General features: G+C 33.8%; 50 protein-coding genes, 3 tRNA genes, 1 other RNA gene and 1 pseudogene (1 of these 55 running past the window's edge). 30 read left to right on the forward strand and 25 right to left on the reverse strand.

The annotated features are described in order from the left end of the window. Nucleotides 1-163 (forward strand): annotated as a pseudogene (locus IC220_RS00355) (IS256 family transposase); the annotation flags it as partial. 184 nt (nt 164-347) lie between these two features. On the opposite strand, the gene rnc reads toward IC220_RS00355, so the two are convergent. Beyond that, on the reverse strand, nt 348-1,040 hold the full coding sequence (rnc, locus tag IC220_RS00360) for a ribonuclease III (protein WP_188152685.1): 693 nt from the start codon (nt 1,038-1,040) through the stop codon (nt 348-350). Nucleotides 1,041-1,088: 48 nt separating this feature from the next. Then, the gene (locus tag IC220_RS00365; RefSeq protein WP_188152633.1) at nt 1,089-4,178 is read right to left on the reverse strand and encodes a UvrD-helicase domain-containing protein; all 3,090 of its coding nucleotides are present in this window, start codon (nt 4,176-4,178) and stop codon (nt 1,089-1,091) included. A 71-nt stretch (nt 4,179-4,249) separates the two neighbouring features. Between IC220_RS00365 and IC220_RS00370 the strand changes: the two genes are divergently transcribed. From IC220_RS00370 to IC220_RS00380, 3 genes are read left to right on the forward strand one after another with little or no spacing between them, the layout of a single operon-like run. Continuing rightward, entirely contained in the window at nt 4,250-5,110 is an 861-nt protein-coding gene (locus tag IC220_RS00370; protein ID WP_188152634.1) for a 4-(cytidine 5'-diphospho)-2-C-methyl-D-erythritol kinase, read from the forward strand. A gap of 4 nt (nt 5,111-5,114) precedes the next feature. Beyond that, a complete protein-coding gene (locus tag IC220_RS00375) occupies nt 5,115-5,480 on the forward strand; it encodes an Mth938-like domain-containing protein (protein ID WP_188152635.1) in 366 nt (121 codons plus the stop codon). 1 nt (nt 5,481) lies between these two features. Beyond that, a complete protein-coding gene (locus tag IC220_RS00380) occupies nt 5,482-6,291 on the forward strand; it encodes a metal ABC transporter permease (RefSeq protein ID WP_188152636.1) in 810 nt (269 codons plus the stop codon). A gap of 15 nt (nt 6,292-6,306) precedes the next feature. Here IC220_RS00380 and IC220_RS00385 read toward each other — a convergent pair whose 3' ends face one another. Both IC220_RS00385 and IC220_RS00390 read right to left on the reverse strand, forming a co-directional pair. After that, the gene (locus IC220_RS00385) at nt 6,307-7,737 is read right to left on the reverse strand and encodes a bifunctional folylpolyglutamate synthase/dihydrofolate synthase (RefSeq protein WP_188152637.1); all 1,431 of its coding nucleotides are present in this window, start codon (nt 7,735-7,737) and stop codon (nt 6,307-6,309) included. After that, nucleotides 7,734-8,195, reverse strand: coding sequence for an MlaC/ttg2D family ABC transporter substrate-binding protein (locus IC220_RS00390; RefSeq protein WP_369408740.1), 462 nt, complete (start codon nt 8,193-8,195; stop codon nt 7,734-7,736). The genes IC220_RS00385 and IC220_RS00390 overlap by 4 nt, the downstream gene beginning before the upstream one ends. Before the next feature lie 212 nt (nt 8,196-8,407). Here IC220_RS00390 and ssrS point away from each other — a divergent pair. The 5 genes from ssrS (at nt 8,408) to IC220_RS00415 (ending at nt 10,961) form a co-directional block, all read left to right on the forward strand. Beyond that, nucleotides 8,408-8,569, forward strand: a non-coding RNA gene (gene ssrS, locus IC220_RS00395) — 6S RNA. An 18-nt stretch (nt 8,570-8,587) separates the two neighbouring features. Beyond that, a complete protein-coding gene (locus tag IC220_RS00400; protein ID WP_188152639.1) occupies nt 8,588-9,046 on the forward strand; it encodes a type II toxin-antitoxin system RatA family toxin in 459 nt (152 codons plus the stop codon). 50 nt (nt 9,047-9,096) lie between these two features. Then, entirely contained in the window at nt 9,097-9,759 is a 663-nt protein-coding gene (locus tag IC220_RS00405) for a thioredoxin domain-containing protein (protein ID WP_188152640.1), read from the forward strand. Between the two features lie 203 nt (nt 9,760-9,962). Further along, nucleotides 9,963-10,178, forward strand: a complete 216-nt coding sequence (rpmE, locus tag IC220_RS00410) for a 50S ribosomal protein L31 (protein ID WP_188152641.1) — start codon at nt 9,963-9,965, stop codon at nt 10,176-10,178. Nucleotides 10,179-10,184: 6 nt separating this feature from the next. After that, nucleotides 10,185-10,961, forward strand: a complete 777-nt coding sequence (locus IC220_RS00415; RefSeq protein ID WP_188152642.1) for an NAD kinase — start codon at nt 10,185-10,187, stop codon at nt 10,959-10,961. A gap of 99 nt (nt 10,962-11,060) precedes the next feature. Here the strand turns inward: IC220_RS00415 and IC220_RS00420 are convergent, their stop codons facing one another. The 3 genes from IC220_RS00420 to IC220_RS00430 form a co-directional block, all read right to left on the reverse strand. After that, nucleotides 11,061-12,347 carry an APC family permease gene (locus tag IC220_RS00420; RefSeq protein WP_188152643.1) on the reverse strand — a complete coding sequence of 429 codons (1,287 nt, stop codon included), beginning with the start codon at nt 12,345-12,347 and terminating at the stop codon, nt 11,061-11,063. 232 nt (nt 12,348-12,579) lie between these two features. After that, the gene (locus IC220_RS00425; protein ID WP_188152644.1) at nt 12,580-13,578 is read right to left on the reverse strand and encodes an NAD(P)H-dependent flavin oxidoreductase; all 999 of its coding nucleotides are present in this window, start codon (nt 13,576-13,578) and stop codon (nt 12,580-12,582) included. Between the two features lie 5 nt (nt 13,579-13,583). After that, nucleotides 13,584-14,105 (reverse strand): cytochrome b, encoded by a 522-nt coding sequence (locus tag IC220_RS00430; RefSeq protein ID WP_188152645.1) that lies wholly within the window; start codon nt 14,103-14,105, stop codon nt 13,584-13,586. 191 nt (nt 14,106-14,296) lie between these two features. Between IC220_RS00430 and IC220_RS00435 the strand changes: the two genes are divergently transcribed. Both IC220_RS00435 and IC220_RS00440 read left to right on the forward strand, forming a co-directional pair. Beyond that, on the forward strand, nt 14,297-15,805 hold the full coding sequence (locus IC220_RS00435; protein ID WP_188152646.1) for a YifB family Mg chelatase-like AAA ATPase: 1,509 nt from the start codon (nt 14,297-14,299) through the stop codon (nt 15,803-15,805). 82 nt (nt 15,806-15,887) lie between these two features. After that, entirely contained in the window at nt 15,888-16,379 is a 492-nt protein-coding gene (locus IC220_RS00440; RefSeq protein WP_188152647.1) for a hypothetical protein, read from the forward strand. 87 nt (nt 16,380-16,466) lie between these two features. Here IC220_RS00440 and IC220_RS00445 read toward each other — a convergent pair whose 3' ends face one another. After that, a complete protein-coding gene (locus IC220_RS00445) occupies nt 16,467-17,912 on the reverse strand; it encodes a sensor histidine kinase (protein ID WP_188152648.1) in 1,446 nt (481 codons plus the stop codon). A gap of 65 nt (nt 17,913-17,977) precedes the next feature. On the opposite strand from IC220_RS00445, the gene IC220_RS00450 reads away from it, so the two are divergent. Further along, on the forward strand, nt 17,978-19,159 hold the full coding sequence (locus tag IC220_RS00450; RefSeq protein WP_188152649.1) for an aspartate aminotransferase family protein: 1,182 nt from the start codon (nt 17,978-17,980) through the stop codon (nt 19,157-19,159). Between the two features lie 3 nt (nt 19,160-19,162). On the opposite strand, the gene IC220_RS00455 is transcribed toward IC220_RS00450, so the two are convergent. The 5 genes from IC220_RS00455 to dcd all read right to left on the reverse strand — a co-directional run bounded on the left by IC220_RS00455 (nt 19,163) and on the right by dcd (nt 28,229). Further along, complete coding sequence (locus tag IC220_RS00455; RefSeq protein WP_188152650.1) at nt 19,163-20,530, reverse strand: PleD family two-component system response regulator; 1,368 nt, start codon at nt 20,528-20,530, stop codon at nt 19,163-19,165. Beyond that, nucleotides 20,505-20,783 (reverse strand): Sec-independent protein translocase subunit TatB, encoded by a 279-nt coding sequence (tatB, locus tag IC220_RS00460; protein WP_188152651.1) that lies wholly within the window; start codon nt 20,781-20,783, stop codon nt 20,505-20,507. Before tatB ends, IC220_RS00455 begins: the two co-directional genes overlap by 26 nt. Beyond that, nucleotides 20,776-25,497 (reverse strand): NAD-glutamate dehydrogenase, encoded by a 4,722-nt coding sequence (locus IC220_RS00465; RefSeq protein WP_188152652.1) that lies wholly within the window; start codon nt 25,495-25,497, stop codon nt 20,776-20,778. Before IC220_RS00465 ends, tatB begins: the two co-directional genes overlap by 8 nt. Before the next feature lie 200 nt (nt 25,498-25,697). Further along, a complete protein-coding gene (locus IC220_RS07835) occupies nt 25,698-27,425 on the reverse strand; it encodes a hypothetical protein (protein ID WP_223158714.1) in 1,728 nt (575 codons plus the stop codon). A 246-nt stretch (nt 27,426-27,671) separates the two neighbouring features. Continuing rightward, nucleotides 27,672-28,229 carry a dCTP deaminase gene (dcd, locus tag IC220_RS00475; protein ID WP_188152653.1) on the reverse strand — a complete coding sequence of 186 codons (558 nt, stop codon included), beginning with the start codon at nt 28,227-28,229 and terminating at the stop codon, nt 27,672-27,674. 407 nt (nt 28,230-28,636) lie between these two features. On the opposite strand from dcd, the gene IC220_RS00480 reads away from it, so the two are divergent. The 5 genes from IC220_RS00480 to nuoH all read left to right on the forward strand — a co-directional run bounded on the left by IC220_RS00480 (nt 28,637) and on the right by nuoH (nt 33,162). Further along, entirely contained in the window at nt 28,637-28,849 is a 213-nt protein-coding gene (locus tag IC220_RS00480) for a hypothetical protein (RefSeq protein ID WP_188152654.1), read from the forward strand. 9 nt (nt 28,850-28,858) lie between these two features. Next, a complete protein-coding gene (nuoG, locus tag IC220_RS00485) occupies nt 28,859-30,904 on the forward strand; it encodes an NADH-quinone oxidoreductase subunit NuoG (protein ID WP_188152655.1) in 2,046 nt (681 codons plus the stop codon). A gap of 215 nt (nt 30,905-31,119) precedes the next feature. Further along, nucleotides 31,120-31,653, forward strand: a complete 534-nt coding sequence (locus IC220_RS00490; RefSeq protein ID WP_188152656.1) for a hypothetical protein — start codon at nt 31,120-31,122, stop codon at nt 31,651-31,653. 71 nt (nt 31,654-31,724) lie between these two features. Further along, nucleotides 31,725-32,153, forward strand: coding sequence for a hypothetical protein (locus tag IC220_RS00495; protein WP_188152657.1), 429 nt, complete (start codon nt 31,725-31,727; stop codon nt 32,151-32,153). Next, the gene (nuoH, locus tag IC220_RS00500) at nt 32,137-33,162 is read left to right on the forward strand and encodes an NADH-quinone oxidoreductase subunit NuoH (RefSeq protein WP_188152658.1); all 1,026 of its coding nucleotides are present in this window, start codon (nt 32,137-32,139) and stop codon (nt 33,160-33,162) included. The genes IC220_RS00495 and nuoH overlap by 17 nt, the downstream gene beginning before the upstream one ends. Before the next feature lie 65 nt (nt 33,163-33,227). Here the strand turns inward: nuoH and IC220_RS00505 are convergent, their stop codons facing one another. Then, nucleotides 33,228-34,484, reverse strand: coding sequence for a metallophosphoesterase (locus IC220_RS00505; protein WP_188152659.1), 1,257 nt, complete (start codon nt 34,482-34,484; stop codon nt 33,228-33,230). 121 nt (nt 34,485-34,605) lie between these two features. Between IC220_RS00505 and IC220_RS00510 the strand changes: the two genes are divergently transcribed. The 7 genes from IC220_RS00510 (at nt 34,606) to IC220_RS00540 (ending at nt 41,797) form a co-directional block, all read left to right on the forward strand. Then, nucleotides 34,606-34,692, forward strand: a tRNA-Leu gene (locus IC220_RS00510). A gap of 22 nt (nt 34,693-34,714) precedes the next feature. Further along, the gene (locus IC220_RS00515; protein ID WP_188152660.1) at nt 34,715-35,797 is read left to right on the forward strand and encodes a GTP cyclohydrolase II; all 1,083 of its coding nucleotides are present in this window, start codon (nt 34,715-34,717) and stop codon (nt 35,795-35,797) included. Between the two features lie 75 nt (nt 35,798-35,872). Continuing rightward, a complete protein-coding gene (locus IC220_RS00520) occupies nt 35,873-36,550 on the forward strand; it encodes a VirB8 family type IV secretion system protein (protein WP_188152687.1) in 678 nt (225 codons plus the stop codon). After that, on the forward strand, nt 36,537-37,346 hold the full coding sequence (virB9, locus tag IC220_RS00525) for a P-type conjugative transfer protein VirB9 (protein WP_188152661.1): 810 nt from the start codon (nt 36,537-36,539) through the stop codon (nt 37,344-37,346). Before IC220_RS00520 ends, virB9 begins: the two co-directional genes overlap by 14 nt. Before the next feature lie 5 nt (nt 37,347-37,351). Beyond that, nucleotides 37,352-38,824: a TrbI/VirB10 family protein gene (locus IC220_RS00530; RefSeq protein WP_188152662.1), complete on the forward strand. Its 1,473-nt coding sequence runs from the start codon at nt 37,352-37,354 to the stop codon at nt 38,822-38,824. Between the two features lies 1 nt (nt 38,825). Beyond that, nucleotides 38,826-39,818, forward strand: coding sequence for a P-type DNA transfer ATPase VirB11 (virB11, locus tag IC220_RS00535; protein WP_188152663.1), 993 nt, complete (start codon nt 38,826-38,828; stop codon nt 39,816-39,818). Between the two features lie 29 nt (nt 39,819-39,847). Beyond that, entirely contained in the window at nt 39,848-41,797 is a 1,950-nt protein-coding gene (locus tag IC220_RS00540) for a type IV secretory system conjugative DNA transfer family protein (protein ID WP_188152664.1), read from the forward strand. 55 nt (nt 41,798-41,852) lie between these two features. Here IC220_RS00540 and IC220_RS00545 read toward each other — a convergent pair whose 3' ends face one another. From IC220_RS00545 to IC220_RS00565, 5 genes are all read right to left on the reverse strand, one after another. After that, a complete protein-coding gene (locus tag IC220_RS00545) occupies nt 41,853-42,752 on the reverse strand; it encodes a cation diffusion facilitator family transporter (RefSeq protein ID WP_188152665.1) in 900 nt (299 codons plus the stop codon). A 25-nt stretch (nt 42,753-42,777) separates the two neighbouring features. Next, nucleotides 42,778-42,850 (reverse strand) — tRNA-Val (locus IC220_RS00550). A gap of 95 nt (nt 42,851-42,945) precedes the next feature. Beyond that, on the reverse strand, nt 42,946-44,220 hold the full coding sequence (locus tag IC220_RS00555) for a multidrug effflux MFS transporter (protein ID WP_458695325.1): 1,275 nt from the start codon (nt 44,218-44,220) through the stop codon (nt 42,946-42,948). Beyond that, nucleotides 44,177-45,448, reverse strand: coding sequence for an NADH-quinone oxidoreductase subunit NuoF (gene nuoF / locus IC220_RS00560; protein ID WP_188152666.1), 1,272 nt, complete (start codon nt 45,446-45,448; stop codon nt 44,177-44,179). Before nuoF ends, IC220_RS00555 begins: the two co-directional genes overlap by 44 nt. A gap of 18 nt (nt 45,449-45,466) precedes the next feature. Next, nucleotides 45,467-45,539 (reverse strand) — tRNA-Lys (locus tag IC220_RS00565). An 89-nt stretch (nt 45,540-45,628) separates the two neighbouring features. On the opposite strand from IC220_RS00565, the gene IC220_RS00570 reads away from it, so the two are divergent. The 4 genes from IC220_RS00570 to IC220_RS00585 all read left to right on the forward strand — a co-directional run bounded on the left by IC220_RS00570 (nt 45,629) and on the right by IC220_RS00585 (nt 49,123). Beyond that, nucleotides 45,629-46,753: a type I glutamate--ammonia ligase gene (locus IC220_RS00570; RefSeq protein ID WP_188152667.1), complete on the forward strand. Its 1,125-nt coding sequence runs from the start codon at nt 45,629-45,631 to the stop codon at nt 46,751-46,753. Nucleotides 46,754-46,861: 108 nt separating this feature from the next. Continuing rightward, nucleotides 46,862-47,152 carry a co-chaperone GroES gene (locus IC220_RS00575; RefSeq protein WP_188152668.1) on the forward strand — a complete coding sequence of 97 codons (291 nt, stop codon included), beginning with the start codon at nt 46,862-46,864 and terminating at the stop codon, nt 47,150-47,152. A 51-nt stretch (nt 47,153-47,203) separates the two neighbouring features. Then, complete coding sequence (gene groL, locus IC220_RS00580; protein WP_188152669.1) at nt 47,204-48,847, forward strand: chaperonin GroEL; 1,644 nt, start codon at nt 47,204-47,206, stop codon at nt 48,845-48,847. A 120-nt stretch (nt 48,848-48,967) separates the two neighbouring features. Then, complete coding sequence (locus IC220_RS00585) at nt 48,968-49,123, forward strand: hypothetical protein (protein ID WP_188152670.1); 156 nt, start codon at nt 48,968-48,970, stop codon at nt 49,121-49,123. 114 nt (nt 49,124-49,237) lie between these two features. Here the strand turns inward: IC220_RS00585 and IC220_RS00590 are convergent, their stop codons facing one another. The 6 genes from IC220_RS00590 to IC220_RS00615 all read right to left on the reverse strand — a co-directional run bounded on the left by IC220_RS00590 (nt 49,238) and on the right by IC220_RS00615 (nt 53,751). Continuing rightward, nucleotides 49,238-50,227, reverse strand: a complete 990-nt coding sequence (locus IC220_RS00590; RefSeq protein WP_188152671.1) for a COX15/CtaA family protein — start codon at nt 50,225-50,227, stop codon at nt 49,238-49,240. Continuing rightward, nucleotides 50,200-51,771: a glycosyltransferase family 2 protein gene (locus IC220_RS00595; RefSeq protein WP_188152672.1), complete on the reverse strand. Its 1,572-nt coding sequence runs from the start codon at nt 51,769-51,771 to the stop codon at nt 50,200-50,202. Before IC220_RS00595 ends, IC220_RS00590 begins: the two co-directional genes overlap by 28 nt. A gap of 5 nt (nt 51,772-51,776) precedes the next feature. Further along, entirely contained in the window at nt 51,777-52,253 is a 477-nt protein-coding gene (locus tag IC220_RS00600; protein ID WP_188152673.1) for a hypothetical protein, read from the reverse strand. 11 nt (nt 52,254-52,264) lie between these two features. Then, complete coding sequence (locus tag IC220_RS00605) at nt 52,265-52,744, reverse strand: F0F1 ATP synthase subunit B family protein (RefSeq protein WP_188152674.1); 480 nt, start codon at nt 52,742-52,744, stop codon at nt 52,265-52,267. A 1-nt stretch (nt 52,745) separates the two neighbouring features. After that, on the reverse strand, nt 52,746-52,973 hold the full coding sequence (locus IC220_RS00610; protein WP_188152675.1) for a F0F1 ATP synthase subunit C: 228 nt from the start codon (nt 52,971-52,973) through the stop codon (nt 52,746-52,748). Between the two features lie 61 nt (nt 52,974-53,034). Further along, nucleotides 53,035-53,751: a F0F1 ATP synthase subunit A gene (locus IC220_RS00615; protein ID WP_188152676.1), complete on the reverse strand. Its 717-nt coding sequence runs from the start codon at nt 53,749-53,751 to the stop codon at nt 53,035-53,037. 224 nt (nt 53,752-53,975) lie between these two features. Between IC220_RS00615 and IC220_RS00620 the strand changes: the two genes are divergently transcribed. Together IC220_RS00620 and dnaE are read left to right on the forward strand one after the other, a co-directional pair. Beyond that, complete coding sequence (locus IC220_RS00620; protein ID WP_188152677.1) at nt 53,976-55,271, forward strand: hypothetical protein; 1,296 nt, start codon at nt 53,976-53,978, stop codon at nt 55,269-55,271. 118 nt (nt 55,272-55,389) lie between these two features. Beyond that, a protein-coding gene (gene dnaE, locus IC220_RS00625) for a DNA polymerase III subunit alpha (protein ID WP_223158715.1) crosses the window boundary here: on the forward strand, nt 55,390-57,671 show its 5' portion. It continues 1,261 nt past the right edge of the window; only the first 2,282 of its 3,543 coding nucleotides appear in the window; its start codon is at nt 55,390-55,392; its stop codon lies off the right edge, out of view.

Genomic DNA, 57,671 nt, shown 5'->3' on the forward strand with positions numbered 1-57,671 from the left:
GACCAAGGGCTCATTTACCAGCATAAATGCCTTGTATAAGTTGGTATATTGTGCTATAAAGAAGGCAGAGGAAAAATGGACGATGCCTGTGCATGATTGGGCAGTAGCCATATCTCAGCTTGACATTTTCTTTCCTGGAAGATTGAAAATTGAGTTGAGCTAAAAATGTGGTTTGACACAGTTTATTTAACACTCCCATTTGTGGGTAAAAGTGAGACCTAAATCCAATTGAACACTGCTGGCATACGATCAAAAGTTGGCTTAAACCTCGCATGCAACAACAAAAAGACCTTTTTCTTCTTGTTGGTCAAGCCATTACAGAAGTCTATCATTTGGTTTAGGAAATGCTATGCTATACTATTGATTATTTCCAACATTAATTCAGCAGCCTTTTGCTCAGCAACTTTCTTACTGTAGGCTTTTGCGCAGACTCTACTGTAATTTTCCACATAAACTGATATAGTAAATTCAGGCTTATGGGCTGGTCCATCTTGTTCGATTAGTTCATATTCTGGCAAAGATAGCTTGTTTTTTTGAGTCCATTCTTGCAATAGGGTTTTAGGATCTTGCGGTGGATTAAGTGTTTTTATAGCTAACTCTTCCCAATATTTAGTAATAAATTTTTCAACACTTTCAAACCCACCATCAATATAAATTGCACCTATTAGTGCTTCAAGTGCATTCTCTAAATTCTTCAAGTTACACTCACCCCCATTGCAGCGTTCACCATTATTCATAATAATAAAATCACCTAATTTGATCTCTTGAGCAATACTAGCAATTGTATGACCACAAACTAAATCTGTTTTTCTTCTTGCCAAAGCACCTTCTTTTTCGTCAGGAAATAATTTGAATAGCATGACAGATATAATCATATTTAATATACTATCACCTAAGAACTCTAACCTCTCGTAGTTTACAGTTTGGTTTTTGCTATTTCTTTGATTCACACTTGGATGAGTTAATGCTTCTTTTAGCACAAAACTATCTTTAAATTCATAGCCAATAACCCTGGATATTACATCATTCAAACTTTCCATATTTACTTTAAGAACAAGAAGAAAATCTTTATTATATTGCATAAAAGATTAGCTTTGCAATGTCTTTTCTTGTAGATCCTCTATCCAAATAACTAAGCATTCTACCTTTTTGTTAGGATACCTCTCTTGTACTAGAGTTTTATAAGTGAACATTTGCTTTTCTACTTCATCTAACAGAGAGTTAGAGGTGCTGCGATGCGATTTGTAATCCACTATAATCACCTTGTCCTGTGTTATGCATAGCCTGTCTAAACGTACCAAAATGGCTTCGTTATTAACGGTACCACTCAATGCAATTTCCGATTTGCCTTCTAGATCAAATAAATAGCCATATTTTTCATTAAATGCTAGTATTTTATTATAAATTTCATCTTTATCGTCATTTGTGTTGATATTTTCAAGATATTTTTTCACCCAAAATTTTCTCCTTTCTTTTTCTATCTTAGGCATATATTGCAATATACTGTGAATGATTATCCCTCTTGCATAGCTATCTGTTATTCGAGTAGTTGATGTTGTCTCTTTTTTGGTCGTATGTGTTGATAAAGTTGGCGGCAGAGCAGTTGCTGAAACGTCAAAATAGTCACGCTTTCTGTAAATATCAGGGTAATTTGAATTTATACATAGCACCTCCACTTCATCCTTAAACATGGGGTATAGGTTGCTCAGCTTTTTTTCATATGGCTCTCCATGCATAGTGATTAGATCATACCAAGAATTTTTTTGCATGGGTTCCTTGCCTGCAATGTACAACTCATCTTCGGCGCGTGTGAGCGCTACATATAATAAACGTAAATATTCATTGTAATCTTCAATTTTTTTCTCCTTTTTGATTTGGTTACAATAAGAGTGATTATTTTTTCTGCACCAAAATGGCACTTCATCAAAAATTATACTTTCATCGTTTCTTGGCACTGTATTTGTGTCGATTAAAAACACTATTGGTGCTTGCAGGCCTTTTGATTTATGAATTGTCATGATTCTCACAGCATTACGATCTGATTGTATATTACTCTTAATTTCTGGATTATTTTGTTTTATCCATTGCATAAACGCTTGCAAAGAAGGAGAACAAAATTGCAGCAACAGACTCATAAATTCATCTATGATTTCAAAACACTCAAGTCCAAGTCTTGCAGCAAACTTTTTCTTACCTGTTTGAAGTACATGAGTAAATAATGCCAGAGGAGACTCTTTCTTAGATAGATTGATCAAGTCATTTAATTCATGATAAATACTTTCGGAATAGTTCTGTAATCTTTCCCATAGAGATTGTTCCTTACGATCGTACGCTATATTAAACAAGTCATCTTCAGTGAAATTAAATAATGGTGACTTTAAAGTGTTGGCAAGAGCTAAATTATCTGCCGGAAGAAGCAAGAATTCAGCAAGAGCTATTAAATCTTGAATAACTATATGATCCATTATTCTAAAGTAATCTCGCCCTATAACGGGTATATTTGCTTTTTTGAGCTCGCTTATAACATAATCAACTAGCACATTTCGTTGCCGTACAAGGATCATTATATCTCCTGGCTCTATGTGCCGATCTTTAGCCACTAAAATACGCCCACTGTTCAACCAATTATAAATCCTATGAGCTATTGTTTGAGCGAGTGACCGTTCTGCTATATCATGTCTTTCGCTTTTAAAATGTACTTGAAATGCTTGCTGTGCATCCGTCTCTTTATGTTGAGGTAATAACGGCCAGATTTCTATGTATCCTTGATCATTTTCTCTGTGTGGAACGTGTTTTATTTCATTATTGCCAAAGGATACTTCTTCACAAAAGTTATTGAATAATCTATCAACAAACATTAATACTTCTGGAGTTGAGCGAAATGATTTTTCAAGTTGACACGACAGCCAATCTTTATTTCTTGTCTTTTCATGAAAATATTTTTGCATATAGTTAAATAAAATGGGATTGGCACCTTGAAATCTATAGATTGATTGCTTTACATCGCCTACAACAAATAATGTTCTTTTTTCATCACCTCCAGCAAAAAATTCATCGCATAGGTTAGTAATGATTTTCCATTGGTTAACACTATTGTCTTGTGCTTCATCGACAAGAATATGGTCTATTCTTTGGTCCAGATTAAATAACACCCAATCTTTATAATTGTGATCACTGAGAAGATTTGTAGCTAAATCTATTATGTCATTATAGTCAAGTAGCGCATTTTTCAGTTTTTCGCTGTTATAAAAGTCAGCATACACTTTGAATATAGTGAGCAAATTACTAGTTCTTTTAAATATTTGGTAAGAATCCATATCTCTCACATATGAAAGCACTATATCCTGAATACTCTCTATCATTTGCTCTGCATCAGGAAATTTTTCTAATGTACTCTTAGTGATAATTGATGATATGTTTTTCTTTTCGTGCGATTCCAGCTTGATGAATACTTTAGCCATATTCTCTATATTTTTTGCACTATTGTACCAATCATACAGTACCCTACTGTAATTCTGATCCCTTTTACTTCCTTCACTTAATATTTCAGCTAGCCTTTTTATATGCTCAAGTATTTCGCTTGGTAAATCATAGATTTCATCTGGCGCTTTCAGTTTAGCTCTTAGGTGCTCTAAATCACTAGCCGCTTTCTTGACACATAAAGTATAAAGTAAATCACGCAATTCATTTTCATCAACTTCAGTTGCAATAGCATTAATATTATCTTGCAGAGCTTCATAACTTAACACCTTATCAAACACTATGGAGTGTAACTCTTTGCACTCACTCAGTGTGCAATTTGGAGGAATACCCGCTTCTATAGGAAAGCTAGAAATCAATTTGTAACAGAAGGCGTGTATAGTTTGTATGGTTAAATTGAGATTTTCTAGCTCGGAAAAAAGTTTTCTTGCCTGAGTGAGATGATATTTATCGTTAAGTAATTGTTCTAAGTCTTTTGCTAGCTCACTGTTTGAACATACTGCCCACTTACTAAGTGTGTTGTAAATACGATTCTGCATCTCATCTGCTGCAGCGTTAGTGAATGTTAAGCAGAGGATGTTTTTTTTATGTTCTAGTAATAATCTTAGTACTCTATCTATCAGAATTTTAGTTTTTCCTGTACCGGCAGATGCATTTACCCACACAGAAATATTAGGATTGATAGCATTTTTTCTCATAAAAGGCTATAAACGTTGACCGAAATAACATCATAAGTATAATGTGGAAATAATTCTCGTGAAGAAATATAATGAAAAGTTTCTGTGTCAAAGCATATGCAAAGATTAATCTTTTTTTACATATTATAGATAGAAAAGAAACAGGATATCACTCAGTTGAAAGCTTATTCGTTTTTGCTAATCTCGCTAATTTTTTAGAGATAAAGGTAGGTCCTAAAAAATTTAGGTATGACAACTCTGAAGTTAAGTTCATAAATTCTGAATCCAGAATAAATAGTTATTATAATACTGTAATGAAAGCAGTGAATATGCTGCTTAGATATGCTCCAAGTCACACAAAAGTTTCGATCAGAGTTGTAAAGAATATACCAACAGCTTCAGGTTTAGGTAGCGGATCTTCAGATGCCGGAGCTGTAATACGCACACTAGGAAAACTGTGGGAAATTGATAGATCAATTTTAAATGAAATAGCTCTTAATGTTGGTGCTGATGTTCCAGCAAGCATAGACAGCAAGCCCGTTTTTGTTACAGGCATTGGTGAAGAATTGCATCCTATCCAGAAGTTTTCCTTACCAATTGATGTGGTGCTTATCAAACCAAAAAGAAAGTTCTTGAGTACACCAGAAGTATACTCTAAATACCAAGGAAAATTTTCTGAGCCAATTAAGTGGAACGATGAACTGGACTTGCTGAAATTTATTCAAAACACAAGAAACGACCTTCAAGAAACAGCCATCAGTTTAGTTCCTGAAATTCAGGATATAATATCACAACTAGAGTTACAAAATGGCTGTATGCTTGCACGCATGTCAGGCAGTGGTGTAGCGTGTTTTGGGATATTTGATAACGAGGAAAATGCGAAAGCTGCTGCAACTAATATTAATGCAAGATATCCAGAGTGGTGGGTATGTGATACCCAATTAATAGTTTGATTTTATGGACATAACTCCTTTAGTTGCTAAAAACAAAAATCTTATAAATAGTTATGAAAAAGGAAAATTTTTAGTAAGCGATCGAGAATATTATAGCTCAATAATAGTTTTTCCTGAAAAGGTAATTGAGTTAGGTGAGATTGATATAAACAATAAAGAACATTTTGAACAGTTTTTAACAGAAGAAGTAGAAGTATTGTTAATAGGCACCGGTATAATACGCAGCATACCAAATCCATCTGTCAAGTTATACCTCATGGGGCAAAAAAATTTGAATTTCGAATTTATGGCAACTGATGCAGCATGCAGAACTCATAATATTTTAATATCTGAAGGTCGATTTGTTGTGACTTATCTTTTAGTAATATAGTATGTTTGAAATATTTACACAGGACTTTTTCATTAATAGTTTAATTGCAGTAATTACAATTAGCTTAGTAACTGGTGCTCTAGGATCGTTTATGATATGGCAAAGACTGTCATATTTAGGAGATAGCCTGTCACATTCTTCATTACTTGGTATCGCACTAGCTTTAATGTTCAAGGTAAGCCTACCAATAAGCATTATGCTTATTGCAATTATGTTTGCTATATTACTTTCCCTGAATTTCAATAAACTATACTCTGCTGATACGATATTGAACATTGTAACCAATGTGGTTTTATCATTAAGCTTAATACTCATGTCTTTCTTGCCATCAAGCAATAACAGTATTGTTGATTCATTATTTGGCGATATATTGACATTGAATTGCTCTGATATAATGCTGGTTTTATTAACCTCTATAGTAGTTACTCTGATAGTGGTATTTAGGTGGAATCATTGGTTAATGATTTCAATTAATCAAGATTTTGCCATGGTGGAAAAAATCAATATTAATTTAGTTAGGTTAGAGTTCTTGGTTACCCTTGCTATATTCATAGCAATTTCTGCTCAATTGATAGGAATATTGCTGATAGCTGCATTTTTGTTGATACCAGCTGCATCTGCAAGGCTTATCTCAAAAACTCCAATGCAGATGGTTCTTATAGCAACAGTTTTTTCTGTAATTTCTGGAGTATCAGGACTAATTTTATCTGCAGGCTTTGATTTACTCACTGGACCAGCAATAATACTTGCTTCAGCTGTATATTTAATTTGTGCTTATTTTATCAGAGTCTGTTTCTACACACTCAGGTAAGAAACAAAATCATTACTATAGTTTTGTGAGTTCCATAGCAAGATCTCTCGCGAGAAATAATGACCCACAAATTAATATAGTTCTTGTGCCTTCATTAGACCTCTTTCGAAACTCAATTTCTAATGGCAATTTTGTTGTCGAAGCTGAGCTGTGCTCCTCAAATACATCTAAGTATTCTGCGGGGCTCGCTTGCACTTCTCCTAAAAATTTCTTACCATAAATCGGTTTTGAAAAAGGTCTATTGGTTGATTTTAATATATAATTTAATATAGCATCACCTATGGATTCACACTCAACAGCTTTTATTCCTATGTTATTGGCTTTTTCTTTAATTACACTCGCATTTACTGCATGGGGTTCTGATTTGACACAAACTGCACACAATAACTTGATATATGGTTTAAAGTGCTGCAAAAACTCTTCCACATTTCTATTACGGGTAACACCAAAAATTATGTAAATACCATCAGCAAAGTTATTTGCAACCCACTTAGATAACACATTAGCACCATCATTATTATGCGCACCATCTAAGAACAACTGCCAATCCTTTGGCAATAAATTTTTCCCCTTTATGCATTCTAATCTTGCAGGCCAGTAAGTACTTTGTAAACCTGAAGAGATATCCTCTTCTCCAATATTAAATCCATACCTTCCACTTAAAATACTACAAGCTGCAATCGCATTGCCCGCGTTGGCTATTTGGTGATCGCCTGCAAGTGATGGCAAAGGGAACTTAATTGATTGAAGATCCGATTGAAAAACCATTCTATTATCTTGTCGAGTGCAATTCCACTCAAAATCTCCCCTGTATAAGGGGGATTTTTTGTTTGCCGCATGAAATTCGAGTGTATTCATTATAGATTTCTCTTGTGCTGCTATCACACAAGGAACATTAGGCTTCATTATTCCAGCTTTTTCACCTGCTATAATCTCTACAGTAGAACCAAGATATTCTGTGTGATCTAATGAAATAGAAGTTATTATCGTCAAAATAGGATTATCTATAACATTTGTTGCATCAAGCCTGCCTCCCATGCCTACTTCCATTAAAGTAATATCAGCTTTATTGCGTGAAAAAGCGAGAAAGGCTGTAATTGTTGCAGCTTCAAACAGAGTAATGGGCTGCTCTGCAGTTGCTACGCGGCATTCTTCCAACAAGCTGTGTAGTTCACTATCATCAATACAGTGACCCGCAATTACTATCCTCTCGTTAAAATGTATTAAGTGCGGAGAAGTGTACGCATGAACTTTATACCCTGCTGCTTGCATGATATACCTTATGAAGGCTAAAGTTGAACCTTTACCGTTAGTTCCAGCAACATGAACTACCGGAGGCATTGCCTTTTCAGGATTACCTAGCTTATTTAGGAGATTTTTTATACGGTTAAGAGAATAGTCACTCGGCCTTCTAATCGGTTTAGGCCAATGAGGCATGTATATCATAGATTATTATTATATTTTAGCTCCTCTATCACACTTGTTATACCATATGTATCGATTTTTTCATTAAATTGAGTACGTTGGTTAATAGTAATACTCATTCCACTAACTATAATATCACTAATTAAGAAAGAATTTTTATTTTCTATGATTTTAAAATCAATGTTTGTAAATCCTTCATTTTCATCATCAGAAAATCTGGTATTTACTATACAAACTCCATCACCAACTTCTTTGATACCCCTTATCGTCATTTCACCACCACCCATATGATTGTGTAAGAGTTTAATACATAATCGCGTAAAATATGTTTCATGTTCTTTGATAAATTCTTGTCTTTTTTCTTCCGTGGTTAGAGCCCAATATTTTCCTATGACAAATCGTGATATCCTTTTTAAGTCAACATTGTCTTGGATAAGTTCTTGAAGTTTTTTATGACGATCTTTTTTGTTTTTTCTCATTAGTATATCATCCACTTGCTGCTTTAGAGAATAAACAAAAGTTTTGTGGTTCGTACTATTGGCATAAGCACTTGATGCAATTATAATAATAATAATTAAAGTTCTGATAACTTTCATAGGGTTACAATGCAATAAAGGTTAAATAGTAGTTAACTTGACAATTAATTTCAATGTATTTTATGGACATATCTCATGCAAATAGTTATAATATAGGGGGTCTGTGCTATGCGTTATGAGTTAAGTCAAATTTCCCGAGCGATAATATTTCATCAAGGGAATTGCCTCTGCCAGTTTTGTTAAAATTGGCACGTGATGCCCACCTTAATTTGAGGTCTCAGGAACAAGCTAAGGCTGACGGTAGACATGGACCCTATTTTAATTGTTTTAAAGGTATGTTTCATAAGTATCAAGAACAAGGCATTTTTTTTTGTGCACCTCATAAGATATTTCAAACAGTTATTGATGTTGAAAAGTATCCAGATTTCGTTCCTTGGTGTAAAGCAGTTTATATAAAAGAAAAAGCCAATTATCAAATGATTGTTGATCTACTAGCAGTTTTTTATGGGATCAAAGGGAAGTACACATCGGAAGTAACAGCTACACCTCCTGATGAAACAAATGAAGGATGGATAAGAGTGGAATCATCGAATGGAATATTTAAGCATTTGTATAATGAGTGGCAATTTATTCCTATCGATGAAAAGCAAACTATGGTAAAATTTTATATAGAATTTAAGTTTAAATCTAGTGCATTTTCAATGTTATTAAATTCAGTATATAAACATACACAAAGTAAGATAATTACCGCATTTAAGAACAGAGCTGAGCAAGAAAAAGTTATCTTGACTTGATACTGATTCAAGTACATAATACTATTAATTGAATTAAGTATTTATATTCCATGATTTTGCGGTTATTTTTCTTGTTACTCTTTGTGAGTATAGGTTCATATGCTGCTGCTGACCAAAAGGAAGCTGAAGAAAAAGAATTACTATCACTATTGCCTGATGACAAGTTTTTAGGTGATGTGAAAGCACCAATTCTCATGATAGAGTATGCTTCATTAACTTGCTATCATTGCTCCCTCTTTCATAAGGATGTGTTACCTCAAATTAAAAAGAAGTATATAGATACAGGTAAAGTATTATACGTGTTTAGGCATTTTCCTTTGGATTATCGAGCACTAAAAGCTGCAACTTTAAGTTACTGCTATACACAACAAGAAGATTATTTTAATTTCAACAAAGCTGTTTTTAACTCAATAGATTCATGGAACTACTCCGATGCAGGTGATTTGACTTTATTGCAAAAAGTTGCTGCGCTAAGTAACTTAAAGCAAGATGTGTTCAAGCAATGTATTGATGACAAAGAGGTAATGGATAAGATAGTCAATAATAAATTACTAGCAGTTAATAAGCTTGGTGTCACAGCTAGCCCAATATTTTTCATTAAGCTTAACAACAATAAGCAATGCATGGAGCCTGATGAATGTAAACATGAAGGATATAAGAAACTCAAGTATTTTGCTGATATAATAGATCAGTTATATAAAAAAGTTACGTAAATTCATTTTACCGCAAGTTTTTATCCCACTAAAATCAAAAGAATATAGAAGGTAAGGGATTTTTATGCCAATATTTTCACAAAATTCATTGTTTTTTTAATGCATGATCACAGAGATGTCGTGCACCTAAAGCATAATAAAAAAATTGACTTAATGAAGTAAAGTAATTAATATACTAATTGGTCAAAGATTAATGAGCAACAATGGAAAGTATTGATTATCACAAAATTATTATAACTATGACAAATGGTGAAGAGTTTGAAACTCGTTCTACTTATGGGAAAGAAGGTGATAAGATAAAACTTGATAGAGACCCTCACACTCATCCTGCATGGACTGGAAGTTTAACAAGTGGGTCAACAAGCGCAGATAGCAATCTTGCTAAATTTAATAACAAATACAAAGATCTTTTCTCTTAGAAGGTCATGTGCAGAATAGGTTATGTAGCTTCTGAGTCATCAAGGTCACAGGAGGTATCTAAGCTATTACAGAAGTATAATTTTATTGATATTGCAAAGGAAGATAAACCTGATATCGACATACTTGTAGTAATTGGTGGTGATGGTTTTATGCTACGTACTTTGCATAACTACATTATAGAAAATAAAAATATACATGTATATGGGATAAACACCGGTAATGTCGGGTTTTTGATGAACAATTTGAATGAAGATCTAATTGACCATATAAAATGTGCTATTCCTACTAAATTAACCCTGCTAAAAATGGAAGCTACAGATATAAATAACAAAAAACACTACCATACGGCAGTAAATGAAGTATATGTTTTTAGAAGAACCAATCAAATAGTTGAGATGAGTGTGACAATTAATGACAGGTTAAAAATAGAAAAGCTAAGAGGAGATGGAATAATATTATCTACCCCTACAGGTAGCACTGCATATAATCTTTCTGCCAGTGGTCCAATTTTACCATTAAACTCAAATCTACTTGCATTAACGCCTATAAATAGCTATTACCCAAGACACTGGAATGGAGCCTTAATATCAAATGATAAGGTGATACAGCTCAATATTGATAATGCGCAAAATCGTCCAGTAATTGTGGTATCAGACTATAGGGAACTTCATGATATATCTCAAGTAAAAATACAAAAGGATCATAAAAATACAATAACCTTGTTTTTTAACAAAGATTATTCGCTAGATGAAAGAATATTTGATACGCAGTTCCTATATTAAACTTCAAGCCTCTTTTTAAGATAAAGTGTTATGGTGGGGCGTTGGTACTTCCATAAAATAAGTTATAAAATGGCTCATCTCCAGCCGGCCGTACTGATTTTATTTTCCAAGCTTCACCAGTAATTTATGATATAAAAATAAATAAATTGGTATACCACTAACAGTAAATAAACTTGCTATCAATAAAGTCTTGATAGGAGTTTCAAATACTATCCAACAGCAAAAGATTGTAGCTATTACTCCAATTAGAAGCTTATAGCAGCTTTTTTCTTGTATAAAGAACTTCAGGAAAGCAAGGATACACGCCAAATAAACGAACAAAAATGAAATTACAGAGAAATCAATAATTGATGTTATTTGTTTAGCAAAATTGTCACTTGATGTAAAAATAAGTAAGATTGAAGTGCCAAGTGAGCTGATTACTATTCCCCAAAAAGGAGAGTCGTATCTATTTTTTTTAGTAAAAAATTGCGGCATGAGTTTATTTTCTGCAAGACCTAGAGCAACTTGTCCACTAGCTAAAACCCATGCATTTAAACTGCCAACACAAACAATAAATGCAATAACAGAAATAATCAGGTGCCAATTACCTGGAAACATAATTTTTATTGCATCAACATATGGTGCTTTTGAGTTAGCTAGTTCATCGCCATTTATTAATCCCATAATTGCGAAGCTATTGATTAAATATATAATAGCAACACAGATTGTACCAAATACTATAGCTCTAGGGATTGTCTTAGCCGGATTATTTACTGATCCAGCAGGGGCTGTTGCTGATTCGAGCCCAATAAAACACCACATAGTAAGAAGCGTGGAACGAGCGAGAATCTGAGAGATTGTAAGACTCGATATTTCGCTGCTTACAATAAAATTATCTCTATCAAAATGAAATAAAGCAATTATTGGAATTGAAAACAATGCTGTAATTTTAATAATCATTAATACAAATTCAACAGATCCAGCAGCAGTAACTCCCCTTAAATTTATTAATGTAATAATTACAAATAGTAATAATTCTAAAAGTAACCGTAGATTTGAAATATCACCGTAGAAAAGTGGAGTAAGATAGCCAACACTTGCAACCACTACAGCTGTTGAGCTAACCCATGAGATCACCCAATATGTCCAACCAACAAAAAATGCTGCTGTAGGGCCAAAAGCGTGCTTAACATAGATGTGGGGACCTCCTGTCTCGGGAAATTTTGCACAAAGTAAAGCGAAAACTAAAGCAAGAGATATAGCACCTAAACCTGATATCACCCAACTTATGAAGCTATAAGTACCATATGGAGCAAGGCTAATCGGTAGCATAAAAATTCCAGAGCCAATTTGGCTGCTGATGACTAATGCAAAAATTGCTAAAAAACCTATCTTATTTGCCACAATACTTTTTGATTTTATAAAGTAAGTTAATAATATAACTTAAATTAGAAGATTTCAATAGATCTATTTTGAAATTCGATTTTGATGGCAATTTTATTACTTTATCTTCATTTGTTTTCACTATAAGTTCTCTTGTTTTATGTAATAAATTTAAGAGAAGTGATACCCTATTTTTTCCTTTCCTTCATTAACTTTCCCCTCTCTTTTCCTTAACTTAACGCGTATGGTTTACTTAACACTCCCTATTTATTGCCTGCTGAATTAATGTAACAATTACTTTTTTTACTGGTTTTTCTTCGTCAACCATACCAACACTCTGACCTGCCATAAGAGACCCTGTTTCAATATCTCCTTCAATTACTGCTCTTCTTAGAGCTCCAGCCCAGAATTTTTCTATTTCAAGCTGTCCATCTGCTTTTGATATCTTATTAAGTTGATATTCATTTATAACTTCCTTTTGACGCTTAATAAAATCGTCACTTGCCTTATTTGCTATAGCTCGCACTGGAATTACAGGAAAATCATGACTTATTTGTACAGAAGGAATTGCATCACGTGCGCTGGATTTGATAAATGCTTCTTTAAAATTTTTATGAGCTATAGATTCATTAGTGCAAACAAATAATGTGCCTACTTGACAACCACTTGCTCCCATTTCAAGATAATTAACTATCATTTCACCTCTTCCGATTCCACCTGCTACAAAAATAGGCACTTGTTCATCTTTAAAATCAGGTAATATCTCTTGTGCAAGAACAGAAGTACTCACTGGACCTATATGCCCCCCAGCTTCCATACCTTCTATTATTAATGCATCCACCCCCATTTTTACTAGCCTTTTTGCAAGACTTAATGTGGAAGCAAAACACAGGATTTTTATCCCTGCATTTTTGATTTTCTCGATACTAGATTTTTTTGGTAACCCACCGGCAAGTATTATATGACTAACCCTTGTTTCGATGCACACTTCTATTAGCTCATTCAACTGCGGATGCATGGTAATCAGATTTACACCAAATGGCTTATTAGTTAAATTTTGTGTGCCTATGATTTCTTTTTTTAATAAATCTGGAGACATAGCACCACATGCAATTATGCCAAAACCACCAGCATTTGAGATGGCTGACACCAGATTTCTTTCTGAAACCCAACTCATAGCACCACCCATTATCGCAAACTTACTACCGAGAAAGTCAGTTCCTTTCTTCCATAAGCCATTCAATTTTTCCATATGATCTATATAATACGCTTCAGAATATTTTGCTTATCTATAAGTACATGCTTTAAAGCACCAGCTATATGTAAAATTATAAAAAGTATTATAAAGTATGCAAGCGTTGAGTGTAACTCATTAGCCGCATTAGCTAACTCTCTGTTTTCATTAACGAGCAAAGGAATATGAAAAAAGTACTTGATTGCTTTACCGGAAGCTGAAGACATAACATAACCAGATAGTGGCATTAACAGCATCAAAAAGTATAAACCTAAATGTACCATTTTGCTTGCATTAACTGTAAGTGGTGAAAAGTTTACAGGAAATGGTGGAACATAAGTAAAAACGCGAAAAAATATACGTATTATAATCAGTCCTAAAATAGTAATTCCACAAGCTTTGTGGATAGCATAGATGCTAAATTTAATTTCATTACTAAAAGGTAAACTTGTCATATAGAACCCTGAACAAAGCATACCTATGATAAAAATTGCCATTAACCAATGTATAATTCTTAAACCTAAACTATATTTATCTTGCACCATAATTAATTTTCCAAAGATAGCATAACAGATCTATATAACAAAAAAATTATTTTTCAATGAAATTCTTATGTCATAATAAATCTAATTTCTATTATTATAAATTAAATCAGATCACTTATCTTAAAAAGACTATAGCACACTTTACTTTACTACTTATTTAATATATCATATTAAATATTTAATAATACATCATGATAGCAAACATAAACACTGTGGCACTTCAGGGAATCAATACAGTCAATGTTAATGCACAAATTCACATGGCAAATGGGTTACCAGCTTTTAACATTGTAGGGTTACCAGACAAAACCGTTGCAGAATCTAAAGAACGTGTCAGGGCTGCATTAAATTCCATTAACCTTCTATTGCCTCCAAAAAGGATTACAGTTAATCTCTCACCCGCGGATTTGTTGAAGGAAGGCAGTCATTATGATTTAGCTATAGCCATAGGGTTGCTTGTTGTCATGGATATTATAGCAGTTGAAAAGGTCTGCCAATATATTATTATGGGCGAGCTTGCTCTTGATGGAAGAGTGATACCAATTTCAGGAGTATTACCAGCAACAATTCATGCTCAGCGAGAGGAAAAGGGGTTAATTTGCCCAAGAGAAAACGGTATAGAGACTGCCTGGATAAAGGGTGTCTCAATTCTTGCGATAGAGAAATTAACTGACATTATAAAACACTTTAAAGGTGAGCAATTAATTCAACCGATAATTTTTAATTACAATGACTCACCTAAAGAAAAAAGATCAACTTACGACATGAAAGATATAAAAGGTCAAGTTGTTGCAAAAAGAGCAGCTGAAATTGCAGCAGCGGGAGGCCACAATATGCTTCTTGTTGGCCCTCCAGGCACAGGAAAATCAATGTTGGCTAAACGTTTTATGGGGATTTTACCTGATTTAAGTGAATCGGAGATGATAGGTGTTAGTATTATTTCTAGTGTTACAAGGGCTGATAACAGAATGTTTAAGATAGTTCGTCCTTTTCGTGAACCTCATCACTCATGTTCCATGCCGGCAATGATAGGAGGTGGAAAAAGTGTAAAACCTGGAGAGGTTACCATGGCACACAACGGAGTTTTATTTCTTGATGAATTGCCTGAATTTCCAAGATCTGTTCTTGACTCTTTACGTCAGCCACTTGAGGATAAACAAGTTACCATTGCTAGAGCAAATGCTCATGTTACTTACCCAGCCAATTTTCAACTTATAGCTGCTATGAATCCATGTAGATGTGGCCATTTAGGTGATGCAAGTAGGTCATGTCACAAAGCTCCAAGGTGCGGTACAGATTATAGAAATAAAATATCAGGACCACTACTTGATAGAATAGACATATGTGTTGAGATGCCAAGAGTCAGTATATTTTCTCCTGAAATTTCTGCAGAAGGAGAAAGTACTGAAAGCATAAGACAAAGGGTAATAGCAGCAAGAAAAATTCAAACTGAGCGTTATAATAGCTCTAACGTACATTGTAATGCAGAAATAGATGGTGAGGTGTTTAATAAATTTGCTCAACCTGACCAAGCTGGACTGGAGCTTTTAAAGTATGTTTTAAAAGAACACTACATATCCAATAGAGGCTACTCACGGGTATTAAAGGTTGCAAGAACTATTGCAGATCTTGCAAAAAGTGAACAAGTAAAGAGAGAACACATTGCCGAAGCACTGAATTATAGAATCAGATCATATTAAAAAAATAGTTAACATTTGACATGTATCTTCTTTTCGCTGTATACTACCATTAATAAATTTTTGATATTTTAGGAGTAAAATTATGGCAAATACATATGTGGAAAAAATAAAAGAATTTCCTGGCAAGAGTTGGGATTATGTAAAAGATAACAAGGTAAAAACAGCAGTAGGTGTTGGTATTGTGATTGCAGCAGTATTATCTGTAGCTGCTTACTGGGCATTTCCAGCTCTTGGAGTAAAAGCTGCAATACTGACTACATCTACTATCGCTGCTATAAGTGGTGGTTTTGCTGCAGCATTTACGTTTGCAGCAACTAATCCAATAACATTTGGTTTATTAGCAATTGCAGCAGTGACAACAATTGGTGTGCTTGCAGTGAAAAGCTACAATCAAGCAAGTCAACTTAGTGAAGTGCGCGAATTCACATTCGGTGCATTCCAAAAGGGAGATGATGGTTGCTTATTATGTAGTGATGATAATAAGCCTCTTATTCAAAATGGTTCAGCGGAAACAGCATTAGCTAACATAGCAGGAGTGATTGGAGTGATACCAAAAGGCCAGGCGAAAGTTTGAGTTTCTTAAGAAACTAGCTTGCAATAAGGTAAAAAAGGGGATGTTTTCCCATCCCCTTTTTTAAGCAGATACTTAAAAAAGCTGCTGTTAAAAATCCATCGAGTCTTCACACGTTTGTTCTTCGTAAAAGAAATTTAATGTTATTGTAGTACCCAGCTTTGATTCACTTCTAATGTCAAAAGTACCACCCATTAGTTCCACTAGTTTTTTACTTAGTGGTAACCCGATACCTGTTCCTTCATTTCTGTAACCTGAATCTGCCTGACCAAAGACGGACATGACTTTATATATATCTTGTTGCATTATTCCTATTCCATTGTCGCAAAACTCAATGGTTAGTAAATTTCCTTCTATATTATCCTTAATGACCATTCTTATTAAACCATTCTTTGGAGTGAATTTAATTGCATTTGACAATAGATTGATTATGACTTGTTTCATTCTTCTAGGGTCCGCTGTGATTAACAACTGTTTATCAGGCATTTCTTTTTTTAAACTAATTCCTGCCTCCTGTAACTTGGGCAACAACATGTTGGAACATGAGTCTATTATTCTATTTAGGTTGAATTTCACTTTTTCTATTCTTAGACTACTCGCTTCTGCTTTTGAGAAATCTAATACATCATTAATTAAACTAAGTAAGTGCGTGCCGGCACTATATATGTCATCCGCATATTCTCTACATTGAGCATTATCTATAGAACTTGTATTTTTTATTAGCTCTGCAAATCCAATAATTGCATTAAGAGGGGTGCGTAATTCATGCGTTACGCTCGCGAAAAATTTTAGCTTGTTTGCACTTTCTTGTTCTAAAGCTTCTTTTACTTGTTGTAATTCAATGTTAGTTTTGTGTTGCTTAGCCAACACTCGAGTATTGGAGATATTTAAATAATACATTATTAATGTTAAAACTATTAATAATAAACTTATGAAGGTTAAAAGTAGATCGTATATTATGATAGAGGAAATATCATATTTTCGGAAAACTTTAAGAAAAAATGACGGTTTAATGCTATTTTCATAGAAAATGGGAAAAATAGAAATCAACGTATCTTGTATAGTGTAAGATATTTCTTGATTATTCAATAAGCCATCGATTTCATCGTTAGTCAGTAATTGTTCATAATGATAATCCTGCGTACCTAAACTGCTGAATATTATTCTACCATTCTGATCATATAATATTAAATCAACACCTTTTATCCCTTTGCCCATTTGCAATAATTCAGCACGCAATTTTACTAATTGATTGATATAGTCAAGGTTTCTGTATTTCATGTGCTGTTGTTCTACTAATAGATCATGATACCTTTCCACTAATAGGTGCTGGTACTTTTTAATTATGCTATTTTCCAGCGCAATTTTTAAATTTACATTTGCATTGTGATAAGATGAAAGAAAGCTATTTTTTAGCGAATAATTACAATATATAACACTTGATAAAAGCACAAAAATTAGTGCGAGCAACATAAGCACTCTCACATGTTTGTTCTTTTTTAGTAAAGAAAATATCAATTTACTTTGTTTATACATACCCCCCTCATTGTACAACGGTTACTTTTGTGGTATTGATAATTAAGACTTAATATCATATTTTTATGACAATTTCTCCTATCTTACCAGTTTATTCTCCAGTTAATATAAATTTTTCTCACGGTAAAGGTGTTTATTTATACGATTTTAATAATAATCGTTATGTAGACTTTCACTCTGGAATTGGTGTAAATAGTCTTGGCCACGCTAATCCACAGCTAGTTAATGCTTTAAAAACACAAGGAGAAAAATTTTGGCATCTCTCAAATACCTATAATATACCAACTGCTAACAATTTTGCAATTAAGTTAATAAATAGTAGTTTTGCTGACACTGTATTTTTTGCAAATTCTGGGTCAGAAGCAGTGGAGTGTGGTCTGAAGATTGCAAGATCATATCACAATGGAAAAAGTAATAGAAATCGCCATAGAATTTTAACATTTCACGGAGCATTTCATGGTAGAACTTTTTTAACTTGTGCTACAAATGACCAACGGAAATTTTCTAAGTTACTTAATCCTCGCATTGACTGGTGTGATAATGTGGCTCGTGATATTGAAAGCGTGAAGAAAGCAATTTTAAATGACATTGGTACAATATTAATAGAGCCAATACAAGGACAAGGTGGTATAAATGTAATGAGTGCAAGCTTTTTGCAGGAATTAAGGAGTTTATGTGATGAGCATGATATACTTCTATTCTTCGATTGTGTACAGTGCGGTGCTGGTAGAACAGGGAAATTATTTGCATATGAATGTGTAGGTGTGAAACCTGATATATGCGCTCTTGCAAAAGGGATAGGAGGAGGGTTCCCATTGGGGGTTTGTCTTGCAACTGAAAAAGCTGCTCAATACATGGCAGTAGGCATGCATGGTTCCACTTTTGGTGGAAATCCATTGGCGACCTCAATAGGGAATACTATGCTACACGAATTGCTCAATCCTGGTTTTCTAGAAAATGTTGCAGTGAGAGGTAAGTACTTAAAAAATAAGTTAAAAGATCTAGCTCATAAATTTTCAGTTATAGAAGAGGTGAGAGGCAAAGGGTTAATGTTAGGAATAAAAATTAAGGTGGATAATCAAAAATTTGCTGATGAGTTAAGTCACCGTGGTCTACTTACCATTGGAGTAACATCGGATCAAGTAGTAAGAATGTTGCCTCCGTTAATTATTACTGAAGATGAAATTGATGAAGGAATTGAGATTTTAAGCCAATACCTATCAGAAAAATTCTCTAGTTATAGCTAAAGTTTAACTAGCAATTACTCTGTTCCTACCACTATTTTTTGCCTTATATAGACATTTATCAGCACGTTCCACAAACAAATTAATATCTTTAAGGTCAGAGTTTTGTACTTCTGCAACTCCAATACTAACGGTTTTATTAACCACATTATCTAACAGTATAAAAGGCTGTGCAATAACAGTACGTATTCTTTCTGCAATAATATACGCATCTGACACATTAGTATCAGGCATGACAACAACAAACTCTTCACCACCGAACCTGGCTAATAGATCTGTTATTCTAATATTTTCAGAAATTCTTTTCTGCACTTGCTTTAAAATTTCGTCTCCAGCAGTATGACCAAAATTGTCATTGACCATTTTGAAATAGTCTATGTCTAGCATCAATAAAGATAAGTTCCTGCCTTTTGCTATGGAATCCTCAACTATGTTTTTTAAATGCTTATCAAAATATCTTCTGTTGTAACAATTAGTGAGCGGATCTTTTATGGACATTTCCACGTTGTTAAATAAGTTCATTCTTAAAGCATCTTGATATCTTTTTCGCTTTACTTGAGAATTTACTCTAGCTATTAATTCATTCTCGTCTAATGGAACAACTAAATAGTCATTTACCCCTATTTCAAGAGCTTTTATTAGGTTGCTTTTGCTCTGATCTTCGTCGGATAGAATTAAAATTGGTGTGTAACGCGTTTCTAACTTGCTACGAAGTTCAGAACACAGACGTAACCCGCCAATTCCGTGAATTTGCATATTAGAAATAATTAAGTCGTAATCATCTTTGATATCAGCTATATCCATCGGGTTACTTAATATTTCTATCGAACGGAAACATTGCTTTGATAGAATTTCGTATATCCGTTTGGCTTGAGAGACATCCTCATCTATCACTAATATACGACCGTAATAGGTTTCACTTGAATACTCTATTAAACTTCTATCCATTATACCATTCATTTCCGCGTTAGTTTTATTTCTCAAAAGCAATTCATCTATGACAAATTTCAATCGAGTCAATGATTTAATTCTTGCAGATAAAGCAGTTTCATCTATTGGTTTAGTTAAAAAATCATCTGCACCTGCATTTATACCCTTCACTCTATCTTCTGTATCATGTAATGCAGTTACCATAACTATTGGAATATGGGTTGTAATGGGATTATTTTTTAACTCCTTACAAACTTTGAACCCATCCATATTTGGCATCATAACATCAAGTAATACAATATCTGGCTGTTGCGCCATCACTAAATCTATTGCTTCTTGACCGTCACAAGCAGTGATAACCGTATAATACTCTGCTGTAAGTTTAGCTTTTAAAAGCTTGACGTTTGATGATATATCATCAACTACCAGAATTTTTGCTGTCATTATTTTGACCAGATACATTGTAAGAAGGATAGCGTTTCCCGTCTTTACCAATTACATAGGTTATTTCTTCAGTATTATATAAGTCTTCAATTCCAGCATCTTTTAATAACTTTTTAGTTTTAGACTTTATATTCATAATACATCTATATGCTATCCTAACAAAATCAACAAAAACAGGTATTTTTTCTTTATCAAGCACAATTATACTTACTAAAGCAATAACTAAAATTTCTGACAAACCTATGCTAAACATTTTCCTTATAAAGTAAAGACTTTATCCTCCTAATTATAAATATTAATCTACTTAAATCAAGTTTAGAAGTAATCATCTCATTTAAAAGACTATTATGATGTTCTATGTGTCTTTTTTGATTGTTACTCCAGGCTTTTACAGGATTAACTTTGTCAGAGGATTTTATAACTTTAATGGTGAGAGTATAATGATAGTCACTTAAATCGTCTAATGCGTCGCTAATCACGCTACGGTCCCAATATGAAGAGTGGCTTTTCACCTGCAAAGCAGCTTTCCTAATAAGATCGAGTTTAAGTAGCGATTTTAATTCAAAGTATATTTTGCCTACATCAAGTACAGGTAAAGATGTCTTTTCAGCAATCAATATAATGTCCAATGTATAAGCAAGAACACTTAAATTGGCAACTCTTTTGGTCAAACTTTTACTTATATTCAGTTTTAATAAATCATGATTATAAACCTTCAATAAACGCTCATCTAAAATGTCGGCTAAATTTTCATCTAAAGTTTTAATAGTATCACGAAATTTCATAATTTCTGTTAGCTCAGCAAAACCGAACTTGCTAGAATTTTTTACTAACCAAAATGAAACTCTACCGACAAATTTTTGTATATTTCTTACTACTTCCAAATATGCATTAACTTCCACTACTCCATCTAGTTCATCGATTTCTTTCCAAAATGTGTCTAAGTTGTACAGGTAGCTTACCACAACATATATACTAGTTGCTTCATGCACCTTGATGCCAGTATTTTCAACTAAGTTGTTAATGAATATACATCCCATCCTATTTACAACATCATTAGCAATACAGGTAGAAATAATTTCTCTACGAAGTTGGTGTGTAAAGATATAATCCTTGAATTCACTTACTATTTTCTTAGGAAAATAATTTAATAGATAGTCTTGAGAGAGAAAGTCCTTTTCAGGAAGATTAGAATTTATAATTTCATTTTTTATATTTGTCCTAGCATAAGACATTAATACAGAAAGTTGAGGGGGATTTAATCCTAATAACATTTTTGCCATCTCTTCATCAGTTGGAAGAAACTCTATACTTCTATTTAAAAGCCCAGATTTTTCAAGACTGATAAGCAGTCTGTGATGTTGTTCTGAACGGTCCTTTGCTTGCATGACCTCAAGAAGCAATGCCTTTGTTTCAATTTTATTATGGTCATTCAAAACTTTAAACGCAACTTCATCCACCATGCTACTCAACATATCATTTCTTTTTTCTAAAGGAATGCCTTTTTCCTTCATAACTGAAACAAGTGCAATCTTGATATTTACTTCTAAGTCAGAACATATAACGCCAGCTGAATTATCAACAAAATCTGCGTTAATATGTCCACCTTTATTGGCATATTCTATTCTGCCAAGTTGTGTACACCCTAAATTGCCACCTTCTATAAACATAGAGGCTCTAATCTCCTTACCATTTATTCTTAGTGCATCATTAGTTTTATCACCAACAACACTATGACTCTCATCTGTTGCTTTGATAAACGTACCAATTCCCCCATTCCATATAAAATCTACTTTTGCCTTTAGTAAGTATCTAATTAGATCATTTGGAGATAACGTATCTTCTTTAATACTGAAGCATTTTTTCATCTCTTGAGAAATATCAATATATTTGCTACTACGCTCAAACACCCCTCCACCTTGAGAAATTACTTCTTTGCTGTAATCCATCCAACTTGAAAATGGTAATTCAAAAAGGTGCTGACGTTCCTCAAAGCTTTTTTCTGGATCAGGATTAGGGTCAATAAAAATATGAATATGATTGAACGCCCCAATCAAACGTATATTTTTTGAGAGTAGCATGCCGTTTCCAAATAAATCACCGGACATATCACCAATTCCAATAACGCTAACGTTTTGATAAATGTCTTTGTGCATCTTCCAAAAATGCCTTTGTGCTGCAATCCAAGCACCCCTTGCCGTAATACCCATCTTTTTGTGATCATAACCAGCAGATCCTCCAGATGCAAATGCATCACCAAGCCAAAAATTATATTCAGAAGCTATTTGATTAGCATAATCAGAAAAAGAAGCAGTTCCTTTATCAGCAGCAACTACTAAATATGGGTCATCTTCATCATACCTAATTACATCTTTTGGTGGAATTATTTTGCCATCAATAACATTATCTGTAATATCAAGCATACCCCTGATGAAGTTCTTGTAGCATTCAACACCTTTTTCTCTAAAAATATTCGTATCTTGATGGACATGCTTTATAACAAATGCACCCTTTGCACCAACAGGAACAATAACTGCATTTTTTGTCATTTGAGCTTTCATTAAACCTAGAGCTTCAGTGCGAAAATCTTCAGTCCTATCTGACCATCTTAAGCCACCACGTGCTAATTTTCCTCCCCTTAAGTGTATTCCTTCAAAAAGATTCGAATAAACATACAATTCGCGATATGGGTAAGGTTCAGGTAAATGATCTATCTTACTTGAATCAAATTTTATGGATAGATAAGGTTTATCATCTTGATAATAGTTGGTTCTCACAATAGCCATGATTAAATTGAATATTGAACGCAGAATACAATCATGCGAGATATTGCTAATTTCTTCTAGCAAACCTTCAATCTTCTCTTTGAAAATATTGGTGGTCTGTATTCTATCAATATCTATATCGGGGTTAAACCTTGCACGAAATAACTGTATTAAATACTTTACTATTTTCGGATACTCCGAAACCACCTTTTGAATATACTCTTGATTATAGCCAAATGATATTTGTTTTAGGTAAGCGCTTAACGTTCTAACTAGCAGAACTTCTTTGCATTTTAAACCAGCCAGAATGATTAAGCTGTTGAAGTAGTCATTTTTTATTTCTCTTGTAAAAACTTTAGTTAATGTTATTTCAAATTGTTCTTTTAAAGTAATATTATTTACTAATTCATCAACTCGCGATAATACGAAATGATGTATCCATATTCCACCGTTGATTACTATGTAGTAACCATTATGAGAGAGTATTTTGGTTCCTAAATTTTTAGTAATTTTCAGTATTTTTGATAACTCAAGTCCACCATGGCTTGGGGTATACACTTTGAGTTGATAATGTAGATTATTACTAATCAGCCTTAAATCCACTTCACTAGTACCTTTTTTCCGCACTATTTCCAATTTTTTCATATCATAATATGCCTCTTGGGGCTCAAAAATTTCCTGATAGCTCACTGGAAACGCACTGCAATAGCGGATGAATATATCTTCAACAGTGCTGAATGTATTGTATAAATTATCTATAAAACGGTCTTCCCATTTTTCTGTAATATTTCTTAATTTATTTTCTATCTGTAAAACTTCACTATCAAGAATTTTTAAATTGTCAGCCCTTAGAATGATATGTAATTTCATCAAATCGTACTCGTTGATGATATGATGGTGATAAATATCTGAACCTTCAGCATTTATTTCACTTTTTAATATATCACGTATTTTAAACATCAATCTTGCGCTAGCATAACGCATGGGAATTAGTACTATACAACTAATGAAATTTCCTAAATTTCTTAAGAACAACTTAACTCTTGGCTTAATTGCAAGAGACATTATTGAAAGACAGACTTTTAATAATTCATCTTCGTTGGATTGAAATAACTCATCACAAGAAAACGATTGTAGAATAGCAATTAAAGCTTTATTGTTGTGGCCTCCTGCTACAAACCCAGCTCTTTTTTCTATTATCTCAATTTTATCCTTCACAATTGGGATAGTTCTAATATCTTGAACTTCAGCCGCTGAGGTAAATAGTCCAAAAAAACATCTTTCTTTTATTAACTCCCCTTGCTCATCAAACTCACTTATTTGTATACAATTCATATACGTACGGCGGTGAACTATTGAGAGCAGATCTGACCTAAATATATCTACAAGACCAAATTCCGCATAAGAAATTAGTGCATTTTGATATTCGTTACTTACTCTTATCAAACCAAGATTCTCCTCGTTGATAGGCACTAGTCTTCCCTCTTGATTGGGAGTGCATTCTTGATAACCTAAAAATACAAAATTGTTATTTTTTAACCAAATGAGAAAATCTTTAACTTGATCAATAGAATATGACCCTGGAACGTGAACTCCGACTTCTTCTAGTGAACAAAGTTCATTTTTTGCTTCATCAAGCTTTTTCAGCATCAGCTGCCAATCTTTCACAGAGTAATTAACCGCTTTCAGCGTTTTTTGTAGAGATTCCCTTAGTGTATCAACAAAACTATCACTTATACCTTTGATAATTATGTATATAACCGACTCTTTTGTACTATCATTTTTTTCTTCAAAAGAGCAAATATTGTCAATCAGTCCACTTTTTCTTTTTACATTAACAATGCTATTGCTATAGTAGCATATAGTTAAATTATGTGATTTAATGTTAGCGATAACAGAATCAACCAAGAAGGGCATATCATCATTTACTATCTTGAGCGTAGTAAAATTTCCTTCTACTCCTGGTATGTTATTAATATTACATATTGTTAACTTACTTTCGTCTTTTTTTCTCTTAGAAATGAAAGAGTAAGCATCTTCTGCAATATAAAGTAAAAATTTATTGTTTACTCTTAGATCACTGTTATAAACAAAATTATAAAAATACTTAATAAATTCTCTGAGTTTCTCATTTCCCTCTTGATCAGTAAGTTCTAATAGAGATTGAATTACTTTAGTACTAACATTGTAATTAACACACATAATTAAAATTAAATAAAGATATACACAAAAGCTTAAACTTTTTTAACTAAGATTTCCTTATTAAGAGTGTATACAATTAACTTATCATTTTCTACTACTTCTCATGTCAAAATTTTGCAATTGCCATGGAAAGTACAAAGACCACTATGGCACTGTGCAAAATTAAGCTGTATAGAATTGAGTTAATTCAAAAATTAGGGCTACTTCTGCTGCTGTTCCTGAAGCTGCTCAACACGTGAATTATCAATCTTACTGCTACAATTCACTGCATGAGCTTGAAGACAAATTGTTGCAACTACTCCAATAATTATACAAGCTCCTGTGACTATTGCAGCATTAGTACAAATATTACCTATAGTTCCACGAGTAAATATTGCTGTTAACAATGTTGGAATAAATAGATAGAATGCAGGTTTGGTAACATAACTACTAACCTTCTCAGCTTTATATAATGCTTCAAGACAGACTTTCGTTCTTTCAGATCGTATTTCGCATGCTTGTTGAGAGTAATAATTTTTATCTAAAATTTTCAATACTGCACCCAAGCCTCTTGCCATTTCAACTTGTGTTGCTAACCTTTGCTTAAAGTAACTACTCAAACTATTACCATGATCAGAAACAAACCCTTTAGATTTCTCAGAGTATTTGAAAACTTCTTGATATATATGATTACCATCAACGTATCTTAAAGTAAATTTCATTTCAGGATTCAATACACAATTTAAATCATCTGCCTTCTTGTCTATTAAAGCTGCAAATAGTTCTCTATTCTTATCATAGTAAGCAATAAATTCGCTTAGCTTTTCTGATAACTTTCCTAAATCTATTTTTATACCATAAAGCCACAATTGATCCAGATGAATACGAAGTACCGTTAAATAATCTTTAACATTACTGAAGCATAGGTAAAATGATCGACCATGGTCAATTTTTGCCCATAGTTTTTCTTTTGCTTTTTTCATTACTCCAAAATTTTCTGGTTGTATTGTGTCAGCTTCTCCTAGCAATATTTGAGCAGCAAGTATTTCTTCAAACCCTGTTGCACTTTGGTAATCTTCACCCTGTTCTTTAAGGTCAATCAATGTAGTAAACTCACTTAAAAATTTCGATCTTAAATAAAGTTCATCTTGCTTGTTTTCTTCTGCAATTTGCTTTTTAAATTGATCTGTGAACTTGTATTTTTCTTTTGTATATTTTTTATGATCTTCACCACGTTGTGCTGCATCTGCTACAAATCTTTTTTCTGGTAAGTTATTATTTGTTACTAGTTCAATAATTGGAGCTCTATCATACAAAAATAGCTGATATGGATTACCAGCCATATGTTCTCGGACAAAGCTTGCAATATTCAAATCATCGTAACATATGTGGGATTTCGCTTGTTTCCAGGATATATCTATGACATACCTCCTCTTACTTTTAGATGTTGTAAAAGCACTTGGAAATAATTTCAGAGATTGTTCTGATGCTTTATAGAAAGATTTTTCAAACTGTGCCAACAGAGATTGTTTATCCCCTTCTTTCAGTGTACGATTTAAAACAGACTTCATCATAAAAGTTGCCTTATCGTTTTCGGCATATCTATGTTCTGCTTGAAATCCTGAACTACAACCTGCTGCTTTCTCTCCCACTTTTTTAAATTCACTTAAAGGTTGGGGTGTCCGATCATGCAAATGTTTTCTTGGAATTTTTATGCTTTGCTCTTTCTGTTTACTAAATTGTTTTTCTATTCCCCCTAATTCTTCTTCTCTATCTTTCTTGACTTTTTCAAAAAATTTATTCCATCGCTCTTGAAGTTGTTCTTTTATTCCCCCTAATTCTTCTTCTCTATCTTTTTTGATTTTTTCAATAAATTTATCCCATTGCTTTTGATTAAAAGCCCCTAACTCTGATTCATTATTTACATTGTTCTGGTTTGCACCCGGCATAATTCTCCTAATATCAAAAATATATTAATTTAATATTAAACTATATTCATTAAAATATCAACTATTTTTATATACATATAATAAATAATATAAAGATATTAATTTAATGCCAGAAAAACAAATCTAAACCTTTTTAACTAAGATTTCATCATTAAGAGTATATACAACCAACTCATCATTTTCTCTCACCTCTCATGCTAAAATTTAGTAATTGTCATCAAAAATAGGTTTTGCAAGAGATCTAGATCACTTTACTAACGGTAAAGTAATGCCATGCTGATTCATGTATTTCCCTTTCATATCATCATATGACTTTTCACATCCACTTTCACCGCTTAAAAACACAAATTGGCATGCTCCTTCATTAGCATAAATTTTTGCAGGAAGTGGTGTAGTATTTGAGAATTCTAACGTTACATAACCTTCCCATCCAGGTTCTAATGGTGTGACGTTAACTATAATCCCACATCTTGCATAGGTTGATTTACCAACGCAAATAACCATAATGTTTCTTGGTATGCGAAAGTACTCAATTGTGCTTGCAAGTGCAAAACTATTTGGCGGAATAATGCATACATCTGTTTCTTTATCGATGAAACTATTTTCAGAAAAATTTTTGGGATCAACTATAGCTGAATTTACATTAGTGAAAATCTTAAATTTATTATCCACCCTTGCATCGTATCCATAAGATGATAGTCCAAAAGATATTACACCTTTGCTGTTTTTATGATCAACAAAAGGCTCAATCATCCCTGAACTTCTAGCTTGTTCCCTGATCCATTTATCTGGCATAACTGCCATAACTACTCTTTAAAGTTACCCATAATAAGAAATTAAAGCTCAAATTATGAATAAAAGCAAACACTTTTATCGTTTAGATGTATAGCTCAAAATAAATCCTCCGTGAAGAGAGCGAAGGTAAGTTATCCGAAAAATTGATAAAAATCCCAAGTTCACTAAATTTGCGATAATATTGAACTTCATAATTATCTTTCCTTTGAAAATTGCGATAAACGTTGAACATAATCCAAAAAATTTTCTTTTATAACAATAATGGCTCTTCCTTATTTCAATGGAGCCATTTTACACCTTTTTTTCTACCTTCATTTACTTTTCTTTTCATAGGTGACCCTATTTTTAAACTATATTAATATTGACGCTATATACTTAAGTGTTAAAATAAAATAAAAAGTTTTTAGGAGATAGATATGGCAGCAGGTGGTAAAGCAAAAACGGCTAGTAAAAATAACCCTACTCAGCGTAAAAAAGCTGAGCAGAAAATGTATAAAGATAAGCCAGTAAAGCCTGCTAGATATATTGATCGTGATTTACGCATGAATTATATGTCTGCAGAATATGAAAATGGCAGCCTAGTTGAAGATGAAGCTAGTGGTGATCCTATAAAGTGGGAAGCAGTTTAAGTTGAGTTTGTGGTTAAAGTTACTATCAATTCCAAGGAGTGTGAAGTAGAGCAAGGATTTACTATAATCCAAGCTTGTGAAGTGGCCGGTGTTGAGATTCCAAGATTTTGCTACCATGAACGGTTAGCGATTGCAGGTAATTGTAGAATGTGTTTGGTAGAAGTGGAAGGTGGTCCTCCAAAGCCTGTAGCATCTTGCGCAATGCCAGTTGCAGAAGGTATGGTTATTCACACAGAGACTCCAAAAGTGAAGAAAGCACGTGAAGGTGTACTCGAATTTTTACTGATTAATCACCCTCTAGATTGTCCTATTTGTGATCAAGGCGGCGAGTGTGATTTGCAAGATATCACTATGGCATATGGAAGAGGAGTCAGTAGGCTTGATGAAAATAAAAGAGCTGTACCAAAGAAAGATTTTGGTCCTCTAATTGAAACCGCAATGAATAGATGTATTCATTGTACACGATGTGTTAGATTTCTGTCTGATATTGCAGGGACTCCTGAATTAGGAGGAATTGGTAGAGGAGAAAATGTAGAAATTAGCACTTATATAAAACAACACCTAAGTTCTGAGTTATCAGGTAACATAATAGACCTTTGCCCTGTAGGTGCCTTAACTTCTAAGCCTTATTCCTTTAAAGCACGTTCATGGGAACTTTCACATTGTGAAACTATAGATGTGCTAGATGCTGTAGGCAGTAACATTAGGGTTGACTCCCGTGGTCCTAAGGTTATGAGAATATTGCCGAGACTGAATGAAGAAATTAATGAAGAATGGATATCAGACAAAACTCGCTTCGCTTGTGATGGGTTGGCAGTGCAGCGTCTTGATCGTCCATATGTAAAAAAGGAAGGAAGATTAGTTCCAGTCAGCTGGCATGAAGCATTGACTATTGCTGCAAAAAAATTGAGCAGTACTAAATCAAATAAAATCGCTGCAATTGCAGGTGATTTAGCGGATTGTGAGTCGATGCTGCTATTAAAAGAGTTTATGCAAAAGCTAGGTTCGGGAAATATAGATTGCAGGCAGGACGGTGCGAAATTAATACCGAATAATCGTGCATCTTATGTATTTAACACTACTATTGAAGGCATAGAAAAGGCAGATTTGTGTTTGCTTATCAATACAAATCCAAGAACAGAAGCGCCTATAATTAATGCACGCTTAAGAAAGAGATATCTACAAGGTGGCTTCAATATTGCAAGCGTTGGTCCTGATATTGAGTACTTATATCGCGTTGCAAAATTAGGTGATAATCCTAGTATTTTGAGTGAAATAGCAGATGGAAGTCATAAATTTTGTAAACTGCTAAGTGCTGCAAAAAATCCTATGCTGATTATAGGTCAGGATGCTTTAATACGAGATGATTCTGATTCGATTTTAACTTTAGCGGGCGAAATCGCAGAAAAATTTAATATGATCAGAGATGACTGGAATGGCTTTAACGTTTTACACAAAGCAGCCGCAAGAGTTGGCGGTCTCGATGTTGGATTTGTTCCTAAAAGAGGTGGAAAGGATACCAAGCAGATACTAGAGCATGCAGAAGGTGGTAAAATAGAAGTTGTTTACCTTCTCGGTGCAGACGAAATTGATACGTCAAAATTAGAAAATACATTTGTAATTTATCAAGGTCATCATGGTGATAGAGGGGTACATGTGGCGGATATCATATTACCAGGTGCTGCATATACAGAAAAGTGTGCAACTTATGTAAATACTGAAGGTCGGGTACAGAGAACAAATTTGGCGGTATTTCCTCCTGGTGAAGCGAAGGAGGACTGGTTGATCATTAAAGATCTTTCACAGCATTTAGGTATTTCTTTAGTTTACGATAGCTTATATGACATAAGAAAACAGTTAGATACCATCGGTCCACAATTTAGAAAACATGACCAAGCAATAAAAAATAAATGGGTATCCATTAGTTGCGGTAAAATGAGCTTAAGAGATACACCTTTCTCCTTAAAAGAGTACAATTTTTACATGACAGATCCAATAAGCCGCGCTTCAAAAACAATGGCAAATTGCACTAAATCTTTTCAGGAATTAAAATAATGTATTATGAGAGAGTGTGGCTGACGTGTATATTGTTTGGGTCCATTTTGTCAATGCTTCAAGTTGTTTCTTGCATGGTAATATTAAAACTATCACACACTTGGTTAACATATTTTAGATATAAAACAGATACGCGAGTAAACGTATTCCATATCCTTATTCAAGGGTTGATTTTCGCTTTAGCATTAACTGTCTATATTGTTTATACTTTTATCATGACTCAATTTGGAATTCAGGAACAAGAGATAATGGATATTAGTTTAAATTATGTAAGGCCATGCTTATCTACTTTGTTAAGCGTTCTTTTGTTATATTATGAAAAGCATGCAACACGCTTACAAACAAGAGAAGATAAGGTTAAAATGGCTAATTGTTTTGCTGTATTAGCGTTGTTAGCTTTTTTGACTATTGATTTTTGGCATAGTGGCTGGGAAGATATTACGCTAATACTTCCAATATTTTTAGTTGTGCATATAATGTCAACTTATGCAGCAGTAATAGCGATTTCTCTCTTGGGACTATTAGCACCCTTTAAAATTGAAATTGCTTTATTTATGTGGAATATGGATTTTTTCGATCCTTTTATGAGCTTCTTTCTTGTATTGTCGTTACTATCAGTAGTATATACAATGTGTATTCGTGGTAAAATAAGAGGTGGAAGATTGAAAAATGTAGCAATTACTTCCATGTTGACATTATTGTTTATTTTATCTACCATGATAAACATACAAATTCCTATGATACGATGATTTGATGTTTAATTTTATAAGATAGCTTTGTTATCAGGGTTGTGTGTACTTATGTGTGAATGATTATGGTTATGCTAGTTAATATCTTATTTATTCTAACTCCTTTTTTACTGCCAGTTTTGCTTTACCTTGAACATAGAGCAAATTTTGTCCAAGATCCAAATACAGTAGAGAACCCATACAAGTTAATACAATTTATTGTAGATATTATAAAAATATTTACTGATGGACCTGTGTGGATGGGTATTACGTTTTTTGTGCTTACCAAAGACAGTGGAAACTATTTTTCTTCTATGGTAATTATAGTTATGTTACTTTTATTATTGAGCGTGTGCATACCATATTGCTGCACTAGACCGAAAGATAATACACAAAGAAATATAGTGGCTGTTCTTACCCTAATAGCATCATCTGCTTTATCCAGAATACTTGCTATGTTTTTTATAACAGTGATTATAAATTATTTCTTTAACTTAGAGTTGTATGCTTTTAGTGCTTAAAATTATTTTTCTTCTTGTACCGCTGCTACTCTCGGTAGCGTATCTAGTGTACTTTGAACGCAAGGTAATTGGTGCAATTCAGTTAAGGCATGGTCCAAGTGTAGTTGGACCTTTTGGTCTGCTACAGCCATTTGCAGATGCCATTAAATTAATAATTAAAGAACCGATAATACCACTAAAAGCAAATACCATATTGTTTATTATAGCTCCAATGTTAACCTTTATTTTAGCATTAATTGCTTGGGCAGTTATACCTTTTGGTGCTGAGATAATCACGAAAAATGGTCAGCAAGTAGTGATTCCCAAGGTTATTTCTAACATAAATGTTGGTGTGCTATATGTATTGGCTATATCATCTTTAGGGGTATACGGAATAGTTATAGCAGGTTGGTCAAGTAATTCCAATTATGCCTTTCTAGGTGCTATAAGATCAGCTGCTCAAATGATTTCATATGAAGTTTCAATAGGACTAGTAGTTGCTACAGTTGTGATCACAACTGGTACATTAAATCTTGGAGGGATGGTAGTAGCAAAGTATAACATGCCATTTTGGATTGATTTACTGCTGGCGCCTATGGCAGTAATATTTTTTATTTCTCTTCTTGCAGAAACTAATCGCCATCCTTTTGACTTACCAGAAGCTGAGGCAGAACTTGTCACTGGTTATAATGTTGAGTATTCATCTATGCCTTTTGCTCTCTTTTTTCTTGGAGAATATGCAAACATGATTTTAGCAAGTGCTATGATGACGATATTCTTTCTGGGAGGATGGTATCCACCATTAGAGTTTAATTTACTCTATAAAATTCCTGGCTTAATTTGGTTTGTTGCAAAGATGGTCACACTTTTATTTATATTTATTTGGATCAGAGCAACAATACCTCGCTATCGCTATGATCAATTAATGCGTCTTGGTTGGAAAGTATTTTTGCCTATATCAGTATTGTGGGTGATTTTAGTTTCAGGAATATTGTTATTCACTGGCAATTTGCCTACTACATTAAATTAAGCACTTTAAAGACTTTAACAATAAAATTGTCATCAGAAATAGGTTTCAAGAAGTCTACTGAAAAATCATCTAGAATGATGATCAAAGTCAGCTACAATTCTAAAATCTTCGGTTAACTCAGCAGAATATATTTCATCATTATCTTGATTATAGAAAATAAGTTTGTGATCATTTAAGTCAAGTACTGCAAAACCGAAACCAAAAAAGTTTTTGATTTCATGTGCTAAATAATGCTTACCATTTAAATAACTAAATTCTATATTACGGTAAATATGCTCTTGGTCCTGAGCATGCAGTAATGCACCTCCATTTCCAACTATAATTTGATCTGGAACATTATCCATTAATAAAATTTGTGCTATATGAATATGGCCAGAAACTATAGCAGCAACATTACTAGGAAAATCATCTCCAAAAGCTTCAATCTGAGAAAGATTGCCGTGATTCTTGAATGTTAAAAATTCTTTTTTTGGAGATCTCCATAATGGTCTGTGAGTTAGAAACCATACAGGTTTATCAGAGTCACTTAGCGTTAATTTATTAAATTGCTTACTGAAAGCATCAACATCACTTTTAGTTGTAATAATATCTTCACCAGATGAAGAATCAAACACAAAAAATTTCATTAGTACAATATCTAAAAACCAACTAGGAACAAAATTTTCACATTTTTCCGATGAAAATTGGTATGGGTCTAAATACCTGAACCACCCTTCATGGGCTCTATTGCAATCCTCGTGATTTCCCCGGACAAATAGAAAAGGAGATTGTTGAGAAATATCTTTTGCCGGTTCAAACCAATCAGTGTACCAAGTTTGTGCATTATACCCGTGTACGCTACCACACTTTTGTGTATCTCTACATTTTGTTCTTCTATAGTGATAGTCGCCAACGTGAATGATTAAGTCTGGTTTATGAAGTGCAATTGAATCTAAGTTTTTTTTCAGGGGCCAACCTTCTAAAGAATTGCACTCTTGTTGGTGCAACATGTTAATTCTGCACCCTGTATCACCAATAAAAGCAATTTTATTTATTTTTTTTGGTAAAGTAGGAATTTGCACGTTGTTAATGTTAATCTCCTTAACATCTTTTTGCACTAGCAGTTCACAAACTTTTTCAACATTATCTTCATCACAACGCTCTAACATGGTTGTTTCTTTACCATCAACAAAGGCTGTTGGACATACATCATTGTCTATTATTGCACGTACACTTAACTTGCCTTCTGGAATAACTTGAGACCATGTATATAATACTTCTGCATGAACAAAACTGAAATTAATCGCTAGGAGTAAAAAAAGATGTACAAAAATATTAATCATAAAAGTCTAAAACTTAATCTGTTTGTAATATACCAATTATACGGGAATTTTTGTAGTATAAGTTGACACTTTAGGTAAGAAATTCTAAACTGGTTAAGTAATTTTAAATAATAATTAAAATGCGGCCGTGGTGGAATTGGTAGACACGCAGCGTTGAGGTCGCTGTGGCCATAAGGCCTTGGAAGTTCAAGTCTTCTCGGCCGCACCAGTCATTATCTTATGTAAATATTATGTTTATACATAACCAAGATAAAAGTAAAGTAGAAAGGGCTATCAGCGAGATCAGACGCGGTGTGCCAATGATAATACATGATGAATGCAATTATTTATTAGTTGCTGCAGCTGAAATATTGGAAAGAGATTTATTCCATCAGTATGAACTCATATCTGATAGTGTGTACGTCACCCTAACTGCAAGTAAGCTCAAATATTTATCTAGAGGTAAAGCACATAGTAATAAACGTCTGTTGGTGAATGACTTTGATGGGCTAGCTCATTTTATGAGTTCTGTACAAGAAGGACTAGAAGGTTGCATACTGGAGCATTCAAAAATAATAGACAAGTGTGCTGTTTCTTTACTTAAGCTTGCAGAATTGTTGCCGTATGCATTAGTAGTGGATATGACCTTTAAGGATGTATATGAAATGCAGCATTGGTGCGCGAAAAATGATATTATTGCATTAGATAAGTCACTCATTGATAAATTTCAGTGCAATCATGATGTATATGAAGTATGTAGAGCACCATTATTCTTAAAGCAAAACCAAAAGGCAAATATCGTATCTTATAGAACTTATAACGGGAACAAAGAACATTATGCAATTACTATCGGCGACTTAGAGGTCAATGAACCATTAGTGAGAATTCACTCCTCATGTTATACAGGTGATCTGTTAGATAGTTTATCTTGCGATTGTAGAAGCCAATTGCATCAAGCTATACAAATGATCACTGATTTTGGAAGTGGTATTATATTGTATTTGATGCAGGATGGGAGAGGTATTGGTTTAACTAATAAATTAAGAACGTATAGCATGCAGAGAGAACATGATCTTGATACTGTAGATGCCAATAGAGTATTAGGTTTTGATGATGATGAAAGGAGCTTTGTTGTTGCAGTTAAAATGCTTGAGAGTTTAAACATAAAAAAACTTCAATTGCTTACAAACAATAATAAAAAATCATCAGAGTTGGAGAGCTGCGGTATAGAAGTGACAAAATGTGTACCACTTATTGTAGAACATAATGAATATAATTATTCGTATATGAAAACAAAATGTGATAAGCTAGGTCACAAGTTAATGGTTTTTTAATTTTGTAGTTGTAACTATTTTGTTAACTTACTACATTTATTAATATAGGTTAAAGTTTTTATAAAGGTGTTCAAGATAGCAAAATTTTTTAATCGAACAAAAGGTGCTGAGCTGCAGGACATTGATTGGAATACAAGTCGCTACAGCACAGTCATTGCTCAAAGAAATATTCTCCTTGTATTTGCACTGTTACTGTTAGCAACTATTGCTGTTAGTACATTAGCTATATTTAAAATTAGTACCAGTAGTACTATTGAACCATTTGTTATCGAGATTGAAAAAAAATCAGGGGTAGTGCAATTAGTTGATCCTGTTACAGTAAAGCAATATTCCGCAAATGAGACATTAAATCATTATTTTATTACAGAATATATAAAAGCCAGGGAAGTTTTTGACCCATATAATTACAATTTTAATTACTATACAAAAGTGAGACTATTTTCCTCGCGTAACGTATATAGTGAATTTGTAAAATATATTAAATCACAAAATTTAGATGATCCTGCTAACCTGTACTCAGATTTTACCACAAGTAATCTTAAAATTCGCTCAATTCAAAGGTTAAGTGATGATACTTTTCAAGTAAGATTTACTGTGGAGTTTATGCGAAAAGATGGTAATTCTACCCAAAAAAATAAAATAACTATTATGTCGTATCACTATGCTCCCCTTGAACTGGATGATCAACAAAGGTATATTAATCCATTGGGATTTCAAGTTATTTCTTATAGAGCGGATGATGAATATGTATAGAGTATTATTGATTTTAATTCTTTTGATAGGCAGTGGCTTAAATGCATCAGTTAATTACAACAAGCCCATTTCTGTAGATAGTAGAATAAAAACTTTTGTGTATAGTCCTAATGAAGTATTTACTGTGATTTTCAGTCAAGGTTACTATTCTTATATCGAATTTTCAGAAGGAGAGAAAGTAAAGAGTATAGCAGTAGGTGATGCATCTAGTTGGAAAGTCATGCCTAATGACAACAAATTATTTATAATGCCGTTTGAAGTTAGTAGCCGCACTAATATGATTATTACAACAACTAAAAAAAGGAATTATATCTTTGATTTAGTATCAAGGCCTAATTATGATAAGCAACCAAATACTGAGGTTGAAAAAGTTAGTCATGATTATTCCGCTGAAAAAGATATATCTTATATAGTACGTTTCTATTACCCCACAGCAGAAGATGAATTTGATGTTGATCTAGATGAAGTGTCTGTGCCTACTCAAATGCAGTATATTGAAGATGAGCCAGAAAAAATGATAAAAGAAAATGATACAAAGTATAATTATACATATATCAATGATGGTAGTGATGAAGAGATTGTGCCAATAGAGTTATTTGATGATGGTTATTTAACCTATTTAAAGTTTAAAGATAGTAATAAAATACCGCAAATTTTCATGGAAACAAAAAATAAAACTAGATTATCTTGTAAGAGGTTATTATTTGATGGCTATGTTGTAGTAAAAGGAGTGCATAAGAAATTATTTATGCGTTACAAAGATAATGAAGTTGAGATTATAAATAGATCGCTGTAGCTGATATGGTTAAGAATAACTTTGAAGGGAACAAAAATTTTACAAATGAGTCAGAAGTAGAGAGTAAAGTAGTTACAGTTGGCTCTAATCAAAGTCACAAAGCACTGATGATGTTTATCGTAGTTGTACTAGTGTGTGTAGTGGGTTATTTCTATTTTAGTCCTTCTAGTAAAGAAATTCCTGAAGTTATTAATAAAAAAGAAGAAGTAAAACAAAATATTCAAGAATTAAAAGACAAGTTAGAGCGAGTTCCAGATGGCATACCAATTCCTGAAAGAATAGTAAGTAACCCTTTGCCATCTTTACCTCCAATTATTGAACCGCAAAATATACCAGAGATAAAGCCAGAGATAAAACCTGAAGTGAAACCAGTGAACAAGGAGCAAGAAAAACCAAAAGAAACTGTATCAAATATACCATCTTTACCTAAGCCAGGCGGTTCCTCTGATGGAATGATCAATAATTTTCCTACCTCGTTTCCCACAATAACACATAGTGGCTATCCTAGAGACAGGCGCGGTGCGCAAATGCTGGCAATTTCAGGTGATGTAAGTTCAGGAAGCAAAACAGTTGATAACATTACTTTATCTAGCACTTCAGCACAACAAAACAAGGCTACTAAAGTAGGTAGACTTGATCTGATGATTACTCAAGGCAAAATCATTGATGTCATACTTGAAACAGCAATCAGCTCTGATATACAAGGACCAATACGTGCCATGGTCAGTAGAGATGTTTATGCAGAGGCTGGTGATACCGTTTTGGTGCCTAAAGGTTCAAAACTGATAGGTAGTTATTCGTTTGACTCTAATATCTCTAAGGCTCGTATGAATATAGCGTGGAATAGGGTTATTCTTCCTCATGGCGTAGATATTGCAATTTCTTCACAAGGTACTGATGCATTAGGTAGAGCAGGAATAACAGGCATAGTTGATAATAAGATAATAAATTCACTAGTTTCTTCAGTATTACTTGCTGGTGTTTCAATTGGTGCAGCCGTTGTAGGACAAAAAGCCTCTTATCTTGTTGAAAAATTAACTACTATAGATATGGTACGGTCTATTGCTACAAATGTGATAGACCTTTCTCCACTTAAGGGCATTATTACTGGCAATGAGGATGATGCACAAAAAGACAAATGGAAATTAAACCTTGGAGCCATTAATAAGCTTAAGAATGCAGTCAATGATGAAAGTTTAGTGAATATCTTTAGATCTGTAGTGTCAGGTTTAGGCTTTAGTGGAACTGAGAACATCACTGTGGATAATATAAGGCAATTATTAAGGCAACAAGGAAGTAAGTCCTCTTATGAAAGTACAATCGAGACATCAATCAATGATTTTTCTAAAGATATGAGAGACATAGTTGAGAGAAGTATAGACAAAAAACCAACTGTTTATGTTGATCAAGGCACTGCATTGAAAGTCTTTGTTAATCATGATATAATTTTTCCTCCACAAGCAATATCGTATCAATAAAATGAACCATGCTGCACTTGGCACATATCTAGAACCGCTACAAAATATATTTCGAGAAGAGGGTGTAAACGAAATATCAATAAATAGGCCAAAAGAAGTATGGATTGAAAATAGGGGAGAAATAAGATGTGAACACTTGGAAGCATTTGATCTTAATCATTTAAAAGCTTTGGGTAGATTAATTGCTCAAGCAACAGAGCAAAAGCTTAGTGAAGAAACTCCTCTACTTTCAGCTACATTGCCAAATGGTTATCGTATACAGATAGTATTTCCACCAGCATGTGAGTCTGATAAAGTTGTGATGTCAATTCGTAAACCTTCTGGCATACAACTAAGTTTAGATGATTATGAAAAAATAGGAGCATTTTCTGCCACTATCACAGAAAATGTCGAAAATCGAGCTGATCGTCAGCTAGATTTATTACTGAAGAAGAAAAAAATAAAAGAATTTTTGGAATACGCAGTAGTACATAAAAAAAATATAATAATTAGTGGTGGAACCTCCACAGGGAAAACCACGTTTACTAATGCTGCTTTACGTGCTATTCCAGCTCAAGAGAGAATCATTACTGTTGAAGATGCAAGAGAAATTGTTTTGAGTGACCATCCCAATAGAGTTCATCTTATTGCCTCTAAGGGAGGACAAGGAAGAGCAAAAGTAACAACACAGGACCTAATAGAAGCATGTTTACGTTTAAGGCCAGATAGGATAATAGTTGGTGAGTTGCGTGGAGCAGAAGCATTTGGTTTCCTTCGAGCAATAAATACAGGTCACCCTGGTTCGATATCAACTCTGCATGCAGACAGTCCTGCAATGGCTCTTGAGCAAATAAAATTAATGGTTATGCAGGCAAATCTTGGAATTCCTCCAGACCAAATCATTCCATATATTAGGAACGTTATTGATGTTGTTGTCCAACTCAAAAGAACTGATGGAGGAAAAAGAAACATATCTGAAATATTATTTACTAGATCTTTAAATAAAAATGCTTAAATTTGTAATTAGGTAGAATAAGTTAATTTATGCATGGAAACCATTTACGTAACCTTTTGATAGCAGGTGTACTATCTTTTACTGTATTAGAATTTTTTTTCTATTTATCAGGTATATTGTTTTTTTTACTAGTTGATGGTCCTGATGCTGTAAATTTTAAAAATATTGACCCTAGCATTGCAAACTTTCCTTATAGATTATGGCCTACGATTTTTCTTTATATAGAACATTGCTGGCATCATCCAGAATTATATAAACCTGATGTAAAAGCAAAATTAATTATTTCTTCCGCGCTGCCTATTTCTATCTTAATAATTATATTATGGAACTTAAGAGAGAGAATAATTGATTGGAGGCCATTTCAGAAAAAAGAAGCACTCCATGGAGATTCACGATGGGCATCAGAAAAGGATGTACGCAGAGCAGGGTTGAGAAGTAAACAGGGATTGCTCTTAGGTAAGGATAAAAGAGGGTATTTTATTGCTGATGGATATCAGCATGCATTATTATTTGCACCTACAGGTTCTGGTAAAGGTGTTGGTTTTGTAATTCCTAATTTATTATTTTGGACTGATTCAGTCATTGTACATGATATAAAATTAGAGAATTATGAAATCACAAGTGGTTGGCGAAAACGACAGGGGCAAAAGGTATTTGTGTGGAATCCAGCACAACCAGATGGAATAAGTCACTGCTATAACCCATTACAGTGGATTAGTAAAAAACCTGGACAAATGGTTGATGACGTGCAAAAGATAGCTAATCTTATCATGCCTGAACAAGACTTTTGGCAGAATGAAGCAAGAAGCTTATTTGTTGGCATAGTGCTATATTTACTTGCTGCGCCAGAAAAGATTAAGTCCTTTGGTGAAGTTGTACGTACAATGCGTAGTGATGATGTGGTCTATAATCTTGCTGTTGTTTTAGACACAATGGGTAAAATCATACACCCTGTAGCATACATGAACATTGCAGCTTTTTTACAAAAAGCCGATAAAGAAAGGTCAGGCGTTGTATCAACAATGAACTCGTCCCTTGAATTATGGGCAAATCCGTTGATTGACACTGCAACTGCATCAAGTGATTTTAACATCATGGATTTCAAGAAGGATAAAGTTACAGTGTATGTTGGATTGACTCCTGATAACCTTAATAGATTAAGGCCTTTAATGCAGGTTTTTTATCAACAAGCAACTGAGTTTCTATGCAGAAAATTACCCTCATCCGATGAACCTTATGGTGTGTTGTTTTTAATGGACGAGTTTCCTACATTGGGCAAAATGGAACAATTTCAAACTGGTATAGCATATTTCCGTGGATACAGAGTAAGGTTATTTTTAATTGTTCAAGATACAGAGCAGCTTAAAGGAATATATGAAGAAGCGGGAATGAACTCATTTTTGTCAAATTCAACCTATAGAATAACCTTTGCAGCTAATAATGTGGAAACAGCTAACCTGATATCGCAGCTAATAGGCAATAAAACTGTTAAACAGGAATCCTTAAATAAACCTAAGTTTTTAGATCTCAATCCGGCTTCAAGGTCATTGCACCTCTCTGAAGCACAGAGGGCATTGCTGCTACCACAAGAGGTTATTATGTTGCCGCGTGATGAGCAAATAATTTTGATAGAGTCTACTTACCCTATAAAATCAAAAAAAATCTTATACTATAGTGATAGCACCTTCACCAGAAAATTGCTTAAAGAAACTCATGTACCCACACAAGAGCCTTATGACCCACGTAAAATTGCTGCTGCTGCTGTTAATACAGATAAAATCGATCAAGAGGATAACAGTGATGTCATAGAAGAATCTAAGGCAATCGATTCTTCTGTTGAGGCACAAACTCAACAGAATGAGCCAGTACAACAAGATATTGATGATAAATTTCAAGATGAAATAGATGACAATGAGTTTGATGACGAAGACATTGACGATGAGTTTGACGATGAAGACATTGACGATGATGACATTTAAAATTGTGCAACTTATACACAATTAGGGTTTATATGAGAAATATTTCTTTATTACGTCAATCGGTTGTAAGTCTTTTATTATCTGAACACTCGTCATATTCGATTTCAACGGTGGAATGTGCAATTCCAAACTTATCTAACAGTATTTTTTTTATATCATATAGAATAGTAGTATGCTGCACTTTCTGCTGTATTTTAGCGTGCATGGTTATTATAAAGTAATGATCAGAAAGTGACCATGTATGTATATGATGCACGTCTATTACTTCAGGTAATTCTAACATGATGTGACTCTTTATTTTTTCAGCAGATATACCTTCAGGTGTACCTTCAAGGAGAATATGGCAAGAATTTTTGATAATCTTATAGCCACTATTTAAAATTATTACACTCACAAACACTGATAGGAGTGGATCTGCAACTTCCCATCCAGTAAGCATTATAACTACAGATGCAAATATAGCTGCTATAGAGCCTAAAATATCTCCTGCAACATGTAGCATTGCACTTCTTATATTTATGTTATCTTCACATTTGCTATGTAATATAAAAAAAACTGCTATATTCGCAATGAGGCCAAATAGGGCTATCACTAACATTACTTTCCATTCAACCTCAACAGGATGAATAAACCTCTTTATTGACTCAATGACGATAATTATTGCGATAAAGAATAGCGTTAATCCATTAACAAACGCTGCTATTATCTGTAACCTGTGATATCCATATGATCTCTGTAGATCGGATTTTTTGGTTGAAAATCTATGTGCTAACCAGCTCAAAATTAAAGCAAAGAGGTCTGTAAGCATATGCCCTGCATCTGATAATAGAGCAAGCGAGTGAGAAATTATTCCACCTGCTACTTCTATTAACATGGTTATTGCTATAATTATTATAGAATAGATTAAGCGGTTAGATTGCGCTACTGAATACTGCCCATTATGCACTGCTGTCATATCAAATCTTTACATCAATGAAACGTGGGTAACACTGGATTCGAACCAGCGACCACTTGCACGTCAAGCAAGTGCTCTACCAACTGAGCTAATTACCCGCCCCATAGTATAGTTCCGTAATTAAGTAAAAGTCAATTTTAAAACCATCCACAATATATAAAGTCTATTTGTTTCCAGCACATCAAGAGCACACTTAATGTGATCTTTTAAATAACCATTTTATCTCATTATATTGAAGAAGACCATGTATTATAATTGCAATGATAGAACATCCAACAGTTAACAATAGGTTTGACAAAATACCATAGTGAAAGAATTTTCCTACTATATATATTCCAACAGACCCGAGCATCATGTCCCAGAATAAGATGAGTGCACTGCCAAGACCTATATCTTTTATAGCTTCTAAAGCAAAAGTTACATTATTACTTATTATAAAGGCAAGACCCATATTACTTACAATCCAAGCAGCTTCAAATATGTATATATTCAATTTATTAGTGAAATAAAAATATAGTAATGAACCGTCTGATATTATAGGCAATATTAACCCTATAATTAGCATTTTATTCATTCCTATTTTTATTACATATTTTCTGTTAATTAGTGCACCTATTACGAAAAATACAATAACAATCGATATGAGGTACCCAAAATATTGCACCTCAACACCCATAGACTCGAATATAAAAGGATAGTTTGCAATGTATGCCCAGAGCCACATAAAAGTTAACCCTTGTATAGCAGCAAATCCAAGAAAACGATAATTTCGAAATACCAGTAAATATTGCGTAAAAATGCTAATAACTATGTTGCCTATGCTAGCTTTATTTTCATTAATAACCAGCGTCTCTTGTAATTTAAAATAAATGAAGCCAAGCATAATAATTGCTGCTAAAGATATAATGATGAACAGAAAATGCCAGTCATAGCCATGTGATATGATATAGCTACCTATTACTGGGGCTATGCCAGGTGAAAGTGCTACTACTATATTTAATTTTGAAATTGCCCTAGAATATTCATTACCTGAATACATATCTCTAATCGCAGCATACCCTATAACACCTGCAACACCTGATCCGATTCCCTGAATGAAGCGAGCTAATATTAAAAACGTGATATTATTAGCTATGCAACACAAAATACTGGCAAAAGCAAAAATAGCCATACCAATCAACATAATTGGACGTCTACCATAATGATCTGATAATGGTCCGTAAATTAATCCAGATATAGCAATTCCCATTATATTAAAACTGATCGTAAGCTGTACTATACTGCCTTCTACCTTAAAATAATCGGCAATGTTAGATAATGCTACTGAATAAAGATCAGTTGCCATATCAGCAGCTGCTAAAGACAGTATCATAATAAGGGAGATAATATTTTGTATTTTCATTGATTGGCTCTTGTGTACATGATTATCTATCAGAACAATTGTATGAAATTCTATCTTCGATGACATCACGAAAATGTCTTATTAGTCCTTGAATTGGCCAAGCTGCAGCATCTCCCAATGCACAGATTGTATGTCCTTCTACTTGAATTGTAAGATCAAGCAACTTGTCTATTTCATCGTGCTGAATATCTCCTGTTACCATCCTTTTCATAATTCTCCACATCCATCCAGTACCTTCACGGCACGGCGTGCATTGCCCACAAGATTCATGCATATAAAAATGAGATAGTTTCTCTATTGCGGCTATAATATCAGTTGATTTATCCATCACTATTACTGCGGCGGTACCAAGTCCAGATTGAACTGCTTTGAGGGAATCAAAATCCATTTCCACAGTATTGCATATAGACTTTGGAATGAGTGGCACTGAAGACCCGCCAGGTATCACAGCAAGCAAGTTATCCCACCCACCTCGCACTCCACCCGCATGTTTTTCAATCAATTCACGTAATGAGATTCCCATTTCTTCTTCAACATTGCACGGGTTGTTTACATGTCCTGAAATGCAAAATATCTTAGTGCCAGTGTTATTCGGTTTGCCAAGGGAAGCAAACCACTCGCCTCCACGATCGAGAATATCTGGAACCACAGCTATAGTTTCAACATTATTTATTGTGGTCGGACAACCAAAAAGTCCAACACTTGCAGGAAAAGGTGGTTTCATGCGAGGAAATCCTTTTTTGCCTTCTATCGATTCAAGTTGAGCTGTTTCTTCCCCGCATATATATGCACCTGCACCTCTATGAATAAACACATCAAGGTTATAACCTGACTTGCAGGCATTTTTGCCAATCAGACCTTCTTTATAAGCCTCCTCTAGTGCTTCTTTTAGAATCAAATATTCATTATAAAACTCTCCTCGGATATAGATATATGCAACCGATGCATTAATAGCTCTTCCAGCTAGCAAAGTTCCTTCAAGCAACATATGTGGCTCATAGCGTAAAATATCCCTATCTTTGCACGTGCCTGGCTCTGATTCATCTGCGTTAACAACTAAATACACTGGTTGAGAGCTCTTTTTAGGCATAAAACTCCATTTTAAACCAGTTGGAAATCCTGCACCTCCGCGACCTCTTAGCCCAGATTTTTTCACTTCATCAATAATTTTTTCTGCACCTAAGTCTAATAAATCCTTGGTTTTCTTCCAAGCTCCACGTTTTTTTGCACTACTCAACAATGGACTTCCTTTACCACTTAGGTTAGTAAATATTCTATCTTCTATCTTTAACACAATCACAAAGCCCCTGAGTGATCCCGGCGCGAATCGAACGCGCGACAACCTGATTAAAAGTCAGGTGCTCTGCCGACTGAGCTACGGGATCGTTTTATTATTGTAATATTAATACAGCTTTTATTTATTTTAATCAAATTAAAATTCATATAAATTATATAATGTCATTATTATTTAAATATGTCTGATTTGAGAAAATTTTTAGAGCAAAATTCAGTAAAGTTTGTTGATTTCCGCTTCACAGACTTAATTGGGAAGGTTCATAGTACTACATATAATGCTGATAGGCTAGATGAAAACAAAATAGATCTAGTGCCAGATTTACAAACAATATTTCTTGATCCGTTTTGTGTGCAACCAACAGCTGTTGTACTATGCATGCATGACTCACGGTCAGTAGCTAAGAAGGCGTATGATTATTTTCTATCAACAAAAATAGCAGATGAAGTTCTATGCGGGTTTGAAATAGGATTTTCTATTTTTGACGAAGTACAATTCAGAGTTAGCCAATACAATTCGCATGTAAGTTTGAGTCCTGTAGAAAATTACTTGAGTGTAAAAAAACATAATCATGGGAGTTTTGATTCCACTTCTGCAATGGATCCATTGTCTGATTTAAGGTCAGAAATATTGCTAATGATGCAGGAAAGCGGTATAGAAAATTCACTATATCATAAAAAAATTTCACCTTTTCAAGGCTTAATAAGAGTTGATAGCAGTAGACTTTTGAATTGTGCTGATAGTGTGCAAAAATCTAAATATGTAATACGTAATGTTGCTCAATCTTATGGCAAAACAGCAACTTTTATGCCTAAGGCAATAGCACAAAACAGCTTGTATTTATATCAATCACTGTTAAAAAATAACGAGGACTTATTGGAAAATTCTGAAAACTATCTGTACTATATGGGTGGAATTATGAAACACATAAAAGCGATTAATGCTTATTCCAATCCAACCACAAATAGCTATAGGAGACTGATCGACCTACCAGATCTTTTTTTACAATCCAAATTGTCTTTTCCGGACCCAACAGCAAACCCTTATTTCTGCTTTGCTGCTATACTTATGGCAGGTCTTGATGGCATACAAAATAAAGTTAATCTTAATGAAATAGAGAAACAACCCGCAAGGTCTTTAGGTGAAGCACTAGAAATGTTGAGTAATGATAGAGAATTTCTACTTAGAGGAGAAGTGTTTACCAACGAGCAGATTGATCAATATATAGAAAAAAAGCGCGAAGAGATAAAAAGCATAGAAATGACTATACATCCTACAGAGTTTATACATTATTACAATCTCTAGTCTTTTTTTTAACCTGACTCTCTTTAGTTTTTCAGTTTTGGCCCTTGAAATCTAATTTATAAGTGTTATATAACTTAATAGATTAGTTTGTTGTATGAGGAGAAACAAATGTCAAATGTAAACTTAAGAGTATTAGATGATAGTGTATTAATAAAGCCTATCAGTGAAGAAAAACAAGGTGGGATTGTACTTCCGTCAAGTGCTGAAAAAAAACCAACAAAAGGTGAAATTATAGTTACTGGTGAAGGTTCACGTAATGCAAATGGTGAACGTACAGCTCTTACTGTTAAAGTCGGTGATAAAGTATTTTATCGTCAATGGGCTGGCACAGAAATAGAACATGATGGTGAGAAGCTTATTGTTATGAAGGAATCTGACATAATTGCTATCATCAAATAATTTTTTTAAGCGCAATAAATAAGTTTTTTATTAATAACAAGAGGTGATAAAATGGCGAATATAGTAATATCAGGTGAACAACTACAAAATGTTGTTCGCGAAGTTGCAGGAGTAGTATACTCAACAGTAGGGATAACTGGTGGGCCTAAGGGGTTAACAGTAGGGATTAGTAAGCCTTATGGTGCTCCAGAGGTAACAAAAGATGGTTATAAGGTAATGAAAAATATTAAACCTGAAGAACCATTGAATGCGGCAATAGCAAGTATTTTTGCTCAAAGTTGTTCTCAATGTAATGATAAAGTTGGTGATGGTACAACAACATGCTCTGTACTGACTAGCAAGATGGTAATGGAAGCTTCAAAGTCAATAGCTGCGGGTAGTGATCGTGTAGGTATTAAGAATGGAATGCTGAAGGCAAAAGATGTGATATTAAAAGAAATTGCATCGATGTCTCGCACAATTTCTTTGGAGAAGATGGATGAGGTAGCGCAAGTTGCGATCATTTCTGCAAATGGTGATAAAGATATAGGAAACAGTATTGCTGACTCTGTGAAAAAAGTTGGTAAAGAAGGTGTAATTACTGTTGAAGAAAGTAAAGGCTCTAAAGAATTAGAAGTTGAGCTTACTACTGGTATGCAGTTTGACCGCGGTTATCTTTCTCCATATTTTATTACAAATAATGAGAAAATGATTGTGGAGCTTGATGATCCATATCTTTTAATTACAGAAAAGAAATTGAACATAATACAACCATTATTACCTATTCTTGAAGCTATTGTAAAATCTGGTAGACCTCTACTTATTATTGCAGAGGATATTGAAGGTGAAGCACTGAGTACCTTAGTGATCAATAAACTGCGTGGTGGCTTAAAAGTTGCAGCAGTAAAAGCTCCTGGCTTTGGTGACAGAAGAAAAGAAATGCTCGAGGACATAGCAACTTTAACTGGTGCTAAGTACGTTATAAAAGACGAGCTAGGGATTAAGATGGAAGATTTAACTCTCGAAGATCTTGGTACTGCTAAGAATGTTAAAATCACTAAAGACAATACTACAGTTGTTAGTGAAAACAGTGAATCTGAAAAAGTGAAAAGTAGAATTGCGCAGATCAAGTCTCAAATTGAAACCTCAACTTCTGATTATGATAAAGAGAAGCTAAGAGAACGCTTAGCGAAGTTATCAGGTGGAGTTGCTGTATTAAAGGTTGGTGGAGCAACTGAAGTTGAAGTTAAAGAGCGTAGAGACAGGGTTGAAGATGCATTGCATGCAACAAGAGCTGCAATTGAAGAAGGCATAGTGCCTGGTGGTGGAGTTGCTCTTCTATATGCCGCATCTGCTCTTGAGAAATTAAAAAGCGGAAGTGATGAAGAACAAATAGGCATTAATATCATCAAGAAAATTCTCAGCGCTCCAATTAGAAAGCTAGTTAAAAATGCTGGTCTTGAGCCTGCTATTGTAACTGATCATCTGATAAAACAGAATGACAAGGAGCTCATCTATAATGTTGAAGCTATGAATTACGCTAACGCATTTACAGCTGGTGTAATCGATCCGGCAAAGGTAGTACGTATTGCTTTTGAAACAGCAGTATCTGTTGCAAGTATGCTAATAACTACTGAATCTATGATAGTTGATGTACCAAGTAAAGACGATAATTCTTCATCTCCTATGGGTGGAGGCGGAATGGGCGGCTTCTAGTATCTATAGTATATTGCTAATGGAGCACAAATTTGCTCCATTAGCCTATAAGGCATTCAGAACCTGTTTAAAATCTCAGGGAAATGAGGTAAAGTGTGAATAGATAAAAAGAGGTAAGCTATGCGCAAAAGTTATCCGAGTGACATGAGTCAGAAGAAAATCAAACCAATTTTGGAGAGCACAAAAAAGAAAACAAGACCGCGGTCAATAGACCCATATGATACATTTTGTGGGGTGTTATATGTACTGAAAAGTGGCTATCAATCTGCTAAGTGATTTTCCAAAATGGGAGAGCATATATTACTATTTTCGGGTGTGAAGTGCAAAAAATGGAGATTTGATTGCTGGAATTTACAGTTTCGAATTGTTGATATGAATTTTGAAAGAGGTCTATTTTAAAACAGCATAAGAATATAAACCTGATGCAAGCAAGATAAATGAAAATACTTGATGTAATATGGCAATAGCTGTTGGCACTTGCAACAATAGAGTAGCTATTCCTAAGATCATTTGAATAATCACAGAAAATAACATGATGTATAATGGTTTTGCGTTGGTATTTTTTACCGTTAGCATTGCTGTTAAAATCAATATTAACAATGCTAGTGATCTATGTATAAATTGCACTGTGACTCTACTTTCAAAAAAATTTAACCAGAGAGGTTGTAAATGAAGTAACCCACTGGGAATAATTTTTCCCTCCATCAGCGGAAAGGTATTATAAATTAACCCAGCATTTAATCCTGCAACAAATGCACCAAAAACCATTTGCGCTATAATTAGAATCAAAGTAATTTTGATGCAATTTATGTTAACTTTAAATCTCTTTTTTTGCGGTTTTATTTGATAATCAAAGAATTGATGCAATAGTAATGCAAAAATTATCAGTGCTAACAGTAAATGAAATGCAAGCCTGTAGTGACTAACATGAGGTATAGTTTCTAGCCCACTTTTAACCATATACCAACCTGCAAATGCTTGTAGTATTCCAAGCAGTAGCACTATGGATAGCTTCATAACTACTTTTTTAGATATCTTTTTTTTTAGTGTGAAATATATAAATGGTAATATAAAGATTAATCCTGTAAATCTTGCAATTAATCTGTGCACATATTCTGTCAAATATATAACCTGAAATTCTTGCATGCCCATGCCGTAATTGAAAGCTTTATATTCAGGTGTGGCTTCGTACTTTGATTTTTCTTTTATCCAGTCTTGTTGATTTAGTGGTGGTAATATACCAGTAACAGGTTTCCATTCAGTGATTGATAATCCTGCTCGTGTAAGTCTGGTAAATCCACCAATTCCCACTATAAGAATCACCATAGCACAACATACAACAAGCCAAATGGCTACAATTTTTGACTGCTTTTCTTCCATAAACCATGGCTAGTTTTATTCCATTTTTGAGGGTAAATTATAAATTCCCATAAAGCAAGAAAAGCTGCAACACTATGCAGTAACCTATATACTGGAAAAAATATTGATACTATGTAAAAATAGTAAGGCATTTTTTGTTGCTTAACTGCTATTATCAAAAGGATAGAGTTAGTTATATACGCTACTATGAAATAATATAGAAACAACTCATTCAAAAATTTCGATGAAAGCAATAAAAATGGAGCAGTGAAGAATATAAATGCTGTAGGTCCAACAAAGAGGTTTAGCAATAACATTCCTCTTAACCCTGTTATATTTTTTAGACAGACAACATAAGTTTGCATGTATCCTTTAATCCAACGTGCTCTTTGCTTAATCCAGGCAAATATGGTAGTGGGAGACTCTTCTAAAGTTTCTGAATCAATCATCTTAGTTTTGTAGCCCATTTGTGCAAGTCTCAAACCTAGATCAGCATCTTCAGTGACGTTATAAGCATCCCAAAAAAAAGCTTTTTTTAAAGCCTCTACTAAAAAATGATTGCTGCTACCACCCAAAGGTACTGGCATATTCATTTTTTGCAGCCCAGGTAGCAAATAATAGAACCAGTTTACATATTCCAGAGAGAAAAATTTTGTTAGGAAATTATGGTTGTAGTTATAATAATTTAATCGAGCTTGTACGCATGCTAATTTTTCATCACCTTCATTAAATTCAATTAACGCTTTTTTTAACTGCAATGGGTCTGGTTTATCATCTGCATCATATATTACTATATACTTTCCTTTAGCAAAACACATGGCATAATTGCACACTTTAGCTTTTGTTTTAGGGAAAGAGTGAGGTACAGTGATTACTTCAAAATATCGTGGTAGAGCATACATTTTTATAGCCTTAAGCATTTCTTGATCATCACTTTCTATTAAGAGCTTCACATCTAATTTTGACTTTGGATAGTCCAAATTCTCGATACTGTCAATTAATTGTGGCATCACTGCACTTTCTTTAAAAGCAGGCAGCAAAATAGTATACACAGGAAAATTCTCAAGGTTGAAATCTACTTTTTTATTGGGCGTTCTACACAAACCACAAATCGTAGTTATAAATTTAAATAAAGAGCTAGAACACCAGATTATAAATATCAACATTAAAGCAAAATATGCGGATTTTTCTACCAATGTTAAAATTGAAACTATGATTGCGAAAGAAGCATAAGCTATGGAACCCAGTTTTATATTTTTAGCTGAAAAACTAGGATTTTTATAATATAAGTAGTTGCTTGCAAATTCTGAGACGCCAAAGTGTGAGTTAAGAAGATCCACAATTTGATTGTCACCTGCTTTTATCAATATATAATTAATTCCATAATGAAGCTCAATCCAACCGATAACATCTGGAATGATATCTTCCACTATAAAAAAGGTAATTTTGTTTAATTTTTGCCAAGGAATGACATGAAATTTGTAGTAAAAAAGCTTCTCTGTTTCTTTACATAAGCTAAAATCACAACATATATTATCAATTTGTAATATAGGCTGTTGTTGCATGAAAGCTAATGCAATTTTTTACTTAAATCACGTGAAAGTGAAGATATAACCTCACTCTTCCGTTTACCATTTTGATGTCCTTTCATCACTTCTGCTGCAACTTTGGCAGCAATATCAGCTGTGTGTGCCTTTAACTCCTTTTTAGCTTCTGCCACCTGGTCAGAAACCTGTTTTGCATTGGCAGTAGTACTATTACTTAATTCTTCATTCATTCTTTTTTTATTGCGCTCAATAATATCACTTGCACTTTTGTATACATCCTTGAATAGTGCTTCAACCTTACCATTCAAATCATTATATTCCTTAGAAGCATGTTTATAGTATTCCATTACTCTTCTTTGAAACTCTTGATCGCTACAATTTCCAATACTTTCACTACTACGTTTTTTTTTGAGCGCTTTTGTTATTATTCTCTTAAGCAACTTGTAAGAAAGAATAACACCAACACAAAAAGCAATATTTATAACCAGTGATGTAGACATATACCCTCCACTTAAAATTCTTTAGATACTAGATTGACAAGAAGTTTTTCTTTAGCTTTAGAGTTAGTCAATTTAGTATAATAAATTAATGCAATACCAACAGACATTTGTTTTAACTCCTCTATGTACTCAACCTTAAATTTTGCTATTCCTTCCTTAACAAGCTCGTTCATTTTCTTCTTTTCCTCTGCTAGCAGATTTTGAACATCAGCTCTCATTTCTTCTACTTGTACAAGTGCATCATCCATGATCTTTTTTGCTTGCATCTTAGCTTGATGCAAAGCTGCATTGTATTTATTCACCATATCTTCTGTAAACCTTAAAAGACAAAGGGAACTATTCAAAGAATCTACTACCTCTTTGTTCCTAGTGTATATTATATTATCTAATTTTGGTAAAAATAAACAGCTTACTACACAAAAAAGCAAAGAAAAAAAGGTTAAAAACCAAAAAACTTGAGAAAAAAAAGTTGATATATCAAGCTGTGGCATGCTAAGCAGCAAATATTAACAACATTGCAAGTACAAATGCAAGTAACCCCATAATTTCAACCATACCAGCACCAATATAGACATAACTTTTCATTTTGCTTTCTGATTCAGGATTTCTTGCGATTCCATTTAGCATGGCAGAAAAGATATTGGCTATACCTAAACCAGCCCCTAACATACCAAACACCGCTAACCCAATTGCTATAAACTTTAAAGCTGCCAAATCCATATACTATCCTTTATTAATTTTTTCATAACATAATTATATATTATCCTATGAAAAGAGTCAATCACTTTACTGCATCTGACAGATATACACATGTCAATATAGTAAATATATAAGCTTGTAAAATTGCAACAAATACTTCAAACCCTATTAATGCAACTACGAAAAAGAATGGTATAGGAGTTAAGAATATATTCATATTAACGATAAACCATGCTATTACCTTGATAATTGTATGTCCTGCAACCATATTTGCTGCAAGCCTTACTGATAAACTCACCGGCCTCACTAAATAAGCAAATAATTTAATAATTACTATTAACCATGCAAGCCAAGGCGGAGTACCCTTAGGCAAAAATATAGATAAAAACTCCAATCCTCTCTCTTTGAACCCAACAACTGTTACGTAGATAAAAACAATCATAGATAAAGCAAAGGTTACACTTATATGACTTGTTACTGTGAATGCGTAAGGAAGAATGCCAACTAAATTACATGACAAGATAAAAATAAAAACTGTGAATATCAAAGGGATGTGATTCAGCCCCTTACTACCGGTATTACCTTCTATTATTGAAACAACAAATTCGTAAATATATTCAACTGAAGCTTGGAAATACCCTGAGTTTTTTCTTACGCCAATCAATAAAAACATTGCTGCTAGTATTACTGAAATCATCATAAAAAGCGATGAGTTAGTAAAACTTATGTCATACCCAAACAAGTTAGGTAGCTCTGCTAGAGTATATACCCTAAACTGATCTAGTGGATTTAATGCCATTTTTATCTTAACTATATATCATGATAAATTATAAATAAAAAACTTATAAAGTGAAATTAAAACATTAGATGTTGTTACTTTTATCAGAAAAATGTACTATCCTATAACTTTCAATACTTTAGACCATGCACCTAGAAATTCAGTTATTTGTAAATTAGTATTTACTTGATCTTAATAATTATAACGTAATTAACACAGCATTATCATTAACTTTGGAGGTAGATATGCAAAGCGCACGAAATACAGGGACTAATAACGAAAATACACAACAAAACACAGAGGCCTCTTTTGTTGTAGTTAAGGCTGATAGCGATAATCAACCACTTTCTTCTTCAGGCCTCCCAATAATTCTTGACACAACTGATTCCAATGGCGGCAATTCATCAGATTCTCCTCCTATACCTGCCAAAAGAACTTCCGCTCCATCTGCACAAAAGAGAGAGGGTAATAATAGTGCATCACCTAATGCAAGTAGATCAAATAGTACAAGTAGCTCAAATGAAAATAGCTCTTTTGAAGAGGTTAATTCCAATGGCAGCAATGGGCAAAGATCTAATAGCACGACGCCACCTGCTTATGATGACCTTGGTGACGATACTTCAAGTAACGACCTGAATAAAAGTGATACTAATGATTCCACTAGGCAATTAATCGGATCAGATGAAAAAACAAACAGATTTTGGCAGAAAGTGAAGTATCTTATGACAAAAAAGAAGATTATCATGCCGTTTACAGCCTTAATAACTATGTTAAGTGTTGCATCTATGACTAAACCACTTATTGAATTGGTTAATATGCATAACGGAATAAATGCTTTTAATATACTCGGTGGTGTCGTATTGGCATCTCTTGCACTCTTTGGATGTTGGGCGCTCATTCAAAGTTTTCGCACAAAGGAACATAAAATCACAGAGAGAGACCATAGTAAAGTTTTAGCAGAAGTATTAGAAAAATTACCAAATGATAAGCTGATAAAATACATAATGATAGATAGAAGCAACGGTACTCGTTCTTACTTCCAATTACAAACACTTGAGAGCGAAACCGATAAAAGCTTTTCTATATCAGGAGGAAAAATAGTCAAAGGACACTTTATGTCTGATTGGCTATGCGCTGTCAGTAATCGCAGAATGGCTGTTCCAGTCTTATTTACAGCTTTAGTTTTTGGAAATATTACTCTTCTCTTAACGCATGCTATGTCTTCTGAGTTAAGCTATTCTCAAATATTTAGTCCAGCATTATATATAAACCTTCATACAGCAATGGTACCTACATTATTAGCTTTAGGGTTAATGATGATTTGTATTATATCCAATATACGCAACACAGAATGTAAAACATTTTTACACGTTCATAATGAAAAAAATTGTGATCCTGTAGAAGCCAAAACAGAAGTAATACAACATATTGCAAATCAAATAACCAAAGAAGATAAATCTAGAACGATACCTAGTTCAAAAATAATACAAGCGGTTGCGGAATTTCAAGACTCTGCAGAACAGATTTTTTGTATTAATTAGGCATGTAGTATATCTAAAATGCCAACAACTTGCTTTGTTGGCTTTCTGGTTTAAGCTTTAGTTTATAGCTACACACATAAATTAGTGCTATTCTTTCATAGCTTATTTAAAACCTTTTATGTTTATACACTTACGTGTTCATAGCGTTTATTCATTACTTGAAAGTTCTGTCAAAATTGAGGAATTGATTGCTCTTTGTCTGCACAATAAAATGCCAGCAGTTGCGATTACTGACTCCGGCAATTTATTTGGCTCGCTTGAGTTTGCTGAATATGCTGCATCTAAGGGAATACAGCCAATAATTGGTTGTAATGTTACAGTTAAACATTTTGATCAGAATTTATCTATATTGTTAATTGCAAAAGATGAACAGGGATACGCTAATTTAGTTACTTTGGTAAGTGAATCTTTCAGGAAACGTAAAAGTAATAGTGATGTTCCTTATATTGATTTTAATGAATTATTGAGCTTAAGTACAGGTTTAATTGCTTTAACTGGTGGATATGATGGAATATTAACACAACTATTACTAAGAAGCGATGAAGAAGCTATTGATAGATTAATATCAGCATTTAGTGACAATTTGTATATTGAATTACAACGTCACGGATTGAGTGAAGAACTGGAGCTGGAAAAACCTCTTATAGGTTTTGCCTATCAGCATGATATTCCACTTGTTGCAACAAATGATGTCTTTTTTACGAATAGATCTGATCATGAGGCTCATGACATACTAACATGCATATCTGAGGGAAGTTATGCTTTAGAAGATAATAGAAAAAAATCGACTACTGAACATTACTTCAAATCTGTAAAAGAAATGGGGGAATTATTTCGAGATATCCCTGAGGCAATTCACAACACTTTGGTAATAGCACAACGATGTTCCTACATGCCAAGAAGCAGAAAACCTATTTTGCCTAAATTTCCTTGTAGAGAGAACAAAACTGAAAATGATGAATTAAGGGAACAAGCAATTTTAGGGCTTGAGCTGCGCATCGGAAAATTTCACATTCCGGCTGACATTGAGAAAGGAGACGCGATCAATTTCAAACAGTACTATGACAGATTAAATTATGAATTAAGTGTAATAACTTCGATGAATTATGCTGGTTATTTTCTGATCGTTTCTGATTTCATACGTTGGAGTAAGGCAAATGGGATCTCGGTTGGTCCAGGAAGAGGTTCCGGTGCTGGATCAATTGTTGCTTGGTCTTTACAAATTACAGATCTTGATCCTATAAAATTTGGGTTAATATTCGAAAGATTCCTAAATCCAGATCGTGTATCGATGCCTGATTTTGATATCGACTTTTGTCAAGAGAAAAGAGATCAGGTGATTGATTATGTTCAAAAAAAGTATGGTTATGTTGCTCAAATAATTACTTTTGGTAAATTGCAAGCAAGAGCGGTATTACGCGATGTAGGTAGGGTGTTACAAATGCCTTACTCTCAAGTTGATAAAATTTCCAAGATGGTTCCATTTAACCCAGTAAACCCCGTTACTTTATCACAAGCAATCGAATTGGACCAAAATTTACAAAAAGAACGTGATAGCGACGAAATCATTGCCAAACTTCTTGATATATCACTAAGGCTTGAAGGTATATATCGGCATGTTTCTACACACGCAGCTGGAATTGTAATATGTGATCAAAAATTGGAGAATTTCATCCCTGTGTATTACGACCCAAATTCAGCTCTGCCAATTACTCAATATAGCATGAAATATGTTGAAAAAGCAGGATTGATAAAATTTGATTTTCTTGGTCTTGGCACGCTTACATTAATAAATCATGTTTGTAATTTGATTAATCGTGAAGAGAAAAAAATTGATATTTCTTCTATACCTTTAGATGACAAAGCAACTTATGAAATGCTTTCATGTGGAGACTCAATAGGCGTGTTTCAGCTTGAAGGGTCAGGAATGAGGGAAGCTCTAATAAAATTGAAGCCAGATTGCATTGAAGATATCATTGCATTGATTTCCCTTTATCGTCCAGGTCCTATGGACAATATTCCAACTTATGTTGCAAGAAAGTATGGTCTTGAAAAACCAGACTATATTCATCCACTGTTAGAAGGAGTACTTAAGGAAACGTTTGGGGTAATAATTTATCAAGAACAGGTGATGGAAATAGCACGTATTCTTTCTGGGTATAGCCTTGCAGAAGCAGATTTGTTAAGGCGTGCTATGGGTAAAAAAATCAAAGAGGAAATGGATAAACAGCGTGAACTTTTTGTGAGTGGTGCTACAAAAAACGGTGTTGATTATGATAGAGCAAGTTACATTTTTGACCTTGTAGCAAAATTTGCCGGCTATGGATTTAATAAATCCCATGCTGCTGCATATGCAGTGATATCTTACCAAACTGCATACCTTAAAGCCAACTACCCATT

It is taken from the genome of Wolbachia endosymbiont of Pentalonia nigronervosa, from assembly GCF_014534705.1.
Taxonomy (GTDB): Bacteria; Pseudomonadota; Alphaproteobacteria; order Rickettsiales; family Anaplasmataceae; genus Wolbachia.

Bases quoted from the DNA above. Each gene is read 5' to 3' on its own strand.
- IC220_RS00445 (WP_188152648.1), bottom strand. From the start codon at position 17,912: ATGTATAAACAAAGTAAATTGATATTTTCTTTACTAAAAAAGAACAAA.
- IC220_RS00610 (WP_188152675.1), bottom strand. From the start codon at position 52,973: ATGGATTTGGCAGCTTTAAAGTTTATAGCAATTGGGTTAGCGGTGTTT.
- IC220_RS00570 (WP_188152667.1), top strand. From the start codon at position 45,629: ATGTCTGATTTGAGAAAATTTTTAGAGCAAAATTCAGTAAAGTTTGTT.
- IC220_RS00575 (WP_188152668.1), top strand. From the start codon at position 46,862: ATGTCAAATGTAAACTTAAGAGTATTAGATGATAGTGTATTAATAAAG.
- rpmE (WP_188152641.1), top strand. From the start codon at position 9,963: ATGGAAAGTATTGATTATCACAAAATTATTATAACTATGACAAATGGT.
- IC220_RS00425 (WP_188152644.1), bottom strand. From the start codon at position 13,578: ATGGAAAAATTGAATGGCTTATGGAAGAAAGGAACTGACTTTCTCGGT.
- virB11 (WP_188152663.1), top strand. From the start codon at position 38,826: ATGAACCATGCTGCACTTGGCACATATCTAGAACCGCTACAAAATATA.
- IC220_RS07835 (WP_223158714.1), bottom strand. From the start codon at position 27,425: ATGCCGGGTGCAAACCAGAACAATGTAAATAATGAATCAGAGTTAGGG.
- IC220_RS00455 (WP_188152650.1), bottom strand. From the start codon at position 20,530: ATGACAGCAAAAATTCTGGTAGTTGATGATATATCATCAAACGTCAAG.
- IC220_RS00430 (WP_188152645.1), bottom strand. From the start codon at position 14,105: ATGGTGCAAGATAAATATAGTTTAGGTTTAAGAATTATACATTGGTTA.
- IC220_RS00400 (WP_188152639.1), top strand. From the start codon at position 8,588: ATGTTTCATAAGTATCAAGAACAAGGCATTTTTTTTTGTGCACCTCAT.
- nuoH (WP_188152658.1), top strand. From the start codon at position 32,137: ATGCTTTTAGTGCTTAAAATTATTTTTCTTCTTGTACCGCTGCTACTC.
- IC220_RS00595 (WP_188152672.1), bottom strand. From the start codon at position 51,771: ATGCAACAACAGCCTATATTACAAATTGATAATATATGTTGTGATTTT.
- IC220_RS00405 (WP_188152640.1), top strand. From the start codon at position 9,097: ATGATTTTGCGGTTATTTTTCTTGTTACTCTTTGTGAGTATAGGTTCA.
- IC220_RS00530 (WP_188152662.1), top strand. From the start codon at position 37,352: ATGGTTAAGAATAACTTTGAAGGGAACAAAAATTTTACAAATGAGTCA.
- IC220_RS00585 (WP_188152670.1), top strand. From the start codon at position 48,968: ATGCGCAAAAGTTATCCGAGTGACATGAGTCAGAAGAAAATCAAACCA.
- IC220_RS00415 (WP_188152642.1), top strand. From the start codon at position 10,185: ATGTGCAGAATAGGTTATGTAGCTTCTGAGTCATCAAGGTCACAGGAG.
- IC220_RS00515 (WP_188152660.1), top strand. From the start codon at position 34,715: ATGTTTATACATAACCAAGATAAAAGTAAAGTAGAAAGGGCTATCAGC.
- IC220_RS00490 (WP_188152656.1), top strand. From the start codon at position 31,120: ATGACTCAATTTGGAATTCAGGAACAAGAGATAATGGATATTAGTTTA.
- tatB (WP_188152651.1), bottom strand. From the start codon at position 20,783: ATGTTTAGCATAGGTTTGTCAGAAATTTTAGTTATTGCTTTAGTAAGT.
- IC220_RS00480 (WP_188152654.1), top strand. From the start codon at position 28,637: ATGGCAGCAGGTGGTAAAGCAAAAACGGCTAGTAAAAATAACCCTACT.
- IC220_RS00615 (WP_188152676.1), bottom strand. From the start codon at position 53,751: ATGGCATTAAATCCACTAGATCAGTTTAGGGTATATACTCTAGCAGAG.
- IC220_RS00450 (WP_188152649.1), top strand. From the start codon at position 17,978: ATGACAATTTCTCCTATCTTACCAGTTTATTCTCCAGTTAATATAAAT.
- IC220_RS00495 (WP_188152657.1), top strand. From the start codon at position 31,725: ATGCTAGTTAATATCTTATTTATTCTAACTCCTTTTTTACTGCCAGTT.
- IC220_RS00555 (WP_458695325.1), bottom strand. From the start codon at position 44,220: ATGTCATCGAAGATAGAATTTCATACAATTGTTCTGATAGATAATCAT.
- IC220_RS00605 (WP_188152674.1), bottom strand. From the start codon at position 52,744: ATGCCACAGCTTGATATATCAACTTTTTTTTCTCAAGTTTTTTGGTTT.
- IC220_RS00620 (WP_188152677.1), top strand. From the start codon at position 53,976: ATGCAAAGCGCACGAAATACAGGGACTAATAACGAAAATACACAACAA.
- IC220_RS00440 (WP_188152647.1), top strand. From the start codon at position 15,888: ATGGCAAATACATATGTGGAAAAAATAAAAGAATTTCCTGGCAAGAGT.
- IC220_RS00365 (WP_188152633.1), bottom strand. From the start codon at position 4,178: ATGAGAAAAAATGCTATCAATCCTAATATTTCTGTGTGGGTAAATGCA.
- dcd (WP_188152653.1), bottom strand. From the start codon at position 28,229: ATGGCAGTTATGCCAGATAAATGGATCAGGGAACAAGCTAGAAGTTCA.
- IC220_RS00370 (WP_188152634.1), top strand. From the start codon at position 4,250: ATGAAAAGTTTCTGTGTCAAAGCATATGCAAAGATTAATCTTTTTTTA.
- IC220_RS00435 (WP_188152646.1), top strand. From the start codon at position 14,297: ATGATAGCAAACATAAACACTGTGGCACTTCAGGGAATCAATACAGTC.
- IC220_RS00385 (WP_188152637.1), bottom strand. From the start codon at position 7,737: ATGATATACATGCCTCATTGGCCTAAACCGATTAGAAGGCCGAGTGAC.
- IC220_RS00545 (WP_188152665.1), bottom strand. From the start codon at position 42,752: ATGACAGCAGTGCATAATGGGCAGTATTCAGTAGCGCAATCTAACCGC.
- IC220_RS00590 (WP_188152671.1), bottom strand. From the start codon at position 50,227: ATGGAAGAAAAGCAGTCAAAAATTGTAGCCATTTGGCTTGTTGTATGT.
- IC220_RS00505 (WP_188152659.1), bottom strand. From the start codon at position 34,484: ATGATTAATATTTTTGTACATCTTTTTTTACTCCTAGCGATTAATTTC.
- IC220_RS00600 (WP_188152673.1), bottom strand. From the start codon at position 52,253: ATGTCTACATCACTGGTTATAAATATTGCTTTTTGTGTTGGTGTTATT.
- IC220_RS00375 (WP_188152635.1), top strand. From the start codon at position 5,115: ATGGACATAACTCCTTTAGTTGCTAAAAACAAAAATCTTATAAATAGT.
- IC220_RS00390 (WP_369408740.1), bottom strand. From the start codon at position 8,195: ATGAGAAAAAACAAAAAAGATCGTCATAAAAAACTTCAAGAACTTATC.
- virB9 (WP_188152661.1), top strand. From the start codon at position 36,537: ATGAATATGTATAGAGTATTATTGATTTTAATTCTTTTGATAGGCAGT.
- IC220_RS00465 (WP_188152652.1), bottom strand. From the start codon at position 25,497: ATGTGTGTTAATTACAATGTTAGTACTAAAGTAATTCAATCTCTATTA.
- IC220_RS00380 (WP_188152636.1), top strand. From the start codon at position 5,482: ATGTTTGAAATATTTACACAGGACTTTTTCATTAATAGTTTAATTGCA.
- rnc (WP_188152685.1), bottom strand. From the start codon at position 1,040: ATGGAAAGTTTGAATGATGTAATATCCAGGGTTATTGGCTATGAATTT.
- IC220_RS00540 (WP_188152664.1), top strand. From the start codon at position 39,848: ATGCATGGAAACCATTTACGTAACCTTTTGATAGCAGGTGTACTATCT.
- groL (WP_188152669.1), top strand. From the start codon at position 47,204: ATGGCGAATATAGTAATATCAGGTGAACAACTACAAAATGTTGTTCGC.